General features: G+C 73.1%; 52 protein-coding genes and 1 tRNA gene (1 of these 53 running past the window's edge). 26 read left to right on the forward strand and 27 right to left on the reverse strand.

All coding sequences use genetic code 11. The features are described from left to right. Positions 1-91: 91 nt before the first annotated feature. The 4 genes from cphA to FDO65_RS11125 form a co-directional block, all read right to left on the reverse strand. Positions 92-2,896 (reverse strand): cyanophycin synthetase, encoded by a 2,805-nt coding sequence (gene cphA / locus FDO65_RS11110; protein WP_137449774.1) that lies wholly within the window; start codon positions 2,894-2,896, stop codon positions 92-94. 76 nt (positions 2,897-2,972) lie between these two features. Further along, on the reverse strand, positions 2,973-3,929 hold the full coding sequence (locus tag FDO65_RS11115; protein WP_137449776.1) for a cyanophycinase: 957 nt from the start codon (positions 3,927-3,929) through the stop codon (positions 2,973-2,975). A gap of 31 nt (positions 3,930-3,960) precedes the next feature. Next, entirely contained in the window at positions 3,961-4,470 is a 510-nt protein-coding gene (locus tag FDO65_RS11120) for a DUF4240 domain-containing protein (RefSeq protein ID WP_137449778.1), read from the reverse strand. A 19-nt stretch (positions 4,471-4,489) separates the two neighbouring features. Next, positions 4,490-4,906 carry a PPOX class F420-dependent oxidoreductase gene (locus FDO65_RS11125; protein WP_137449780.1) on the reverse strand — a complete coding sequence of 139 codons (417 nt, stop codon included), beginning with the start codon at positions 4,904-4,906 and terminating at the stop codon, positions 4,490-4,492. Positions 4,907-5,063: 157 nt separating this feature from the next. Here FDO65_RS11125 and FDO65_RS11130 point away from each other — a divergent pair, with 157 nt between their 5' ends. Further along, the gene (locus tag FDO65_RS11130) at positions 5,064-5,789 is read left to right on the forward strand and encodes a phosphatidylserine decarboxylase (RefSeq protein ID WP_137449782.1); all 726 of its coding nucleotides are present in this window, start codon (positions 5,064-5,066) and stop codon (positions 5,787-5,789) included. Then, the gene (locus tag FDO65_RS11135) at positions 5,774-6,727 is read left to right on the forward strand and encodes a CDP-alcohol phosphatidyltransferase family protein (protein WP_240757562.1); all 954 of its coding nucleotides are present in this window, start codon (positions 5,774-5,776) and stop codon (positions 6,725-6,727) included. The genes FDO65_RS11130 and FDO65_RS11135 overlap by 16 nt, the downstream gene beginning before the upstream one ends. 10 nt (positions 6,728-6,737) lie before the next feature. On the opposite strand, the gene FDO65_RS11140 is transcribed toward FDO65_RS11135, so the two are convergent. From FDO65_RS11140 to malQ, 3 genes are all read right to left on the reverse strand, one after another. Beyond that, entirely contained in the window at positions 6,738-7,070 is a 333-nt protein-coding gene (locus FDO65_RS11140) for a DUF3263 domain-containing protein (RefSeq protein ID WP_137449783.1), read from the reverse strand. 145 nt (positions 7,071-7,215) lie between these two features. Beyond that, positions 7,216-7,842: a DUF899 family protein gene (locus FDO65_RS11145; RefSeq protein ID WP_137449785.1), complete on the reverse strand. Its 627-nt coding sequence runs from the start codon at positions 7,840-7,842 to the stop codon at positions 7,216-7,218. Between the two features lie 43 nt (positions 7,843-7,885). Next, positions 7,886-10,069 carry a 4-alpha-glucanotransferase gene (gene malQ / locus FDO65_RS11150; RefSeq protein ID WP_137449787.1) on the reverse strand — a complete coding sequence of 728 codons (2,184 nt, stop codon included), beginning with the start codon at positions 10,067-10,069 and terminating at the stop codon, positions 7,886-7,888. A gap of 77 nt (positions 10,070-10,146) precedes the next feature. Here malQ and FDO65_RS11155 point away from each other — a divergent pair, with 77 nt between their 5' ends. Beyond that, a complete protein-coding gene (locus FDO65_RS11155) occupies positions 10,147-11,607 on the forward strand; it encodes a protein adenylyltransferase SelO (protein ID WP_205849976.1) in 1,461 nt (486 codons plus the stop codon). Between the two features lie 8 nt (positions 11,608-11,615). On the opposite strand, the gene FDO65_RS11160 is transcribed toward FDO65_RS11155, so the two are convergent. After that, entirely contained in the window at positions 11,616-11,936 is a 321-nt protein-coding gene (locus FDO65_RS11160; protein WP_137449911.1) for a low molecular weight protein tyrosine phosphatase family protein, read from the reverse strand. Further along, positions 11,834-13,402: a DUF2254 domain-containing protein gene (locus FDO65_RS11165; RefSeq protein ID WP_166442139.1), complete on the reverse strand. Its 1,569-nt coding sequence runs from the start codon at positions 13,400-13,402 to the stop codon at positions 11,834-11,836. The genes FDO65_RS11160 and FDO65_RS11165 overlap by 103 nt, the downstream gene beginning before the upstream one ends. A gap of 217 nt (positions 13,403-13,619) precedes the next feature. On the opposite strand from FDO65_RS11165, the gene FDO65_RS11170 reads away from it, so the two are divergent. The 8 genes from FDO65_RS11170 (at position 13,620) to FDO65_RS11205 (ending at position 20,327) form a co-directional block, all read left to right on the forward strand. Further along, positions 13,620-13,982: a YciI family protein gene (locus tag FDO65_RS11170; RefSeq protein ID WP_137449793.1), complete on the forward strand. Its 363-nt coding sequence runs from the start codon at positions 13,620-13,622 to the stop codon at positions 13,980-13,982. A 233-nt stretch (positions 13,983-14,215) separates the two neighbouring features. Then, complete coding sequence (locus FDO65_RS11175) at positions 14,216-15,442, forward strand: RNA polymerase sigma factor (protein WP_137449795.1); 1,227 nt, start codon at positions 14,216-14,218, stop codon at positions 15,440-15,442. An 88-nt stretch (positions 15,443-15,530) separates the two neighbouring features. Continuing rightward, entirely contained in the window at positions 15,531-16,055 is a 525-nt protein-coding gene (locus FDO65_RS11180) for a hemerythrin domain-containing protein (protein ID WP_137449797.1), read from the forward strand. Next, positions 16,052-16,780 carry an SDR family NAD(P)-dependent oxidoreductase gene (locus tag FDO65_RS11185; protein ID WP_137449799.1) on the forward strand — a complete coding sequence of 243 codons (729 nt, stop codon included), beginning with the start codon at positions 16,052-16,054 and terminating at the stop codon, positions 16,778-16,780. The genes FDO65_RS11180 and FDO65_RS11185 overlap by 4 nt, the downstream gene beginning before the upstream one ends. 18 nt (positions 16,781-16,798) lie before the next feature. Then, positions 16,799-17,515 carry a TetR/AcrR family transcriptional regulator gene (locus FDO65_RS11190; RefSeq protein ID WP_137449801.1) on the forward strand — a complete coding sequence of 239 codons (717 nt, stop codon included), beginning with the start codon at positions 16,799-16,801 and terminating at the stop codon, positions 17,513-17,515. 47 nt (positions 17,516-17,562) lie between these two features. Then, positions 17,563-18,276 carry a gamma-glutamyl-gamma-aminobutyrate hydrolase family protein gene (locus FDO65_RS11195; RefSeq protein WP_137449803.1) on the forward strand — a complete coding sequence of 238 codons (714 nt, stop codon included), beginning with the start codon at positions 17,563-17,565 and terminating at the stop codon, positions 18,274-18,276. A gap of 35 nt (positions 18,277-18,311) precedes the next feature. After that, positions 18,312-19,610: a DUF4032 domain-containing protein gene (locus FDO65_RS11200; protein ID WP_137449912.1), complete on the forward strand. Its 1,299-nt coding sequence runs from the start codon at positions 18,312-18,314 to the stop codon at positions 19,608-19,610. 144 nt (positions 19,611-19,754) lie between these two features. Then, complete coding sequence (locus FDO65_RS11205) at positions 19,755-20,327, forward strand: HdeD family acid-resistance protein (RefSeq protein ID WP_137449804.1); 573 nt, start codon at positions 19,755-19,757, stop codon at positions 20,325-20,327. Positions 20,328-20,511: 184 nt separating this feature from the next. On the opposite strand, the gene FDO65_RS11210 is transcribed toward FDO65_RS11205, so the two are convergent. Further along, positions 20,512-21,303, reverse strand: a complete 792-nt coding sequence (locus FDO65_RS11210; protein WP_137449806.1) for a FadR/GntR family transcriptional regulator — start codon at positions 21,301-21,303, stop codon at positions 20,512-20,514. Positions 21,304-21,485: 182 nt separating this feature from the next. On the opposite strand from FDO65_RS11210, the gene FDO65_RS11215 reads away from it, so the two are divergent. The 4 genes from FDO65_RS11215 to FDO65_RS11230 all read left to right on the forward strand — a co-directional run bounded on the left by FDO65_RS11215 (position 21,486) and on the right by FDO65_RS11230 (position 24,407). Beyond that, positions 21,486-22,910: a GntP family permease gene (locus tag FDO65_RS11215; protein WP_137449808.1), complete on the forward strand. Its 1,425-nt coding sequence runs from the start codon at positions 21,486-21,488 to the stop codon at positions 22,908-22,910. 4 nt (positions 22,911-22,914) lie between these two features. After that, complete coding sequence (locus FDO65_RS11220) at positions 22,915-23,520, forward strand: gluconokinase (protein WP_137449810.1); 606 nt, start codon at positions 22,915-22,917, stop codon at positions 23,518-23,520. A gap of 87 nt (positions 23,521-23,607) precedes the next feature. After that, entirely contained in the window at positions 23,608-24,006 is a 399-nt protein-coding gene (locus FDO65_RS11225) for an NINE protein (RefSeq protein WP_205849979.1), read from the forward strand. Positions 24,007-24,050: 44 nt separating this feature from the next. After that, positions 24,051-24,407 carry a DUF2752 domain-containing protein gene (locus FDO65_RS11230; protein WP_205849980.1) on the forward strand — a complete coding sequence of 119 codons (357 nt, stop codon included), beginning with the start codon at positions 24,051-24,053 and terminating at the stop codon, positions 24,405-24,407. Between the two features lie 39 nt (positions 24,408-24,446). On the opposite strand, the gene FDO65_RS11235 is transcribed toward FDO65_RS11230, so the two are convergent. Genes FDO65_RS11235 through FDO65_RS11245 form a run of 3 tightly spaced genes read right to left on the reverse strand, consistent with a single transcriptional unit; the run spans position 24,447 to position 27,681 of the window. Next, on the reverse strand, positions 24,447-25,484 hold the full coding sequence (locus tag FDO65_RS11235; RefSeq protein ID WP_137449812.1) for a Gfo/Idh/MocA family protein: 1,038 nt from the start codon (positions 25,482-25,484) through the stop codon (positions 24,447-24,449). Continuing rightward, positions 25,481-26,512 (reverse strand): Gfo/Idh/MocA family oxidoreductase, encoded by a 1,032-nt coding sequence (locus FDO65_RS11240; protein ID WP_137449814.1) that lies wholly within the window; start codon positions 26,510-26,512, stop codon positions 25,481-25,483. The genes FDO65_RS11235 and FDO65_RS11240 overlap by 4 nt, the downstream gene beginning before the upstream one ends. Continuing rightward, positions 26,509-27,681: a Gfo/Idh/MocA family protein gene (locus FDO65_RS11245; protein WP_137449816.1), complete on the reverse strand. Its 1,173-nt coding sequence runs from the start codon at positions 27,679-27,681 to the stop codon at positions 26,509-26,511. The genes FDO65_RS11240 and FDO65_RS11245 overlap by 4 nt, the downstream gene beginning before the upstream one ends. 175 nt (positions 27,682-27,856) lie before the next feature. Between FDO65_RS11245 and FDO65_RS11250 the strand changes: the two genes are divergently transcribed. Next, entirely contained in the window at positions 27,857-28,867 is a 1,011-nt protein-coding gene (locus FDO65_RS11250; protein ID WP_137449818.1) for a LacI family DNA-binding transcriptional regulator, read from the forward strand. Between the two features lie 2 nt (positions 28,868-28,869). On the opposite strand, the gene FDO65_RS11255 is transcribed toward FDO65_RS11250, so the two are convergent. The 9 genes from FDO65_RS11255 to efeU all read right to left on the reverse strand — a co-directional run bounded on the left by FDO65_RS11255 (position 28,870) and on the right by efeU (position 41,155). After that, the gene (locus FDO65_RS11255) at positions 28,870-30,039 is read right to left on the reverse strand and encodes an MFS transporter (RefSeq protein WP_137449820.1); all 1,170 of its coding nucleotides are present in this window, start codon (positions 30,037-30,039) and stop codon (positions 28,870-28,872) included. A gap of 3 nt (positions 30,040-30,042) precedes the next feature. After that, positions 30,043-31,629 carry a CYTH and CHAD domain-containing protein gene (locus FDO65_RS11260; protein WP_137449822.1) on the reverse strand — a complete coding sequence of 529 codons (1,587 nt, stop codon included), beginning with the start codon at positions 31,627-31,629 and terminating at the stop codon, positions 30,043-30,045. Between the two features lie 615 nt (positions 31,630-32,244). Further along, on the reverse strand, positions 32,245-33,396 hold the full coding sequence (locus FDO65_RS11265) for an ABC transporter ATP-binding protein (protein ID WP_137449824.1): 1,152 nt from the start codon (positions 33,394-33,396) through the stop codon (positions 32,245-32,247). Positions 33,397-33,415: 19 nt separating this feature from the next. Next, positions 33,416-33,488 (reverse strand) — tRNA-Thr (locus FDO65_RS11270). Positions 33,489-33,582: 94 nt separating this feature from the next. Continuing rightward, positions 33,583-35,373: a VanW family protein gene (locus FDO65_RS11275; protein WP_137449826.1), complete on the reverse strand. Its 1,791-nt coding sequence runs from the start codon at positions 35,371-35,373 to the stop codon at positions 33,583-33,585. 405 nt (positions 35,374-35,778) lie between these two features. Continuing rightward, positions 35,779-36,294 (reverse strand): helix-turn-helix domain-containing protein, encoded by a 516-nt coding sequence (locus tag FDO65_RS11280; RefSeq protein WP_166442140.1) that lies wholly within the window; start codon positions 36,292-36,294, stop codon positions 35,779-35,781. 332 nt (positions 36,295-36,626) lie between these two features. Next, a complete protein-coding gene (gene efeB, locus FDO65_RS11285; RefSeq protein WP_137449828.1) occupies positions 36,627-37,973 on the reverse strand; it encodes an iron uptake transporter deferrochelatase/peroxidase subunit in 1,347 nt (448 codons plus the stop codon). 53 nt (positions 37,974-38,026) lie between these two features. Then, the gene (gene efeO, locus FDO65_RS11290) at positions 38,027-39,277 is read right to left on the reverse strand and encodes an iron uptake system protein EfeO (RefSeq protein WP_137449829.1); all 1,251 of its coding nucleotides are present in this window, start codon (positions 39,275-39,277) and stop codon (positions 38,027-38,029) included. A 126-nt stretch (positions 39,278-39,403) separates the two neighbouring features. Then, on the reverse strand, positions 39,404-41,155 hold the full coding sequence (efeU, locus tag FDO65_RS23075) for an iron uptake transporter permease EfeU (protein ID WP_205849981.1): 1,752 nt from the start codon (positions 41,153-41,155) through the stop codon (positions 39,404-39,406). A 140-nt stretch (positions 41,156-41,295) separates the two neighbouring features. Between efeU and FDO65_RS11300 the strand changes: the two genes are divergently transcribed. The 3 genes from FDO65_RS11300 (at position 41,296) to FDO65_RS11310 (ending at position 45,365) form a co-directional block, all read left to right on the forward strand. Beyond that, a complete protein-coding gene (locus FDO65_RS11300; protein ID WP_137449830.1) occupies positions 41,296-41,865 on the forward strand; it encodes a peptide deformylase in 570 nt (189 codons plus the stop codon). Between the two features lie 128 nt (positions 41,866-41,993). Beyond that, the gene (locus FDO65_RS11305; protein ID WP_205849982.1) at positions 41,994-44,345 is read left to right on the forward strand and encodes a bifunctional alpha,alpha-trehalose-phosphate synthase (UDP-forming)/trehalose-phosphatase; all 2,352 of its coding nucleotides are present in this window, start codon (positions 41,994-41,996) and stop codon (positions 44,343-44,345) included. A 102-nt stretch (positions 44,346-44,447) separates the two neighbouring features. Beyond that, positions 44,448-45,365 (forward strand): DUF7847 domain-containing protein, encoded by a 918-nt coding sequence (locus FDO65_RS11310; RefSeq protein WP_137449831.1) that lies wholly within the window; start codon positions 44,448-44,450, stop codon positions 45,363-45,365. Positions 45,366-45,377: 12 nt separating this feature from the next. On the opposite strand, the gene FDO65_RS11315 is transcribed toward FDO65_RS11310, so the two are convergent. Together FDO65_RS11315 and FDO65_RS11320 are read right to left on the reverse strand one after the other, a co-directional pair. Then, positions 45,378-46,070 carry an SDR family NAD(P)-dependent oxidoreductase gene (locus FDO65_RS11315; protein ID WP_137449832.1) on the reverse strand — a complete coding sequence of 231 codons (693 nt, stop codon included), beginning with the start codon at positions 46,068-46,070 and terminating at the stop codon, positions 45,378-45,380. Between the two features lie 62 nt (positions 46,071-46,132). Next, a complete protein-coding gene (locus FDO65_RS11320) occupies positions 46,133-47,518 on the reverse strand; it encodes a M20/M25/M40 family metallo-hydrolase (RefSeq protein ID WP_137449833.1) in 1,386 nt (461 codons plus the stop codon). Positions 47,519-47,677: 159 nt separating this feature from the next. On the opposite strand from FDO65_RS11320, the gene FDO65_RS22160 reads away from it, so the two are divergent. From FDO65_RS22160 to FDO65_RS22170, 7 genes are all read left to right on the forward strand, one after another. Then, a complete protein-coding gene (locus FDO65_RS22160; RefSeq protein ID WP_166442141.1) occupies positions 47,678-47,818 on the forward strand; it encodes a hypothetical protein in 141 nt (46 codons plus the stop codon). Between the two features lie 93 nt (positions 47,819-47,911). Continuing rightward, positions 47,912-48,766 carry a hypothetical protein gene (locus FDO65_RS22165; RefSeq protein WP_166442142.1) on the forward strand — a complete coding sequence of 285 codons (855 nt, stop codon included), beginning with the start codon at positions 47,912-47,914 and terminating at the stop codon, positions 48,764-48,766. Between the two features lie 31 nt (positions 48,767-48,797). Next, on the forward strand, positions 48,798-50,372 hold the full coding sequence (locus FDO65_RS11325; protein ID WP_166442143.1) for a CocE/NonD family hydrolase: 1,575 nt from the start codon (positions 48,798-48,800) through the stop codon (positions 50,370-50,372). After that, positions 50,369-51,727, forward strand: coding sequence for a YcaO-like family protein (locus FDO65_RS11330; protein ID WP_205849983.1), 1,359 nt, complete (start codon positions 50,369-50,371; stop codon positions 51,725-51,727). The genes FDO65_RS11325 and FDO65_RS11330 overlap by 4 nt, the downstream gene beginning before the upstream one ends. A 16-nt stretch (positions 51,728-51,743) precedes the next feature. Then, a complete protein-coding gene (locus FDO65_RS11335; RefSeq protein WP_137449835.1) occupies positions 51,744-53,513 on the forward strand; it encodes an ABC transporter ATP-binding protein/permease in 1,770 nt (589 codons plus the stop codon). After that, positions 53,510-55,288, forward strand: coding sequence for an ABC transporter ATP-binding protein (locus tag FDO65_RS11340; protein ID WP_137449836.1), 1,779 nt, complete (start codon positions 53,510-53,512; stop codon positions 55,286-55,288). Before FDO65_RS11335 ends, FDO65_RS11340 begins: the two co-directional genes overlap by 4 nt. Beyond that, positions 55,285-55,443, forward strand: coding sequence for a hypothetical protein (locus FDO65_RS22170; protein ID WP_166442144.1), 159 nt, complete (start codon positions 55,285-55,287; stop codon positions 55,441-55,443). The genes FDO65_RS11340 and FDO65_RS22170 overlap by 4 nt, the downstream gene beginning before the upstream one ends. 14 nt (positions 55,444-55,457) lie before the next feature. Here the strand turns inward: FDO65_RS22170 and FDO65_RS11345 are convergent, their stop codons facing one another. The 3 genes in view from FDO65_RS11345 to FDO65_RS11355 are tightly spaced (at most 56 nt apart) and all read right to left on the reverse strand, a layout consistent with a single transcriptional unit that may run on beyond the window. Beyond that, a complete protein-coding gene (locus FDO65_RS11345; RefSeq protein WP_137449837.1) occupies positions 55,458-56,333 on the reverse strand; it encodes an ABC transporter ATP-binding protein in 876 nt (291 codons plus the stop codon). Beyond that, positions 56,330-57,313 carry a FecCD family ABC transporter permease gene (locus tag FDO65_RS11350; RefSeq protein WP_166442145.1) on the reverse strand — a complete coding sequence of 328 codons (984 nt, stop codon included), beginning with the start codon at positions 57,311-57,313 and terminating at the stop codon, positions 56,330-56,332. Before FDO65_RS11350 ends, FDO65_RS11345 begins: the two co-directional genes overlap by 4 nt. A gap of 56 nt (positions 57,314-57,369) precedes the next feature. Continuing rightward, on the reverse strand, positions 57,370-57,671 hold the end of the coding sequence (locus FDO65_RS11355) for a FecCD family ABC transporter permease (protein WP_137449839.1). 838 nt of this gene lie beyond the right edge of the window; the window shows 302 of its 1,140 coding nt (coding positions 839-1,140); its start codon lies off the right edge, out of view; its stop codon occupies positions 57,370-57,372.

Genomic DNA, 57,671 nt, shown 5'->3' on the forward strand with positions numbered 1-57,671 from the left:
GCCCCCCCCCCCCCCCCGCGCCCCGGCCGGCCCCGGCCCCCCCGCCCCCCCGCCCCCCCCCCCCCCCCCCCCCCCCCCCCCCCGGGGGGGGTCAGACGTCCTCGGCGCCGGCCTGGGCCCGTCCGGCGATCACCTGCAGCTCGTCCCACACCGCCCGGGCCCGGTCCACGCAGATGACCACCAGGTCGCCCGGGTTGGCCCGGGCCACCGCCTCGCGGGTCGACTCGATCTCGTCGAGGATGACGTCGACCTGCCGGACCCTGGCGCCCTCCTGCTGCGCTCGACGGGCCCCCTCGGCGATCAGCTCGGCCGTCTCCCCCGGGGCCCGGCCGCGGAGCCGGTCGTCCTCCCGGACCACGATGACGTCGAAGTGCTGGGCCGCCTGTACGCCCAGGTCGATCATGTCCTGATCGCGGCGGTCACCGGCGGTGGCGATGACGCCGATGCGCTGCGGCCGCTCGAACGTCTGGGTGTCCTCGAAGAAGCGGTCCACGAAGTCGCCCAGCGCCACCATCGCCGGCGCGTTGTGGCAGTAGTCGACGATGACGTTGATGCCGCGGACATCGGTCATGTTCATCCGGCCCGGCGCCGAGTAGTACGACGGGCTGAACGACCGGAGCCCACCGCGGATGTCCTGCAGGTGCGCGCCCGCGCAATAGGCGGCGGCCGCCGCGGCCATCGCGTTCTGCACGTTGAACATGGCCTTGCCACCGAACGTCGCCGGCAGCAGATGCGTGTAGGCCAGCGGCATCCGGCGACGTCCGTGCACCAGCACGATGAGATCGCCCAGCTCGCTCTTCTCCAGCACCACGGCCTTGCCGCCCCGGCGGCAATGGTCGGCGATCATCCGGTTGTCCGGCTGGATGGAGAACCAGACCACCTCGCCGGAGCAGGCCCGCCGCATGTTGCGGACCAGGGGATCGTCGGCGTTCAGTACCGCGGAGCCGTTCTTGGGCACCGCCTCGACGATCACCTGCTTGACATCGGCCAGCTGCTCCACCGTGTCGATACCGCGCAGGCCGATGTGGTCGGGGGCGACGTTGAGGACCACGGCGACGTCGTTGCGGCCGTAGCCCAGGCCCTCCCGCAGGATCCCGCCGCGAGCCACCTCGAAGACGGCGAAATCGACCCGCGGGTTCTGCAGCACCATCTTGGCCGACCGCGGCCCGGACGCGTCGGACCGGATGACCAGCCGGTCGTCGATAACGACACCGTCCGTCGACGTCATGCCGACCTTGCGGCCCATGCCCTTGAAGATCGTCGCGATCATGCGCGAACACGTGGTCTTGCCGTTGGTGCCGGTGACCGCGACGATCGGGATGCGGGCGTTGGTGCCGGGCGGGAACAGCAGGTCGACCACCGGCTTGGCCACGTACTGCGGCTCGCCGATGGTCGGGTGGGTGTGCATGCGGAAACCGGGTGCGGCGTTGACTTCGCAGATGGCGCCGCCGGTCTCGCGGACCGGCTGGGTGATGTCCGGGCAGAGGAAGTCGATGCCGGCGATGTCCAGGCCGACGACGCGGGCGGCCTCCTCGGCGATGTCGACGTTGTCCGGGTGGGCCTCGAAGGTGCGGTCGATGGAGATGCCGCCGGTCGACATATTGCCGGTGAGCGCGAGTTTCACCGTCTCACCCAGCGGCGGGACGTCCGTCATCTCGTAACCCTGGGCGCGGACCAGCTCGACGGCCGCGTCGTTGACCGCGATCTTGGTGAGCACCTTCTCGTGCCCCACCCCGCGACGGGGATCGGCGTTGGTGATGTCAACCAGTTCCGCCACCGTATGGGTGCCGTCGCCGACCACGTGCGCCGGCACCCGCTCGGCGATGGCGACCATGTGGCCGCCGATCACCAGGACGCGGTAGTCCTTGCCGACGATGAACGACTCGACCAGGACGTACCCGCGACGGGACTCGTCGTAGGCGGTGTCGAACGCCGCGCGCACCGCCTCCTCGTCGCGCAGATCGATGGCCACCCCGCGACCATGGTTGCCGTCCAACGGTTTCAGCACGACGGGGTAGCCGATGCGGCGGGCCATCCGGACGGCGTCGTCGGCCCGGCGGACCACCTCCGAGGCGGGCACCGGGAGTCCGGCCGCGGCCAGCAGCCGGTTGGTCAGCTCCTTGTCCGAGGCGATGTCCACGGCCAGGGACGACGTCACCGACGTCATCGTGGCCCGGATGCGCTTCTGGTTCACGCCGTGCCCGAGCTGCACCAGCGACCCGGAATTCAGCCGCTGCCAGGGGATGTCCCGGGTGATGGCCTCGTCCAGGATGGCCTGGGTGGACGGGCCGAACGCCACCCGCTGGCTCATCCGCAGGAACTCGTCGTGCTCGGCGGCGAAGTCGTAGTGCTCGCCGTAGCCGCTCACCCCGTCGGCGTCGACCGTCGGGGCGCCAACCAGGTCCGGCCCGAGCGCCGCCCGGACCAGGGAGTTGACCAGCCGGACGGCCATCCGCCCGGCGGCCGTCCCGACGGTCTCGTCGAGGTAGCCGTAGATGACGTTGTAGACCCCGGTCTGGCCGGTCGAGCGGGTCTTGCCGCGGGTGATCTCGTGGCCGGCGGTGCGCTGCAGCTCCAGGGCGACGTGCTCGACGACGTGCCCGGCCCAGGTGCCCTCGACGAGGCGTTCGGCGAACCCGCCCTCGCGCCCGCGGGAACACTGGTGGGTGCGGAGGCCCGGAACCGCGGCCAGCAGGGCGTCGGTGAACCCGGGGAGGGTGTCGGTCGGGTACTCCTCGAGACCGCCGATGTCGACGACCAGATGCACCGAGGGCTCGTACGACCAGTAGTTCGGGCCCCGGTAGACCCGGGTCTGCGCGATCTCGACCTGCGGGATGACGGCGCCGGAGCCACCGTCGTCCTCCGACGGTCGCTGCTGCGTGCTGGTCTCGCTCACGGGTGGTCCCTTCCCCGACGCCGACGATGCAGGGATTGTGCCCCGCGGCCGGCCGCCCGGGCTCGCCAGGGGTCCGTCAGCTCGGCCGCCGCCGCAACTGCGCGGTGGTCTCGTGCACGCCCTCGGCGCGGATCAGTCGGCTCGTCGCCGGGTCGATCTCCGCGGGGGCGTCGCTCGGCCGCAGGATGCCGGGCGCCCCGTCAGCATCGGGCAACCCGGGCGCCGACAGCAGCCGCCGGGCGCGCAGGTCGAACACCGCCCCCCGCGGGAGCGTGTGGACGCGCAGGTTGGACAGCAGCAGCGGCTGCGTTCCCGTCGCCGTGTAGGCCGTGGTGATCAGCTCCCCGCCGTCGACCACGGTGACGACCCCCCGGCCGCGCACCTCCAGCCGCCCGTCCGGGCCGATCATCGCCGCGGTGTCCTCGTCGATGCCGATGCCGAGCTGGTGGGGGTTGGCCGCGACCAGGGCGTACAGCCGACCGAAGCGGTTCCGCTGGGTGAAGTGCTGGTCGACGATGGCCCCCGGCACCAGCCCCAAACCCTGCGACACCTGCCCGACCCGGAACTTCGGCGTGGTCCCGCCACTGCCGAACGACACCATGTGCTCCGAGCAGATGCTCGCGCCGGCCGACGTCCCGGCGACCAGCGCCCCCCGGCGGTGCGCGGCGACGATCGCGTCCCCCAGCGCCGTCCCGACCACCAGGGTCGACAACTTGACCTGGTTCCCGCCGGTCATGAACACGGCGGTGGCCCGCCCGACGAGCTCGGCCAGGTCGGCGTCCTGGGCCTGCTCGCGGCTCTCCGGCCGGATCCCGGCCACGTCCGCGACGCCGAGCTGCAGGAACAGATCGATGTAGGCCTGGGTGATCTCGTCGCCCAGCGAGGACGCCGTCGACAGGACCACGATCCGGGCGTTCGCCCCGCCGGCCAGGCGCACGACATCGCGGAGGATCGTCATGCGGCCGAGCTTGTCCTCGGCGCCGCCGATGGGGAGCACGATGCCCGGGGCCACGGGCTGATCTTCGGTGGGCATGTCGCTCACCGTAATCGGAAGGAGCGCACGGTCAGGCGCGGACGGCGGCCCACAGCCGCGGGAAATGCTCGGCGAACCAGTCGTCGTCGTCCTCGGGGAACTCCTCGCCGCGCGGTTCGTCCGACCCTGCCTCACCCGTCGGCACCTCGAGCTGTTTGCGTTCCGCCGCCTGGACGAACTCGTAGCCGTAGATCTCGCCCAGGCCCGAGTCGATCTCCTCCATGTCGGTGGACACGTCGACCAGGGCGTCGGGGTCGGCCAGCACCCGCTCGTAGGTCGCGCGGCCCATGGCGATGAGCCACTGCCGGAAGTCCCAGAAACTGTCGTCGCTCATGCCGCCACCGACCAGGTAGCCCGCCGCCCACAGATCCCAGGTGTACGCGCGGCGCACCAGCTCGTCGTGGATGCGGACCGCGTCGAGCGTCGAGCGCGGCGACAGCCCGTCGAGCAGTACCCGGAGCCGCCCCACCGTCGACTCGTCCAGAGCGGAACTCCCGGCTCGCGCCTCGTCGACCAACCGCCAGAAGCCGTCCTCGTCCATCGATCCCCCACCTGTCCGCTCAGCCGCCGACCGCCCGCTCCGGGGTGATCCGGATGACGACCCGATCGTCGGCGATCATCGCCTGCCGATAATCATCCCAGTCAGGGTGCTCCCCGGCGATGGCCCGGTAGGTGGCCACCAGCAGTTCCAGGGCCGGTTCCGGTCCGTTCGGCCCGTGCTGGTCGACGATCTCCGCCGGGCCGTCGACCTGCACCCAGTGGCCGTAAAAGGCGTCGGGAAGCAGGAGCACGGAGGCCCGCGGGTCGCGCCGGAGGTGGCGGACCTTGGCCCGCGGCGCCTGGCTGGAGATGCAGATCCGGCCGTCGACCACCCCGGCGTTCACCGGGGACATCTGCGGCTCACCGTTGCGGCGGCGGGTGAGCAGCACGGCGTGGTCGTTGGACCGGACGAAGTCGAGCGCGGCAGTCAATTCCATCACCCGAGTGTCCCGCCGACCGGCCCGCCCGGCCCGCCCGATCGGCCTGGTTGATCACCGGTTGGGGGAGGTTCCTCCGCTACCGTGGTCACCGCCCGGACCGGGCACCCGATCAGGACCGAACCGACCCGTTGCGTCGGAGAAGCGAGGCGAGGACGTGGCCGACCAGGCCCCCGGCCCCGGAGCCCATCTGCTCGACCTGATCCGGACGACGACACCACCTCTGCACCCGGGCGGGCGGCCCATCGTCCTCGGCGCTGCCGCGGCTACGGTGGCCGCCCGGATCGCCCTCCGATCGGTCGGGCTGAAGCGGACCGGACGGACCGTCGGACGGATCGGCGCGCTGGCCACCCTGGGCTCGGCCGCCTTCTTCCGCGCTCCGGTGCGGGTCGCCCCGGCCGACACGGACGTCGTGGTCGCCCCCGCGGACGGTCTGATCTCGCTCCTGCAGGACGCCGCCCCGCCGCCCGAGCTCGGTCTGGAACCGACGCCCCGCCCCCGGGTGTCGATCTTCCTCTCGGTGTTCGACGTGCACGTGCAGCGGTTCCCGGTGTCCGGGACGGTGCGGGCGGTGGCGTACCGGCCGGGCAAGTTCCTGTCGGCCGACCTCGACAAGGCCTCCGACGTCAACGAACGCAACTCCGTCGTCCTGGACACCGCACACGGCGAGGTGGTCGTCACCCAGATCGCCGGGCTCATCGCCCGCCGCATCGTCTGCGACACCGCGGCCGGCCACGCCGCCCCGCTGGGCGCGACCTACGGGCTGATCCGCTTCGGGTCCCGGGTCGACACCTACCTGCCGGTCGGCACGGAGTTCGCCGTGCAGCGGGGACAGCGCGCGGTGGGTGGGGAGACCGTCCTGGCCCGGTGGGAACGTCCCTGATGGAGAGCGAGGCGCGACCCCAGGTTCCGGGCGTCCGTTTCCTGCCCAACGCCATCACCGTCCTGGCTCTGTGCTCCGGGTTGAGCGCCGTCGCCTTCGGCCTGAACCAGCAGTGGCTGCTGGCCGTCGGCGCCATCGCCGCCGCCGGCGTCCTGGACTCGCTGGACGGCCCCGCCGCCCGGCTACTCAACTCGACCAGCCGGATCGGCGCCGAGCTCGATTCCCTCTCGGACTGCATCTCCTTCGGCGTCGCCCCCGCCCTGGTCACCTACATCTGGCTGCTGCGCGACGAGGGCCGCGCCTACGGCTGGGTGGTCTGCCTGCTGTTCGCGGTGTGCGCCGCCCTGCGCCTGGCCCGCTTCAACTCGCTGCTGGACGACGAACCCAAACCGTGGGCCCGGGGATTCTTCACCGGCGTCCCCGCGCCCGCCGGCGGTCTGCTGTCGCAGGTGCCGTTGCTGCTGTACCTGCGGTTCGACGACGGCTTCTGGAGCCGCCCCGTGCCAGTCGCGCTGTGGATGGTCCTGGTGGGCGTGCTGATGGTCTCCCGCATCCCGTCGATCGCCCTGAAGTCGGTGCGCGTCGCACCGCAGGCCATCGTGCCGATGCTGCTGATCCTGCTGGTCGGCGTCGGGTTCCTGGTCATCGAACCCGAGATCGTCGCCGTCGCCGGGCTGCTGGTGTATCTGCTGCACCTGCCGTACGCGGGGTGGAAGTACCAGCACCTGCGCCGGCACCCCGAGCTGTGGCCGCAACCGAAGTCGCGGCGGCCCCGCCGGTCCAGCCGGGTGCGCCTGCGGATGCCCCGCCGCCGCCGGGTGGCCGGGCGGCTGCCCGACGGGAGCGTCCAGCTGCGGCTGGCGCCCCGCACGCCACGTCCCCCGCGGCCCCGGCCGACCGGGAAGGCCCAGCGGCCGGGTGGCTCGGACCAGACCTGAGGCGGGTGGCTCAGACCTCGAAGCCGAGTCGCCGCGCCGAACGGGCCCGCTGTCGGCTGCTGCGCAGTCGGCGCAGACGCCGGACCAGCAGCGGGTCCTCGGCCAGGGCGGCCGGGTTGTCGATGATGCCGTTGAGCACCTGGTAGTAGCGGGTGGGCGACAGGTCGAACATCTCCTTGATGGCCTGTTCCTTGGCCCCGGCAAACTGCCACCACTTGCGCTCGAAGGCCAGGATGTCCCGGTCCCGCCGGGACAACGGATCCCCGATGCCGGAGCCGGTCGTCGCGTCCGGCCCGTCGGTGGTGGTCCGAGTCGGCTCGGCCGAGGCCGCCGCTCCGTCCATCGCTTGCTCCCTGCACCCATCGCGTCGCGGCCCGGAGGCCCCGAATCACACGCCTGTCATTCCGCCGGTCCATTGCAACACACGGCACCGACAGGACACGCGCCCGCCGCACGCCCCATCCGGGTCGGCCGACGGAGTCGAGCGGTCACCCGTACGTCGGGTGCTGCGGCCAGCCGGACGGCGAGTCCTCCCAGTCCTCCTGCCGGCCGTAGACGGTGCGGTCGAGGACCGCGTAGTGGAACAGCATCGGCTCCACTCCGCGCGCGGCGGTCCGGTACGTGCGGTAGACGTCGTCTCCGTCGCGTAGGAACGTCGAGAAATGGAAGTAGCCGGTGCCCCAGTCGGCGTCCCAGCTCGTGCCGCCCGACGACGCGAACGGCACCGTCCACCCCCGGCTCGCGGCGTAGGGCTCGAACTGGGCACGCGGCATGTTCGACACGGTGATCCAGCTGACGCCCCGCTCGGCCAGCCGGGCCAGCGCCGCCGGCGGGACGTTGTCGGTGAACTGGGTGCAGCCCGGACAGAACTGGCCCGGTCCGTTGTCCATGAACTGGTAGAGCGCCAACTGGTCGCGGCCGGCGAACAGCTCGACCAGTGACCGTGGTCCGTCCGCCGTCTCGAAGGTGTAGTGCTGCTCGACCCGCTCCATCGGCAACCGCCGCCGCTGGGCCGCCAGGGCGTCCAGCGCGCGGGTCGCGGCCTTCTCGGCGATCAGCAGTTCGTCCCGCTGCCGCTGCCATTCGGTGCGCGACACGATGTCCGGCTTGTCCATTCCGGGACGGTAGCGCCGGAACCGTCGCCGTGCAGCCGGTCGGTCAGCCGCGCATGATCGCCGCCAGCGCGGCGGCCCGCTCGCTGGCGAACACGTCCTCCAACGAGATCGGTTGCCCGTCCGGACCGGACAGCGGCACCCGCCAGTTCGGGTACTCGTCGATGGTGCCGGGCTGGTTCTGCCCGCGCCGGTCGCCGACCATGTCGGTCAGCGAGACGCCGAGCAGGCGCGACGGCGTCCAGCTCAGGTAGCGGTGCAGCGCCTCGACCGTGGCCCGCACGTCGTCGGCGGGGGCGTCGGGCGCGTCGGGATCGAGCCCGTCGGCCGCCGCCTCGGCGGCGTGCTCGGACAGCGCTCCCCGGCGCCGCAGTTCGACCAGCCAGGCCGCGCGTTCGGCCTCGTCCGCGTCCAGTTCCTCCTCCAGGCTGCGGGTGAGCAGACCGAGCTCGTGGCGCAGCCGGACGTGGTCGCCCGCGAGATATGCCGCACTCGGCGGCAGGTCGTGGGTCGTCACCGAGGCCAGGCAGTACTCCCGCCACTTCTCGGCCGGCAGCGGGCCGATGGCCGCCCCGCCGGAGTCCAGCTCGTACTCGAACCAGAGGATCGACGTGCCGAGGATGCCGCGATCGCGCAGGTAGTCGCGCACCCACGGCTCGACGGTGCCGAGATCCTCGCCGACGATCGCGGCCTGGGCCCGCACCGCCTCCAGGGCGAGGATGCCGATGAGCGCCTCATGGTCGTACCGGACATAGGTGCCGTTCTTCGGGCCGAGCCCGGCCGGGATCCACCACAGCCGGAACATGCCGATGATGTGGTCGACCCGCAGGCCACCGGCCGACCGGAGCACGGTGGCGACCATGCTGCGGAACGGCGCGTACCCGACCTCGGCCAACCGGTCCGGCCGCCACGGCGGCTGGCTCCAGTCCTGACCGGCCTGGTTGTAGGTGTCCGGCGGGGCGCCCACCGTCATCCCGGCGGCGAAGACGTCCTGCAGCGCCCACGCGTCGGCCCCGCGGGGATGGACGCCGACAGCCAGGTCGTGCATGACCCCCAGCGCCATCCCGGCCCGGCGGGCGGTGGCCTGCGCCACGGAGAGCTGCTCGTCGAGCACCCACTGCAGCCAGCGGTACCAGTCGACCCGGTCGGCGTGGCCGGTGCGGAACGCCTGCACCGCGGTCGACCGGGGGTGCTGCAGCTCGTCCGGCCATTCCCGCCAGTCCGCCCCGTGCTCCTCGACCAGCGCACACCAGGTGGCGAAGTCCTGCAGGCCGTCGCCCTCGCGCTCGCAGTACTGGCGGTAGGCCAGCTCGCGCCCGGCCGTCCGCGGGACCGCGTGGACCAGCTCCAGCGCCCGCTGCTTGGCCGCCCACGACGGGTCGCGGAGGATCGCATCCTGCCCGGCGAGGCTCTCCCGCAGCCCCTCCTTCCCGGCAGCCACCGTGTCGCGGGCGGTCTGGTCGAGCTCCGCGAACTCCGGAATGCGCTCGGGCCGCAGATAGATCGGGTTCTGGAAGCGCCGGGTGGTCGGCAGGTACGGCGACGGTTCCAGCGGCGGGACCGGCTCGGCCGCGTGCAACGGGTTGACGAGGACGTAGCCGGCGCCCTGCCCGGCCGACCAGACGGCCAGATCGGCCAGATCGGCGGCGTCACCGACCCCCCAGGACTGCTCGGAGCGGACGCTGTACAGCTGAGCGGCGACCCCCCAGCTGCGTTGCCGCCCGAGCCGCGCCGGCAGGCCGACCCACGACGGCGTCACGATGACGCTGGCCGCCCCCTCGTCGGACGGCGACGTCGCCCGCAGCGTGTGATAGCCCAACGGGAGGTCGGCCGGCAGCCGGAACGTGGCTTCGCCGACGAGCCGGTCCCCCACCTGCCGGGGCGGCGTCCAGTTCTCCTCCTGGACGAGGTCCTCACGGGTGCCGCCCGTCTCGAGCTCCACCCAGATCGACACCGGTTCACCGTGGGTGACGTGCACGAAGACCGACGGGGACTGGCCCTGCCGGACCACCACCGTCGGGGCGAGCATGCGCCGCCACTCCCGATCGGCGATGCCGTCCGCAGCGGCCTGGGCGGCTTCCGGGGTGCCGGCGTCCACGCCCAGCGCGGCCAGGACGGCCACGATCGTCTCGCCCGGCACGGTGACGTGCGCGCCGCGCCAGTCCCAGAACTCAGTGGCGATGCCGTAGGACTCGGCCAGGCGGTGCAGCAGGGCATCGGGTGCGGTCACCGGACGATCCTCGCAAACCCCAGGTCGCCCGGGACACCCGCCCGGGCCACGTCCGTACGCTTCAGGAGGTGAGTGTCGTGACGGTCCCCTCCCTGACCCACCAGTTCGCCGCCGACCTGCCCGAACTGGCCGTCGCCTGGTCGGCCGAGCCGGTGACCGAGCCCCAACTGCTCGTACTCAACGAGGCGGTGGCCCGCGATCTCGGCCTCGATCCCGACTGGCTGCAGGGCCCGGACGGTCGCCAGTTCCTGGTCGGCGGGCTGATCCCGGACGGCGCGACCCCGGTCGCCCAGGGCTACGCCGGGCACCAGTTCGGCGGGTTCTCACCGCGCCTGGGCGACGGGCGGGCCCTGCTGCTGGGCGAGCTGACCGCCCCGGACGGGCGGGTCCGTGACCTGCACCTGAAGGGTTCCGGCCGCACGCCCTTCGCCCGGGGCGGCGACGGATTCGCCGTCATCGGCCCGATGCTGCGGGAGTACGTCATCAGCGAGGCGATGGCCGCGCTCGGCGTCCCGACGACCCGGTCGCTGGCCGTCACCGCCACCGGGCGTCCCGTCCGGCGCGAGACCATCCTGCCCGGAGCCGTGCTGACCCGGAGCGCGGCCAGCCATCTGCGGGTCGGCAGCGTGCAGTACGCCCGGGCGATCAGCGACCATACCGAGGATCTCGACCTCCTGCGGCGCCTCGTCGACCACGCCATCGTGCGGCACCACCCGCACGCCGCCGACGCCGACCGGCCGGCGCTGGCGTTGTACGAGGCGGTCGTCGCCGCACAGGCGTCCCTGGTGGCGCACTGGATGCTGATCGGCTTCGTCCACGGGGTGATGAACACCGACAACATGACGCTGTCCGGCGAGACCATCGACTACGGGCCCTGCGCCTTCCTGACGGTCTTCGACCCGGCCACCGTGTACAGCTCGATCGACACCGGCGGGCGGTACGCGTACGGCAACCAGCCGGTGGTCGCCGAGTGGAACCTGGCCCGGCTGGCCGAGGCACTGCTCCCGCTCATCGACGAGAACTCCGACCGGGCCGTCGAGCTCGCCGTCGGCGTGCTGGAGACGTTCCGCCCCCGGTACAGCGCCGCGTGGCTGGCCGGGATGCGCGACAAGCTCGGCCTGCCGGCCGGTCTGGCCGACGAGGTCGCCGCAGCCCTGTGCACCGACCTGACGGACCTGTTGCAGGCCAACCACGTCGACTACACGGCGTTCTTCCGCCGCCTCGGTCGGGCCGCCCGGGGTGAGAGCGAACCGGTGCGCGAACTGGTGCTCGACCTCGCCGCCATCGACGCCTGGCTGGACCGCTGGCGCGCGACCGGCCCGGACGGCGACCGGATGGACCGTGTCAACCCGGCCTACGTGCCCCGCAACCACCTCGTCGAGGAGGCCCTGGCCGCGGCCACCGACGGGGACCTGCAGCCGTTGGGCACGCTGCTGGACGCGATCGGTGATCCGTTCACCGAGCGGCCCGGATTCGAGCGGTACGCCGAGCCGGCCGCGTCGGACTACGGCACGTACACGACGTTCTGCGGGACCTGATCCCGGCGTCAGGGCAGGTGGGGCGGAACGACCCGCTGCAGCAGATCGACGAGTTCGGGCTGCAGGTAGTCGTAGTCGTCCCTGATCGCGAGCACGACCACCCGCTTGTCGCGGAGGTACCGCTGGAAGCGCCGCGTCAGCTCCCGCTTGTGCGACGCCTCCATGACGAAGATCAGGTCCGCCCAGGCGATGTCCTCCGGGGTGGCCACCTCTTCGGCGTCCGGCTTCAGCCCGACCGAGGCGACCTCGATCCCCGGCCGATCGCGGAACACGGCCTCAGCCGTGGGACTGCGCAGCCGGTTACGGCTGCACACGAACAGGACCCGCATCTCCCGCTTCTCGCCGGCGTACCCCATGCCCCGATGGTCCCAGGCACCCACCGTTCGCAACGGGACAGCGGGCGCGCGCTCACTCCACGGTGGGGCGGCCGGCACCCGGAACGGGGTGGGCCCGGTGACCGTTGCCCCGGCCGGTGGCCGCCGCCTGCACGAGGTCTTCTCCAGAGCCGAGGCCCTGCTGGTCGGCGGTCATCGCGTGCGACGTCGCGGTCGCTCTCGAACGACCGCTGGACACCCTGGGTCAACAATTCCAACTGGCGGTCGAGTTCAGGTCGGCGTGGGGCGGGTGCGACCGCCCTGAGGTCCTCGAGGGCCGCGCGCAGTCGGCGGGCCACCTGGGGGGAACGAGCTCCCGCGAGTCGGAGCTCGTCGAAGGCCAGCCGGACGTACCCCGTCCAGTCGAGGGCGGGCACCCGCAGCCGCACGGTTCCACGCCCGTCGCGGTGCTCGCCGGCGGGAATGTGCCGGGTGGCCAGCTGGCGCAGCGCGTCGTGCAATCGGTCGATGGCCTGCACGGTGGTGGTCGGGTCCGAGAAGGGTTCACTGACCCCGCGTTCGGCGATGTCGACGAGCTGGCGGAACGCGTACGCCGGGTCGTCCGGGTAGGAGCGCTCGTTCCCTAGCGTCACCAGGTCGGCCACGTGCCGACGGTTCAGCCGAACGCCGTCGCCGGCGTCCACGATCACCAGCGGCGCCCCCGCGCAGACGAAGTCACCCATCGCCGGCACCAGCCGGAGCGAGCAGTCCGCGGCCACCGCGGCGGCGACCAGGCCGGGCCCGTCGAACCGGACGACCACGCCCGGCTCCGGCGCCGTGATCACCTGCGGGTCCGGGTCCGCCGCCGCTGCGGGGTCGGCCGGGTAGAGCCGGTCGAGCTCCGCGTGCAGGTGGTCACCGACCAGGTCGATGAGCCCGGCGACCCGTAGGGTCTGCCCCGCGTGGTGCACGTAGAGCACGAGGGCGACGACGCTGGCCAGCATCAACAGATAGGCGAGCGGCACCGTCACCCCGGGCACGGAGCCCTGCCCGCCGTCGGCGGAGTCGTCCACCTGCGAGATCGCGAGCAGCGCGAAGACCAGCGTGGCCGCGAACAGACCGTGGGTGAGCTGGCTCGAACGGTCGCGCAGCAACGCCCCGACGATCCGGGGTGAGAACTGGCCCATGGCCAGTTGCACCGCGACCGTGACCACGGTCATCACCAGCGTGATCAAAGTGACCAGGGACGAGGCGATGGTGCTGAGCACGGTCTGTGCCGCACTGGGCGGGCCGGTCAGCCACTGCGGGACGAGGGAATTCCCGGTAACCCGGTCGATGGCGGTGGCCACCACGCACAGGCCGATCCCGGCGACCATGCAGAGGAGGGGGACGAGCCACAGGCTGTCGCGCAGGGCGATCGCGACCCTCTGCGCCCGGGGCGTCCCGGCCACCGGCGGCCGCGGGCTCGGTCGAACGTTCATCTGCACTCCCGTCCCCAGCGAGACCCTGTGTCTGCCACGTCGGGAGACGAGGGGTACCGGGCGCTGTCCCGGAAGCCAACCCCAGACCGACCGACCCGCGCATCGGTCGAACGACCGACTGTCTCGGCAGTCGTCGAGAATTTCTGCCCAAGGTCTGTCGAAATCCGGAAAGGTCGTTCGTGGAGATGGTGTCCACACCACACCCCAGGAGGAACCCGTGAAGCAGTATCTGCTGTCCGTGTACATGGTCGAGGGCGCTCCGGTGCCGGCCGAGGACGAGATCCAGCGCATGTACGCCGATGTCGACACCTTCAACAAGAAGCTGCAGACGAGCGGCCACTGGGTGTTCGCCGGCGGGCTGCACCCGGCCGATGTCGCCACGGTCGTCCAGCCGTCGGCCGGCGGTGGGATCACGACCACCGACGGTCCGTTCGCCGAGGCCAAGGAGCACATCGGCGGGTTCTGGGTCATCAAGGCCGCCGACCTCGACGAAGCCCTGCGATTGGCCGGCGAGGGCGCCGTCGCGTGCGGTGGGCCGGTCGAGGTCCGCCCGTTCCAGGACGAGCCGGAGGGCGAGTGAGCATCGAAGGCGCCCCCAGGCGACGAGGAGCGGAGCGAGCCCGGAGGCGAGCATCCCGAACCGAGCCGGAGGGCGAGTGAGCATCGAAGTGCGCCCGCGGCGCGCCGGCCGACAACGACGGAGCGAGGAACGAGCGGAGAAGGCGTCGGCCCATCGACGAGGAGCGGAGCGGGCCCGCAGGCGAGCATCCCGTACCGAGCCGGAGCGCTGATCACCGGATGTCCGGGGCGGCGATGGATCCTGTCTCGACGGTCTTCCGGGCCGAGTACGGCCGGGCCGTCGCCACCCTGACCCGTCTGCTGGGCGATATCGACAGCGCCGAGGAGGCGGTCCAGGAGGCGTTCGCGGTGGCGACCGACCGGTGGCCGAACGACGGCACCCCACCCAATCCGGGTGGGTGGATCGTCACCACCGCCCGCAACCGGGCCCTGGACCGCATCCGCCGGGAGTCGACCCGTCGACACCGGTACGAGCAGGCCTACCGGATCACCGACCACGATCCGGAGCCACGGGAGGTGGGCCCGGTGGACGACGACCGGCTGCGGCTCGTCTTCACGTGCTGCCACCCGGCTCTGGCTCCCGCCGCGCAGGTGGCGCTGACCCTTCGGCTGCTCGGCGGGTTGTCCACCGACGAGATCGCCCGCGCGTTCATGGTTCCCGAACCGACCATGGGTCAGCGCATCAGCCGGGCCAAGGCCAAGATCACGGCGGCCGGCATCCCGTACCGCATCCCACGGGACGCCGACCTGCCCGACCGGCTGCCGCCGGTGCTGGCCGTCGTGTATCTGATCTTCAACGAGGGGTACACGGCCACCACGGGGCAGGCCCTCATTCGCGACGACCTGTGCCACGAGGCGATCCGGTTGGCCCGGTTGCTGGTCGAGCTGATGCCCGACGAACCCGAGGCCCGTGGGCTGCTCGCCCTGCTGCTGCTGACCGCGGCCCGTCGTCCCGCGCGTCTGGACGACCGTGGACGGCTGGTCAGGCTGGCCGACCAGGACCGCGGCCGTTGGGACCGTCCGCTGATCATCGAGGGACATGCGATCGTCCGAGACTGTCTGCGTCGCAACAGCCCTGGGCCCTACCAGTGGCAGGCCGCCATCGCCGCCGTGCATGCTGACGCGGCCGACGCGACTCAGACCGACTGGGGCCAGATCCGCGCACTGTACGACCAGTTGCTGGCCGCCACCGGCAGTCCCGTCGTCGCGGTGAACCGGGCCGTCGCTGTGTTGGAGACCGACGGCCCGGCGGCCGCCCTGCAGGTGCTGGACGAGCTGGTCATGTCGCCGGCCGTCGACCAACTGGACCGCTACCAGCATTTCCACGCCACCCGGGCCGAGGTCCTCGCGCAACTCGATCGGCCCGCAGACGCCCGCGCCGCCTACGACCGGGCTCTGGCGCTGACGGGCAACGAGGCGGAGGCCAGGTTCCTCGGCGAACGCCAGGCCGCCCTGCCCTGACATGCGGCCGACGTCGCTCTGGCGCGCATCCCCATCGACAGTCATAATGACACTACGTCATTCTGACTGAGCCGAAGCGGGAGCGCCGATGGAACTGCAGACCCCACGAGTCGACGACACCGCACCGACCGAACGTGGTCGCGCCGCCGCCCGATCACTGGTCACGGTGCACGACGGCCTGCGCGACGAACTGGCTCAGGTCAGCCGTCTGGTCGACGAGGCGCTCGCCGGACGCGTCGACATCGCCGGAGCCCGCGGCGACCTCCAGCGGCTCGCGCTGCGCCGCCACGACTGGACGACCGGCGCCTACTGCTCGGCGCACTGCCTGGCCGTCGCCCAGCACCATTACGGCGAGGACCACGAGATCTTCCCGCTGCTCCGCAGCGCCCGACCCGACCTGGGCGATGTCCTGGATCGGCTGGAACGTGAGCACGTCGTCGTGCACGACCTGCTGGAACGCCTGGACGGCGCCCTGGTGGCCCTGGCCGTCGCGGACGCCGACGGACGCGCAGCCCTCCGACGCACGCTGGCGGAGTTCTCCACCGTCCTGCGCGCCCACCTGGCCTACGAGGAGGAGCAACTGCTCGGTCCGATGGCCCAGGTGTTCTCGTGACCGCGCCGGCGAACGGCCGACGGGTCCTGGTGGCCGGGGCGACCGGGGGTATCGGCGAAGGGGCCTGCCGGGCGCTCCTGCGGGCCGGGAACGAGGTGGTCGCGGTCGGCCGCGACGCCGCACGGCTGGACGCGCTCGCCGCGCGATTGCCCGGGCCCGTCGAGGCGGTGGTCGCCGACGTGACCGCCGCGTCCGCAGCTGCCTGGTTCACGGCCCGGGCCGGAACGTTCGACGGCGTCCTGATCGCCATCGGCGACCCCGGGCACGCGCACGGCGGAACAGTGCTCGACATCCCCGACGAGGACGTCCGACAGATGATCGAGGTCAACGAACTGGGTGGGCTGCGGGCCCTGCGCACGCTGGTCCCCCTCGTCCGGCCCGCCGGAGCCGTGGTCACCGTGCTCGGCATGAGTGCCGAGATCCCCTTCCCGCAGAACCCCCTGATGGGTTCGACCAATGCGGCCATGCGCTCGCTGCTGCGCACCCTGGCCGAACAGCTGCGTCCGACTGGAACCCGTATCTACGCGCTCGTGCTGGGCATGGTCCGCACCCGGGCCCGGCAGGCGGCCGGCATCGACAACCCCTCGTGGCTCACCGGTGACGACATCGGCCGGTACACCGACGATCTGGTCGTGGGCGACGTCCCCGCCCCCGCACAGACGCTCCGATACCTGGTCGATCCGCGGGTCGGTCCCCGTCTGGAGCCGCCCCGGCCGACCGGCTGAACGCGGTTGGATGGCGGCATGACCACCGGTGCCGACGAACCCGTCGAGGATTTCCGCCGCCGCACCGCCCGGCTGCGGCGGCACCGGACGAGCCGACGACTGGTCCAGGCGTTCTTCGACATCTCGGGCGAAGGCCCGGTGGAGAGCCTCGTCGTCGACGACATCCTGCGGGCAGCCGGGATGTCGCGGGGCACGTTCTACCGCCACTTCCCGACGATGGACGCCTTCCTCGACCACGTGGCGTTCGCCGTCGGCGCCCGGCTGAACGTCGAGATGCACGGGTGGGACGCGACCTGCCCGGACGCGGCCGAACGCCTCGGGCGGCGTCTGACCTACCAGGTTCAACGGTCGAGTACGGACCCGGTCTGCGCCGCGCTGCTCCTGCGGCTCCTGGCCCGGGACGGCTCCGTGGGCCGGCAGGCGGCAGCCCATTCGCTCGCCGATTTCCGGCAGGCCGTGGAGTCGGGCCGATTCCGGGTCCCCGACGCCACCCTGGCCGCAGATCTCGGTCACGGCCTGCTGACCGCCATCCTGCGCCGGACCGTCCGGGACGGGTTCGACGAGATCCGCATGCGCGACTCGCGTCTGGTGTTCTTCCGCGCCTTCGGCGTCGCCGATAACGACCTCGACGCCCTCGCCGACGCGGAGGGTCCGCCGCTGCCGACGACACCCCTGCGGGTCGAGGTCGTCGCCCTCTGCAGCGATCTGGCCGACACCGGCACCGGGAGCGACTGACCGGGGCCGACGTGCACGGCGACAGCCGGTCACCGACACTGGCTCCGATGAATCGCCCCCTGATCGGCGTCACCACCTACCGCCAACCCGCGACCTGGGGACGGTGGACGGAGGTGGACGCCACCCTGCTGCCGGCCGCGTACGTCGACGCGGTGCGGAGGGGCGGGGGCACCCCGCTGCTCATCCCGCCCCTGGGGCCGGGCGACCGGGCCATCGACATCGTCCGCCGCATCGACGGTCTCGTCATCGCCGGCGGGTCCGACGTCAACCCGGCCCGCTACGGCGAGGAACCCCACGAACGCACCCGGGGCTGGCACGACGACCGGGACGTCTCCGAGATGGCGTTGCTGCACGCGGCCGACGACCTGGAGCTGCCCGTCCTCGGGGTGTGCCGGGGGATGCAGGTGATGGCGGTCGTCGACGGTGGGCGGCTCGCCCAGCACGTCCCTGACGTCCTCGGCACCGATCTGCACTGCCCCGGCGTGGACGTCTACGGCGCCGTCGAGGTGCACACCGTGGCCGGGTCCCGGATCGCCGGGATCCTCGGCCCGGTCACCCGCGTCGCCTGTCACCATCACCAGGCCGTCGCCGACCTGGGCGACCGCTGCCGACCGGCCGCCCACGCGACCGACGGTCTGCTCGAGGCCATGGAGGCACCCGGGGACCGGTTCCGGGTCGGCGTGCAGTGGCATCCGGAGACGCTGACCGACCCGGCGCTGTTCCGCGCACTCGCCGACGCCGCCGCGCACGTGCGGGGCTGATCCGGGTCAGCTGTGCCAGGCTGACCGGCATGCGGATGCAATTCGCCAGCGGGCCCGACCCGACCGACCTGCTGACCCTCCCCTGGTCGACCCCGCTGGAGAAGTGGCCGCGCGAGAAGCTGGTGTCCCTCCCCCGCGGGATCTCGCGCCACGTCGTGCGTTTCGTCCGCATCGGCGGCATCGTCTACGCGATTAAGGAGATCTCGCAGGGCCTGGCCGAGCACGAGTACGAGCAGCTGCGCGAGCTGGCCCGGCTGTCCATCCCCGTCGTGCAGGCCGTCGGCGTCGTGGCCAACCGGTTCACTCCCGAGGGCGAGCCGCTGGACGCCGCCCTGGTCACCAAACACCTGCGCTTCTCGCTGCCCTACCGGGCGCTGTTCTCGCGCCGCATCGACCCGGACCTGGAACCCAAACTGCTGGACGCGCTGGCCGAGCTGCTGGTGCGCCTGCACCTGGCCGGGTTCGCGTGGAAGGACTGCTCACTGTCCAACACGCTGTTCCGCCGGGACGCCGGCGCCCTGGCCGCCTACCTGGTGGACGCCGAGACGGGCGAGCTGCGGGAGTCGCTGTCCAACGGCCAGCGCTGGCAGGACCTGGAGATCGTCGAGACCAACGTCGCCGGCGAGCTCCTCGACCTGCAGATGTCCGGGATGCTGCCGGAGTCGATCGACCCGCTGGAGACCGCCATCTCGGTGGTGCAGCGGTACGAGAAGTTGTGGGACCTGCTGACCGAGCCGCAGACCGTCGGCGACGAGGAGTGGTGGCGCATCGAGCAGCGGCTCCGCAAGCTCAACGAACTCGGCTACGACGTCGCCCAGATCCAGGTCAGCGAACACGCCGACAACCCGCGGATCATGGTGCAGACCCAGGTGGTCGACGCCGGCCACCACCGCCGCCGGCTGTTCTCCCTGACCGGCATCGACGTCCAGGAGAACCAGGCCCGCCGCATCCTCAACGATCTCGACACCTACCGGTCGCAGGCGGTCATGCCCGGCACCGACGTCGACGAGGACACCGTCGCGCACCACTACGTCACCGACGTCTACGACCCGGTCATCGAGGCGATCCCCGGGGACCTGCGGGACAAGCTGGAGCCGGCCGAGGTCTTCCACGAGGTCCTCGAGCACCGGTGGTTCCTGTCCGAGAGCATGGGCCGCGAGGTGTCGATGGCCGACGCCACCCGCTCCTACGTCGACACCGTCCTGCGGTACCGGCCCGACGAGAAGGCGTTCCTCGACTCGTCGCTGATGGGGGTCGGTTCCCTGGACGACGACGGGGCGCTCGACGACTTCTCCGAGCGGGCCGCCGCGGGCGAGGACACCGGCCCCTGGTGACGGGAGGTCTCGCTGCGACAACGCTGCTGTCACACGTTTGATTCAGCGCCGTCGAATCGGGTGATCACGCTGGTACCGTCCGCTCGTCGCGCCGTCGCCGGGACGGTCCCGGCTCCGTGGCCGACCTGTTTCGAGGAGGCCCCTGTGACGACTCTTTCCCAACTCGGTGCGACCGCAGCCAAGTACTGGTGGGTGCTGCTGCTGCGCGGCATCACCCTCATCGCGCTCGGCATCATGATGCAGGTGTGGCCGGGGGCCACCGTCCTGGTGTTCGCGATGCTCTTCGTCGCCTATCTCATCGTCGATGGCGTGTTCACGATCATCCAGGGCTTCACCGAGGGCCAGTCCAAGACCTACCACCTGGTCCTGGGTGGTCTGTCGATCCTGGCCGCCGTCATCATCCTGGTCTGGCCGAAGGAGAGCGCGACCGTCTTCGTCTTCCTGGTCGGCTTCTGGGCGCTCATCGCCGGTATCGCGGCGATCGCCGGTGGCCTGCAGCTGCGCAAGGTCGCCGGTTCCGGGTGGGGCTGGATGGTGGCGTGGGGTGTGCTGGCCGTGATCTTCGGTCTGTCGCTGATCCTCACCCCGACCGTCAACGGCATCCTGAGCCTGCTCTGGATCGTCTCGGTGTGGGCCATCATCTCCGGCATCACGCTGGCCATGTTCAGCTTCGTCGTCCGCAAGGCCGGCACGACGCTGGTGGCCGGCGGCCGGTAACCGCCGCAACCGACCAGCACACGACCCCTGTGGCCAGCCCGGCCACAGGGGTTGTGTCGTCTGCGGGTTCGAGATGAGCGCGCTGACGCTGACGAACGTCGCTGGCGCCGATCATCTGCCCGGGGGGAGGGCATTTCGGGGGTCGAATCGCGCTGCCGATCAGCGTCGACCGTATTCGTCGGCGTCAGGACGGGTCGGGTAACGGCCGGGGTCCGAGCACCGACGGCAGCGCCGCCCGGGTGGGCTGCTCGTCCGTCTCGGCGTCCATGGCCAGCACGGCGGCGGTGGACTCGTCGACGATGGCCCGCATCGCGGCTTCCGCCCCGGGGGCGTCACCGGCCTGGATGCAGGAGGCGACGACGCCGTGCAACCGCACGGCCTCCGAGTCGGCCGTCGCCGGCATCAGGGCGTGGCGGGTCCGCCCGGCGAGCACTTCGACGACGACCTCGGCCAGCCCGGCCAGCATGGGGTTGCCCGAGGCCCGGAGCAGGGTGCGGTGGAAGGCCGAGTCGTGGGCGAGGTAGTCGGCGGCGTTGGCGGTGCGGGAGGTCGCCGACATGCCGATCACCGCGGCGGTCAGCGCCCCGCAGTCGTCCCCCGAGGCGTTCGTCGCGGCCAGCCGGGCGGCCAGCGGCTCGATGGCCGACCGCAGCTGACCCAGGTGTTGCAGGTGGGTGACCCGGTCGGGGCCGGCCAGTCGCCAGCGAATGATGTTGAGGTCGTAGGGGTCCCAGGCCTCCGGCGGCTGCACGGTGATGCCCACCCGGCGGCGGGCGGCCAGCAGCCCCATCGACTCCAGGACCCGGACGGCCTCGCGCACCACGGTGCGGGACACGGCGAGCTGGGTGGCGGCGGTGTCGGCCGACAGGCGGGTCCCGGGCGGCAGGGCACCCGAGACGATGTCCCAGCCCCAGCGTTGCACCACGGCGTCGTGCAGTTGCTGATGAGCGGGGAACTGTGCCCCCGGTGACGTCATGCCCACAGTATGCGGGCTGACGGCCTTCTGATCATGCGCATCTCCGTCCGAACGGGTGATTAGTAGTATTAATGGCTTGTCAGGGGTTGATGTGTAGGACGTGTGCTGCCACAGTTCTGCCTCAACAGCCGGTCGCGCCCGATGTGTCGCGGCGCCGGCCCGTCCAACTCGATGGAGCGTTGATGACTCTCGATCTGCTCGGCCCCCACGCGGCCCTGGTCCCGCCGCTGCTCACCGCCACCGACCCGATCCAGCCCAGCGGCAGCAGCGCACAACTGATCACCGCCGGTCTCGCCGGCATCGCGGTGATCGTCGTGCTGATCACCTGGCTGAAGGTGCACCCGTTCCTGGCCCTGCTGATCGGCGGCCTGGGCATCGGCATCGCCGCGGGCCTGGCCCCGGCCAAGAGCGTCACCGAGTTCGCGGCCGGGTTCGGCAGCACCTCGGCCAGCGTCGGCATCCTCATCGCCCTCGGCGCGATGTACGGCAAGCTGCTGGCCGACTCCGGCGGCGCCGACCGCATCGTCGACACCCTGGTCGGCCGGGCGTCCCCGCGGGCCCTGCCCTGGATGATGGGCCTGGTCGGCGCGATCATCGGCCTGCCGATGTTCTTCGAGGTCGGCCTGGTCCTGCTGATGCCGGTGATCATCCTGGTCGCCCGCCGCTCCGGCCTGCCCCTGATGAAGATCGCCATCCCGACGCTCGCCGGCCTGTCCGCCATGCACGGCCTGGTGCCGCCGCACCCCGGCCCGCTCACCGCGATCGGCAGCCTCGGCGCCAACCTGGGGCTGACCCTGGCGTTCGGCGTGCTCGTCGCGATCCCGACCGTCGTCATCGCCGGGCCGCTCTTCTCCACCTTCGCCGCGCGCTGGGCCCCCGTCCCGGTGCCCGCCCTGTTCAGCACCGGTGAGGACAAGGGCGAGGACCCCGACCGGCCGCGTCCGACCTTCGGCGCCGCGCTGTTCTCCATCCTGCTGCCGGTCATCCTGATGCTGGCCAAGGCGCTGGCCGACGTCTTCGCCGAGGACTCCGACGCCACCTGGAAGTCGCTGCTGGACTTCCTCGGCACCCCCACCATCGCCCTGACCATCGCCGTGGTCGCCGGCATCTTCGTCCTCGGCAGCGGCGGCCACATGAACAAGGACGCGGTCAGCAAGACGCTCGAGAAGTCCCTGCCGCCCATCGCCGGCATCCTCGTCATCGTCGGCGCCGGCGGTGGCCTCAAGCAGGTGCTGATCGCCACCGGAATCGGGCAGATGATCGCCGACGCCGTCGCCGGCAGCAGCGTCCCCGTGCTGATCCTGGCCTGGTTCGTCGCCGTCCTCATCCGCGTCGCCACCGGGTCGGCCACCGTCGCCACCGTCACCGCCGCGGGCATCCTCGCCCCGGTCGCCGCCGAGCTGTCCAGCCCGATGGTGGCCCTGATGGTCCTGGCCATCGGCTCCGGCTCGGTCTTCCTGTCGCACGTCAACGACGCCGGGTTCTGGCTGGTCAAGGAGTACCTCGGCACCACCATCGGTCAGACGCTCAAGACCTGGTCGGTGATGGAGTGCCTCATCTCCGTCTGCGGTCTGGGTGGCGTGCTGCTGCTGAGCCTGGTGGTCTGACGCCATGACGCAGGGATCGAACATCCAGCAGCCCGTCCTGGTGGTCATGGGCGTGTCCGGTTCGGGCAAATCCACCGTCGCCGGCATCCTGGCCGGCCAGCTCGGCTGGGACCTCGAGGAGGGCGACGACCTGCACCCGCCGGCCAACGTCGAGAAGATGCACGCCGGCACCCCGCTCACCGATGAGGACCGCTGGCCCTGGCTGGACCGGGTGGCCGACTGGATCGTGGACCACACCAGCGCCGGGGTTCCCGGCGTCATCACCTGCTCGGCACTCAAGCGGGTCTACCGTGACAAGCTCCGCGGCGAGCACGTGCTGTTCGTGCACCTGGCCGGCAGCCGCGAGACCCTGGCCGACCGGCTGAACGCCCGCATGGACCACTTCATGCCGACCACGCTGCTGGACTCGCAGATCTCCACGCTCGAGCCCCCCGGACCGGACGAGCAGGTCCTGACCGTCGACATCGGCCGGCGGCCGGCCGAACTCGCGGCCGAGATCATCACCCGGCTCGATCTGCGTCCCGAACCCGGCTCCTCCGGTCTCGGCGCACCCCACCCGGGGGTGTCGTCCGCCCCGCCACTCGGCGACCTGTTCCGCCCGAAGAACTGATCGCGGCCGGGCCCGTCGTCCCCGCATCCGGGTGACGACGGGCCCTGCCGCCGTCCGCGCGACATCGCCGACCCCTACGCTGCCTGCGTGCACCCACAGTCTCCGTACGGCTACAGCCCGGACCCCGGCCTGTTCTTCATCTCGATCATGGGGCAGGAACAGGGCCCCTACGATTTCGCCCAGCTCCGGCAGGCCGTCGCCATCGGCGACGTCAAGGGCGACACCTTCATCCGCTCGACCACCTCGCCCGCGCCGTTCCCGGCCCGACAGGTCCCGGGACTGTTCTCCCACCGGGACTGGCTGACCGCCACCCTGCTGTCGTTCTTCCTCGGCACCTTCGGGGTCGACCGGTTCTACCTGGGCTACACGGGGCTCGGGGTGGCCAAGCTGCTGACCTGCGGCGGTCTGGGCATCTGGGCGCTCGTCGACTTCATCCTGATCATCGTCCGCAAGGTGCCGGACGTCGACGGACGGCCCCTGCCCTGACCGTCTGGACACTCCCCCGCCGGGTCACCAGCCTGGAACGGCTGGTGGCCGGTGGGATGCTGGGCGCGGCGGTCGCCGGCGCGCTCGACCCGGCAACCGTCGCGAACGGACCGGTCGTGTGCCCGTTCCGGTTGCTCACCGGACTCCCCTGCCCCGGCTGCGGCCTGACCCGCTCCTGGGTGTTCGCGGTGCACGGCGATCTCGACGCCTCATTGGCCGCGCACCCGTTCGGACCGCCGCTGCTCGGCCTGACGCTCGTGCTCGCCGGGGTGCTGCTGGCGCGACGGGTCGCGGGCCGGGCGGGTCCGAACCTGGACCGTCTCGTCCGCCACCCGCTCACCGTCGTGGTGCTGGTCGGCTGGCTCGGGTGGGCGGTGTGGCGGCTCGTCGCAGCGCTCTGAATCCGCGCGCGGGATTCGACTGCAGGCCGGGGGCCAGGGTCAGCGCTCCTCGGCGAACACGATCCCCAGCTGCCGGCGGATCTCGTCGATCACCCGCAGGGTGGCGATCGAGTCCGCCAGCGGCCGGATCGCCGACTGCGTCCGCCCCTCGCTGATACACCGCGCGACCTCGGCCGCCTGAAAGTGCAGCGCCTCGTGGGCGACCGCCTCCTCCTCGTACCGCAGGCGGGCCGAGCCGTCCGCGGCGACCAGGGTGAACGTGCCCGGCTGGTAGAACGGCCCGTCCAGGAACAACGACGCCGACGTACCGGCCACCGTCGCCGTGGTCGGGGTCAGCCCGCCGAGAGTGGAGTGTACGACGGCCTGGTGGCCGGCCGCATCGGCCAGCAGCGCGCCGACCTGCCCGTTGACCCCGGCCGGGTGCGGCTGCCCGATCGCCGTGACGCTCAGGTCGGACCCCAGGATCCAGTTCGCGAACATCACCGGGTAGGTGCCGAGGTCGAGCAGCGGACCGCCGGCCAGGTCCGCCCGCAGGATGCGATGCGAGCCGGGGAACCACTCCCCCATGTCGGCCAGCACCGTCCCGATGGTGCCGAGGACGCCGTCGGCCATCAGCTGCCGGATGACGTCGAACTTCGGCAGGAAGAGGCTCCAGAGCGCCTCCATGCAGAACAGGCCACGCTCGTCGGCCAGATCGGCCAGCTCCTGCGCCTCGGCCGCGTTCAGCCCGATCGGCTTCTCGACCAGCACGTGCTTGCCGGCCTCCAGCACCAGCCGGGCGCAGGGACGGTGGGCGTTGTGCGGAGTGGCCACGTAGACGACGTCCACGTCCGGCGCCGCCACCAGTTCCTCGTAGGAGCCGTAGGCCCCGGACACGCCGAAGCGGCCGGCGAACTCCCGGGAACGGGCGACGTCTCGGGACCCGATGGCCACCACCTGCTGGCCGGTGTTCCGCAGCAGCGCACCGACGAACCGTTCGGCGATCCAGCCGGTGCCGATGACGCCCCAGCGCACGGACGGCGCGGCCCGCGGGTCGGGCACCCGCGAGGTCGGCAGCGCCGTGGGGAACCCGGTCACGACGCGACGTCCGGCAGCGCGACCGCGGTGGCCGCGCCGCCCGCGTGCATGGAGGCGATGACCGCGTCCGAGACGACCGCGGCGACGAGCCCGTCCCGGGCCGTGGCCAGCGTCGACTCGCGGCCGGCGATGATGGCGTCCACCCACTCCTGCAGCTCCAGGCGGTAGGCGTCGGCGAACCGGGGCCGCCAGTCGGCGGCCAGTCCGTGCCCGACCGACAGGTTGCCGCCGGTCACCACCGCGGCCGGCTGCGGCAGCACCGCGGTGCCGGTCTCACCGACCACCTCGGCGCCGATAACGTAGCCGTACCGGGCGTTGAGGAAGGTCTCCTGAACGGTCAGCACCCCGTCGGCGGTGCGCAGGTGCAGCAGCTGCGGGTCTTGGAAATCAGACACAGCAGTCGGCCGACCTGAGTGCCAGCTGACCTCGACGATCGGCGAGCCCAGCAGCCACGGGACGATGTCGAACTCGTGCACCGACGACCCGGTGACGCTGGACTCGCTGGTCGCACCCGGTCCGGACGAGACGCCCCGGCTGACGTGGTGGACCAGCAGCGGAGTGCCGATCGCGCCGGACCGCAGGGTGTCCCGCAGCTGGACGTAGCCCGGGTCGAAGCGGCGCATGAAGCCGAGGGTGACGACCGGCCGTTCGATCCGGCCGTCGCGGAGGGCGTCCTGCTCGGCCTGCACCACGGTGATGCACTCGGCCACCGTCGGGGCCAGCGGCTTCTCGCAGAGCACCGGCTTGCCGGCGGCGATCGCCGCCAACACCAGCTCGGCGTGGGTGTGGTCGGCCGAGGCGATGAGGACGGCGTCGACGTCGGCGTCGGCGATGATTGCGAACCCGTCGGTCAGCACCCGACAGCCCGGGATCTCGGCGGCCACCGCGGCGGCCCGGTCGGCGTCCCAGTCGGTGACGGCGGCGATCACAGCGCCGGAGACGAAGCGATGCAGGTTGCGGGCGTGGTCGGCGCCCATGATGCCGGTGCCGATCACCCCCACCCGCACCGGCGCGACGGCGGCGGTCATGCGGTCACCGGCCGCACCCAGGCACCGGTCGCGACGGACTCGGTCATCGCGTCCAGCACCGAGGCGCTGCGCACCGCGTCGACCAGGCTGGTGCCCACCGACGTGCCGGTCTCGATGGACTTCACGAAGCGGTACGCCTCGATGACCTTGAGGTCGTCGTAGCTCATCGCCGACGCCGACCCGGGCTGGAACGCGGCATAGTCACCGGCCTTCGGGCCGACGAAGACGGTCTGCAGCGGCTGGTCCTGGTAGCTCTCGCCGACCGACAGGGACAGCTCGCCCAGTCCCCGGAAGTCCCACGCGACCATGCCGCGGGTGCCGTGGACCTCGAAGCCGTAGGCGTTCTGCTCGCCCACCGCGACGCGGCTGGCCTCGGTGACGATCCGTGCGCCGGAGGCGAAGCGGACCAGCGCGGAGACGTAGTCGACGTTCTCCACCGGGCCGAGCTCGCCGCCGGTGGCCAGGCCGTGGCCGACGGTCGCGCCGGACGGCTTGGGCCGCTGCGGGATGAACGTGGCGGTGTCGGCGACCAGCGCGTCGATGCCGTCGCCCAGGACGAACGCGGCCAGGTCGACCGCGTGCGAGGCCAGGTCGCCCAGCACGCCGTTGCCGCCGCGGGCCTGCTCGTAGCGCCAGGTCAGCGCACCGTCCGGATGCCCGGCGTAGTCGCTGAAGAAGCGGAACCGGCCGTGGGTGACGGTGCCGATGTCCCCGGCGGCGATGAGGTCACGAGCCGCCTCGACGGCGGGGGCGTTGCGGTAGTTGAAGCCGACGGCGCTCTGCACTCCGGCCGCGGCCACCGCGTCGGCGACGGCGGTGGCGTCGGCGGTGGTCAGGCCGACCGGCTTCTCGATCCACAGGTGCTTGCCGGCCCGGGCGACCGCGCTGCCGATCTCGGCGTGCAGGAAGTTGGGGGCGGCCACGCTGACCGCGTCGATGCGCGGATCGTCCAGAATCTCCCGCCAGTCGCGGGCCGGGGTGACGAACCCGTACTGCGCGCAGGCCTCCTCGGCCCGGCCGGGGACCTCGTCGGCCACGGTGATCAGCTGCGGGGCCAGGGTGAGCGACGGGTAGTGGTGCAGCAGCCGCAGGTAGGCCTGGGTGTGGACCCGACCCATCCAGCCGAAACCGGCGACGGCGATGCCCAGGGGACGGCGGGCGGGGGGCATGGGTGTCCTCCTCGGTGAAGACGGATCAGCGGATCGATGGCGTCGGGGGCGGGCCGGGCCGAACTTGTGGACCGGTCCAAACGCCGTGGCCAGTCTTCGCGGACCGCCGTCGGATTGTCAAGACAAAATGGCGAGTCGCTGGTTATCGTGGACCGGTCCAGCGAGGGAGGCCGGGATGTCCGAGCGCGTCACCATCCGGACGGTCGCCGCCCGCGCCGGGGTCTCCAAGTCGCTGGTGTCGCTGGTGCTGCAGGGTTCGCCGCACGTCAGCCCGGCCAAGCGGGGCGCCGTCGAGCAGGCCATGGCCGAGCTGGACTACCGCCCCAACCTCCTCGCCCGCTCGCTGTCCGGCTCCCGTACCGGCCTGGTCGGGGTGCTGCTCGACGACCTGCGCAACCCGTGGTTCGTCGACTGCCTGGAGGCGCTGCGCGATGCCCTGCACGAACAGGGTCGGCACACCCTGCTGGCCGCCGCCGGCGGCGGGCAGGGCATCGACAGCGCCGCAGTGCCCAGTTTCCGTGAGCTGCGGGTCGACGGGCTGGTGGTCGTCGGGACCGTGCCCGGGGCGCAGGACCTGTTGCGCGCTGCCCGGCTGCCCACCGTCGTCGCCGGCAACCGGGATGTCGACCTGCCCGGCGTCGACGTCATCGCCAACGACGACCTGACCGGGGCGCAGCTGGCCGTCCAGCACCTGGTCGACCTCGGTCACCGGCGCATCGCCCACCTCGCCGGCCGCTTCGGGGTCGCGGCCGACCTGCGGGCCCAGGGCTACCGGGCCGCGATGGCCGACCACGGCTGGGGCGACCTGGTCCGGGTGGAGACCGCCGATGCCTCCGAGAGCAGCGCGTACTCCGCCGCCGTGCGGCTGCTGGACGCCGACCCGGATCGTCGGCCGACCGCGATCGTCGCGGCGAACGACCTGTCCGCGATCGCCGCGCAGTCAGCGGCGCTGGACCGCGGGCTGCGGGTGCCGGACGACGTGTCGATCGTCGGGTACGACGACACCTGGCTGGCCTCGCTGCGGGCCGTCGCGCTCACCTCGGTGGACAACGCCAACGCCGAGGTCGGCCGCCGGGCGGCGGCCGCGTTCGACGCGCGGATCGCCGATCCGGACCGGCCGGCGACGCTCGAACTGCTCACCCCGACCCTGCGGGTCCGCGGCAGCACTGGCATCCCGCCCGCCTGACGTCAGCCCCGGGATCGGGCCAATCGCAGCCCGCGCTGGAACGCGGCCAGGACCGACAGGCCGCCGAGGACCAGCAGGGGCAGTTCCGGGCCCAGGGTCGGCCGCACCGCCTCCAGCAGCACCGGCACCCCGAACCCGATGTAGGTGCACAGGTAGAACAGGCCGGTCAGCGACCCCCGGCTGTCCGGGGGCGCCCAGGTGGCCAGGTCCAGCAGTCCGGCCCGCAGGCACAGGCCGTAGCCGATGCCGAGCAGCACCGCCGCGGCCAGCACGAGCGCGAGGGCGGGCGCCGCTCCCCCGACGCCGGCCAGCACCAGCCCGGCGGCCGCCGCCGCGGCACCCAGCACCCCGGCGCCCGGTCCGGCTCCGACCCGGCGGGCCAGGACCTGGACGACGATGCCGGTGCCGAGGACCACCCCGGCCGAGATGCCGGTGAGCAGCGGACCGCGCAGCGACTCGTCCAGCCGCGACGGCAGGGTGACCACCCCGACCGTCGCGCCGGCGAACACCCACGGCGCGATGGGCAGGGCCCACCCCAATGCAGCGCTCGTCGATCGGACCCGCCGCGGCGCCGACGCTCCGGGCGCCACCGTCGGCGGGGTGGCCGTCCGGCCGGTGCCGACCGGCCTCAGCCGCGCCGCCCCCACCACGGCGACCGCCGAGAGCAGCGCACTGAGCCCGAAGGTGACCGGCAGCGGGTGCGCGCTCACCTGGGCCAGCACCCCGGAGACGACCGGTCCGCCGGCGAACCCGGCCGTCAGCGCCACCCCCGCCCACGTCGCGCCGGTCGTTCCGCGGCGGTCGGTGGCCCAGGCCGTTCCGGCGCTGAAGGTCGCCCCGGCCCCCAGCCCGACCAGGAGTCGGCCGACGATGAGTCCGGCCGGGTCGTGCCAGACCAGCAGGCTGACGGTGCCGAGCAGGGCCACGGCGGCACCCGGGACGGCCAGCACCTTGCGGCCGATGCGATCGGACAGCCCACCGCCCAGCAGCAGACCGGGCAGCAGGCCCACCGCGTACAGCCCGTAGACGCCGGCCAGCAGACCGGGCGACAGGCCCTCCTCTCGCTGCAGCACCGGCAGCAGCGCGGCGAAATGATTCGCCGCCCAGCCGGTGACGAACAGCAGGAACAGGACCGGGGCCACCGGGGCGACCGGGCGCGTGGAGCCGGTCAAGGCTCAGCCCTTCAGCCAGCGACGCAGTTTCTTGTGCGACACCGCGGACCAGACCTGCGGGAACCGCTCCTCCATGTCCCGTGCCAGGTACTGCTCGCGGGCGTGCAACCGGCCGATGGAGAAGGTGTTCTCGCCGTCCAGGAAGAACCGCGCGGCCATGTCCCGCAGCACCTGGCGGGCGACCACACTGTCCTGGTGCTCGCCGAGCACCTCCTGCAAATCCTCCGCGGCGGTGGCCAGCGCGGTCGCCTTCTCGCCGAAGGCCGGGGCGGCCGATTCGGCCGCGTAGCGCAGCCGCTTGGCCGCCTTGCGGATCTCGTGGAACCACTCGTCGCGGTGTTCGGCGCCCTCGGGCTCACCCGCGTCGACCAGGGCCCGCACCCGGCGGAAGGCCTTGCGGACCCGGGCGGTGATGACCTCGTCGGCCGGCTGGCCGGCCAGCTCCGTGAACGGCGGCTGCTGGGCCAGCTCGTCCAGGGCGTCCAGCAGCGCCCAGTACCGGTCGGAGTCCAGGGCGACCAGCAGCTCGTCGTGCGCTGACCGGTGGTCGGACTGCAGGGTCTCGGTGATGCGGGCGGCGATGGGCCCGAATACCAGGTCGTCGGGCTCCTGCGACAGCGCCCCGATCAGTCGTTCGCGCAGCACCTCGGCATCCCGCGGCCCACCCAGCTCCCCGGCGATCCACTTCAGCTCGTCGCGGATCGGGTCGGTGACCTCCCGATCCAGCAGCGGCCGGTAGGTGGCGAGCGCGCTGCGCAGCCGGCGGGTGGCGACCCGCATCTTGTGGACGCCGTCGGGCTCGTCGCGGCGGGCTTCGGGGTCGCGGGCCAGCAGGGCGTCGATCTGCTCGATGAGGTGCGCATGCAGCACGTCCCCCGCCCGGCCGTCGGCCGCGGGAACGGGGCTCGGCCGGCGCCGCCGCACTCCACCACCGAGGGCCTGCTCGAGCTTGTTGCCGGACTTCGAGGAGCGTGCCCCGGCGGCGAGCAGCCGGTCGGCCACGGCGGCGAGGAGTTCGTCGCCGCGCTCGTCGGCCCCGTCGGCCAGTTCGATCTCCCACTCGCGCCACCGGGCGATCCGCGCCTCGCCGGTCGCACCGTCGGGACGCACGGTGGCCACCGAGTCGACGACGTCGTCGACCGCCTCGGCGATCAGTGCGCCATCGGCGTCGAGCAGGCGGTATCGGGTGCGGGTGGTGGTCAGGGTGGCGATCGGAGCCACCGCTGCGCCGCGCAGCCGGTGCGGGACGAGCGCCAGCAGAGCGGTCGGAGGTTCGGTCAACGGACCCCCGGCCGGGTCGGCGGCCCGACCGGCGACCATCGGCTCGGTGTACTCGGTCCGCGCGTTCGGCGCGCCGGCACCGGCGGGGACCTTCAGATGCCAGCCGGCATCGTCGCCGCCGGTCCGGCGGCGCAGGGTGACCCCCACGCGGGCCAGCCGCAGGTCGGCGGTGTCGTAGTAGACGGCCACCAGTTCGGTGACGTCAGGGGCGTCGACCCGGGCGACACCCGGGACATCGGCCAGGTCGGGCCAGGCGGTATCGGCATCGACGTCGAACTTCTGCTCGACCTCGAGGTTCGTTGCGGTCATCCCCCGGGTCTACCACCCGGGTCCAGTGGACACGGCGGCGAGGGGCGGTGCCGGGCGGGACACCGAACAGGCTTCAGCGGCTGGCCATGCTCCGGTGGCCGGCCAGCACCCAGCCGGTCACCCCGCGGTCCCAGACGATGGGCGTGCCGGGCGGGTAGGAGGAGGAACAGCAACCACAGGTTCCGGAACGGGTAGCGGGAACGGCCTTCGACATGGTCTACGCCAATCTGGGGAGCAGCGCGGGCGCTGCGGGAAGGAGTGGTCCCCTCGTACCCACCGACGGTGGATGCCGATCAGTGGAGAGGGGGGAAAACGGTCCCGAACCGGCTTCGCACTACCGGGGATTGCCCGGATCGGCGGCGATATCGGGAGGACCGTGCGAGCAAAACGCTATCGATGGAGAACGGTGCTCAACAAGACACGGAGGGTCTGACCTGCAAAGTCAGCCGGTCGACTGGAATCGCCGGGTGGAAGGGACTTCACTGCTGCGTTCAGTAGCGCAGTGCCCCGTACGAGAACAGTGAACCACGCCTCGTGCCGCTTTCGGTGGCCAGTGGGACGATGCACACCACCGTCCGGCGCAGCCGAACACCGGCATTCCGGTCCCTGAACGTGTTACGCCGGCGCGAACAGCACCCGGTGCGGCGACTGCGGCTCACACACCATCGCCCTGGACGCATCGACGAGCAGCGGGACCAGATCCCCCGGCCGGGCCCCCGAGCGTCCGCTGTCCCGGGCGACCAGCCGGTTGCCGTCGCCGTAGACCGCGGTGACGTAGGTGTCGCTGCCCCGGCGTTCCACCCAGCGCGCCAACCCGTCCAGCCGAGCCAGGTGCGGATCCGGATCGTCCGAGCGCACCTGCACCGCCTCCGGGCGCAGACCCAGGACGACGTCCCGTCCGACCCACGGCGTCAGCTCCGGCGGCAGCGGCCGCCAGGTCGGCAGCACCCGGGACCCGACGCGGTACCCGCCCTGCCCGCCCGACTCGACCAGGGTGGCCCGCAGTCGACCGGCGGGCAGCGCCCCCAGGAAGTCGGCGACCAGCAGGTCGGCCGGACGGTCGTACATCCGTCGCGGCGCGTCGATCTGCACGACGGCCCCCTCCCGCAGCAGGGCCACCCGGTCGGCGACGGCCAGCGCCTCGTCCTGGTCATGGGTCACCCACAGAGTGGTCACGCCGGCACCGCGGACCGTCTCGGAGATCACCCGGCGCATCCGGATCCGCTCGTGGGCGTCGACATGGGCCAGCGGCTCGTCCAGCAGGAAGGCCCGGGGCGACATGACCAGGGCCCGGCCGATGCCGACCTGGCCGCGCTGACCGGCGGAGATCTGGTTGGGCAGCCGGTGCAGGAGCCGGCGCACCCGCAGCCGAGAGGCCTGCTCGGTGACCCGGCGGGCGGCCTCGTCCTCCGGGGTGTGCCGGGTGTGCAGGCCGAAGCCCATGTTCCGGGCCACCGTGAGGAAGGGCATCAGCTGGGTGTCCTCGAACACCATGGCGACATTCCGCAGCTGCGGGCTCGCGGACGTCGGCGAGCCGTCGATCAGCACCGACCCGGACTTCAGCCGGACCAGCCCGGCGATCGCCCGCAGCACCGTCGATTTACCGCTACCGGACGCCCCGACGACGACGAGCACCTCGCCCGGCTCGGCCAGCAGGGTCACCCCGTCCAGGGCGACGGTGCCGTCCCGGTGGACCACCCGGGCGCCCTGCAGCCCGGTGACGCCGACCGGCTGCTGTGAGCCGACCGTCCCCTGAGCACCGGGCATCGACGCCTCCTTCGGGCAGAGCCGCCGAGGGGACTTGAACCCCTAACCGCCCGATTACAAGTCGGGTGCGCTACCAATTGCGCCACGGCGGCCGGTGTCCGCGCCCGGCCGAGGCCGGGACGGAACCGTGACCAGCGTAATCGCTGGCACCCCCGGTCCGGCTCCGACCGGACCGGGGGCGATGCGTCACCCCGCGGGGGCCGGTTCGGCGGCCGGGGCGGGTTCGGCGGCCGGGGCCGGGGCGGCCGACGTGCCGGGCGCGGCGGCCGCGGTACTGGGGGCCGGGGTGGCGGCCGCCGGCGGCGGCTGGCAGACCACGTTGGGCTGACCGTTGTAGACGGTGGTGAAGTTCTCCCGCCGGATCTCCGCGCCGGCCAGGTCCTTGACGACCCGGGTGTCGACGATGGAGAAGCCCTGGCTGCCGGACGACGCGCTGCAGGACTGGCCGTACGGGATCACGACCCGGGGGGCGGAGGTGTAGTCGTACTTCTCGCCGCGGACCGACTCGACCTGGACGTGCTTGGTCCCCCACAGCCGCACGGTGATGTCACCGGAGGTCCAGATGGTCTGGATGAGCACCCCGGTGTCGTACGGGTTCTTGAACGCCAGCTCGATCTCGCCGTCGTAGACGGTCGCCTCCCGGCCGGCCGGGTAGCGGCTGATGTAGAAGGAGTGCGGGGTGTGCGTGACGTCGTCCATCCCGGCGAAGTACGCCGCGTTGTACAGGGTCGTGGCGAATTGGCTGATGCCGCCGCCGACGGCGGTGGACAGCCGGCCGTCCTGGATGACGCCGGCCTCGACGTAGCCCTCCGCGGTGCCGCGGGTGCCGGTGAACGCGTTGAGGCCGAAGGTGTCGCCGGGCTTGACGATCGCCCCGTCGACCTTCTGGGCGACGACGCGGATGTTGACGCCGGAGGAACTGGCGAAGCCGCCGGTGGTGAACTCGCCGACGACCTCCTTGATGCCCAGGGCGTTCGCCTGCTCGGTGGTGAACGCGGGAGCGGCCTCGGTGTAGGTCACCGGGACGGTCCGCTGGGTGCCCTGGACCGCGGAGGCCAACGCCGCCTCGGTGGCCGCCCAGTCGACGGTCCGGCCGTTCTCGCTGGGGCTGACGACGGGCGCGGCCGCGTCACCGGCACCCTGGATGCTGATGGTCGCGTCCTTCGGGGCCTGCTGGGTCGCCTCGACCGCGGCCGTGCTGTCCGCCCGGAGCCGCGCGGTGTCGACGGCCACGGTGAATCCGTCGCCGGCGTCCGGGGCGATGGTGGTGGCGGCGGCGATGCGGTCGGCGCCGATCTCGACCGGGGTGCCGTTGGCGTCCAGCACCACGGGCGCGGACAGCAGGGTGCGCACCTGGGTGGCCGCGGCGGCCGTGGCGTCGGCGCCGGCCCGGACGGGCTGCTCGGTGGTCGGCAGGTCGAGTGCGGCCAGCGACCGGTCGCCGCCCTGGGCCCAGGACGTCGCGATGGCGTCCACCGCCGGGTCGACCTGCAGGGTGGCCCCGACGACCGGGGTGACCTCCCGCACGGTCGGTCCGGTGGCGGTGCTGTCGATCCCGACCTCCCCCTCGACGGGGGCGGTGTCGGTCTGCGCGGCGATACCGGCGACGACGGCGGACAGGGCGGGCCGGTCGACCGAGACGACCATGGGCAGGTCCCTGCCGCCCCAGAACGAGGTGAGCCGGACGAACGGGTTGGCCGACCGCGTGCCGGCCGCGGCCACCGAGGCGTCGACGTCCGCGGTGAGCCCGGAGGTCGCCGGGTCGATCGTGGCGGTCACGCCGTGCGCGTGGATCTCCACCGGGGCGCCGTAGTTGTCGGCCGCTTCGGCGGCCAACCGGGCCTGCGCCTCCTGCGGGGTCAGGCCGCCCACGTCGACCCCGGCCACGGTGGTCCCGCGTTCGACGGTGCCGGAGGTGACGAAGAGGTCGATCACGTACGCCAGGCCCAGGACGGCCAGGACCGCCGCGGCGGCCAACGCTGCGACCCGGCCGGTGCGCGCCGGCCGGTCGCCCGGGCCGGAACCGGCCGCATCGGCACCGTCGACGGCCGGGATGACGACCGTTTCGTCGGCGTGGACGCCGTCGGCCAGGTGCCGGGGCTGGTGCGCCGGGATCTCCTGGGTCGCTGCGGCGTCGTCGGGCGGGCCCGTCGGGTCGGGGTCCGCCCGTTGTCCACCGGTCCCCTCGAAGCGCTGGCCGCCGTTCAGAAGATCACCTCGTCATCACCGGGGCGGAGGACCGTTCGGGTCGGTCGATCCGCCGTTCGTCGCTCACCGGGAGCCCTGACGGGACCTCCGGGTGACCATCATCCCCGTGGACGGGGACTGTTGACGAGGACGTGCGAACGGGGTGTGAGGATGCTCCCAGCCCGGTTGTCGGGATCAGCCGACGGTGGTGGGGACGGCACCGGCCCGGGCGCTGCGCACCGCGGTGACCAGGATGGTCCGGCACTCCCCCACGCTGACGTCCATCACGGCGGCGAGCGCGCCGAGGGCGGCGTCGTCCAGGGTGACGGTGCTGGAGGACGTGCCGCGCAGCTCGAACCAGCGCCGCACCGGGCTCAGCCGGGGGTCCTCGGCGGCCATCAGCTCGTCGACGTCCACCGTGATGGCCCCACTACCCGTGATGGTCGGGCGGATGGCGACGCCGCGTTCGGCGGCGGTCAGCAAAGCCCCGAGGTCTTCGCCCAGCGCGTGCGCGATGACCCACAGGACGTCCACACGCAGCGACCGGTGGCCGGTCTCGTAGTTGGCCAGCGCGGCTTTGGACACCAGGCCGCCGGTGCGCTGGGCGACCTCGGCCTGGGTCAGCTTCTGACGCCGGCGCGATTCGCGCAGCACCCGACAGACCGCGGCGGCGAACGCCTGCTGCGATCGGGCGTCATAGGGCTGCGTCAAGGAAGGATCCCTCCGGGAAGGCGAAGTCCGAGCGGGCGGCTGGGACGTCGAAGTGACAACGCTGCGTGATCCCGTCGCCACGATCACGCAGCCAAACGGGGCAAAACCTGTTCGTAGCGCGGTTTTGCCTCACCGTTTCTATCACAGCGTAGCGAACGTCTACACCCAAATGGCCCAGGCAGGTGACGCTTCGTACCCTTTCGTGCGGCTCGATGTCCCATTCGTCACTCGAACGAGCGACCTGTCCGGCGTCACCGCCGACAGGACGGTGGCCGCCGCCACCCGGTCCTACTCAGCACCTGTGCGCCGGGACATCCCCGCCGCGGAGAAGGTCACGACGTCGCGGGAGAGAACAGCGCCTTGCCGTACCAGTCGCCGACCGCCGACAGACCGGGCGGGCAGGCCCACAGGCCCCCGCCGATGTGCGCGATGTACTCGTTGAGCAGATCGGACTTGCCCAGGCGCGTCTGCAGCACCTTGAACTGGGCCTGCGGGTCGCGCTGGAAGGCGATGAAGAACAGGCCGGCCGCGAGCTTGCCGGTCGCCGGGTCCTGGCCGTCGGTGTAGTTGTAGCCGCGGCGCAGCAGCCGTACGCCGCCGTTGTTCTCCGGGCCGGCCAGTCGGATGTGCGCGGCGACGTCGATCACCGGCTGACCGTCGCTGCCGGTGGCCTCGTAGTCGACCGCGGTGAACTCGTCGCCGCCGGTCAGCGGGGCACCGGTCGCCTTGACGCGGCCGAAGATCTTCTCCTGGTCCGACAGCTCGTCGGTGTCCCAGGACTCGATCTCCATGCGGATCTTGCGGGCCACCAGGTACGAGCCGCCCGTCATCCAGTCGGTGGCGGGACCGGCCGAGTCCTGAGCGTCGACCCACACCCAGCGATCCAGCGCGGCCTGGTCGTCGGCGTGGATGTTGCGGGTGCCGTCCTTGAACCCGAACAGGTTGCGCGGCGTGCTCTGCCCCGCGCCGGTGGCCGAGGCGCGCCCGAAGCCGAGTTGCGACCAGCGCAGCGTCGCGGTGCCCCGGGCGGCCCGGACCAGGTTGCGGATGGCGTGGAAGACGACCTGGGGGTCGTCGGCGCACGCCTGGATGCAGAGGTCGCCGTCGGACAGCTCGGGGCGCATCACGGCGTCGCCGGGGACGGTGCCGAACGGCGCCAGCGCGGCCGGCCGCCGATCGGCCAGCCCGAACCGGTCGTCGAACAGACTCGGCCCGAACCCGACGGTGATGGTGAGCGAGTGCGGCCCGAGATCCATCGCCTCGCCGGTGTCGAACGGCGGCTGCTCGGGTTTGGTCGGCGAGCTGCTGACCGGCTCACCCCGGGTCATCCGGGCGGCCATCGCCGCCCAGCGACCCAGCAGTCGCTGCAATTCGGTCACGTCGGTGGTGGTGACGTCGAGGGCGGCGAACATCAGCCGCTCCTGCGCCGCAGTGGTGACACCGGCCTGGTGCCCGCCGTAGAAGTCGACGACGGCGTCGGCCCGGCTGGTGGCCGTCGCGGCGACCGCCTGGTCGACGGCCGCCGTGGTGGCGGCGTCGGCCCGTGCGGTGCCGAGACCGAAGCCGGCCGCCCCGCCGACCCCGAGACCCACCCCGACCCCGGCGACGGTCGCCGCCGCGCCGCCGAGGAAGCGGCGGCGGGACGGACCGGGCGGTGGGGTGTCGGGGTGGGCGTTCACGGTCGACGGCCTTTCGGGTGCAGCGGGTTCTTCGGGGACGGCCGGGCGGTCCGTCAGTTGGTGATCTTGGCGGCGACGGCCGACAGCGGTTCCTGGACGGCCAGCAGCGCGTCGGTCAGCTGCTTGCGATCGCTGTCGGTCAGCTGGTCGAACGGCTTCCAGCCGCCGATCGCGGACGGGTCCTTGTAGGTGTTGAGCAGCGTCATGAGGGCGTCGAACTTGGCGGAGATGTTCGGGACGACCGTCGGGTCGATCTGGTCCAGCGCGGGCTTGAGGGTGGCGAACGCCTGCAGCGAGCCCTCCACGTTGGCCTCGAAGTCGAGCAGGTCCAGCTTGGAATACGCCTCCTCCTCGCCGGTGATCTTGGAGGCCAGCACCTCGTCGAGCAGCCCGGAGGCGCCGTTCGCGATCTCGAACGCCTGGTAGCCGCCGGCGGTCCCGGCGTCGGTGGCGTCCGACAGCGCCTTGGCCTGGGTCTGCAGCTTGCCGATGTCCGCGACCAGGCCGTCGGCCAGGTCGGCCAGCCCGTCGGTCGACTTCTTCTCGAACAGACCCTGCTCGATGGGGTGGAAGCCGGTCCACTCGGTGCCCTGCTCCACGTCGCCGATCCGCAGGTCGATGGCCGGGTCGAGGTCGGGGAACGACTCGGCGACCGGCTCGATGCGCTCGTAGAACGGACGGGCCTTGGCGTAGGCCTGCTGGGCGGCCGCCACGTCCCCGGCCTTGATCGCCGCGGCCATTTCCTGCACCGGCGGCACCAGGAACGAGATCTGGTCGTCGACGTACGCGGCGTAGTCCTTGGTCGCCTGCGTCAGCAGCTCGGCCACGTCACCGGTCTGCTGGGCGGCCTGGCCGGTGACGGTGAACGGACGCCGCTCGGTCGAGGCACCGGGGCAGTAGATCTCGTAGCTGCCGCCGTCGAGGCGGGCCGAGAAGACGCTGTCGAAGCCGGGGGCGAGGTTCTCCCGCTCGCCCACGATGCGCTGGTCGGAGACGAGCTCGACCTCGGTGACACCCAGCGCGTCCTTGTTGGTGACGGTGAAGTCGACCGGGCCGGCCGGCACCGAGTCGGTGCTGGCAGTGCAGCCGTCGGCGTCGGTGATGGTGATGGTGACCGCGGTCGACCCGTCGGCGGCCGGGGCCGCCGAGCCGGACGACGCCGGGCTGGACGCGGGCGCGCTCGAGGCCGCCGACGACGAGGGCGCGGCGGTGGTCGTCGGCGCGGAACCGCACGCGGCGAGCAGGAGCGAACCGGACAGCAGCACGGCCGCGGACGCCCAGCGGTGACGGGGGGATGAGGACATTCGGACTCCAGGGTGGATGCGGGGTCGCGGCGGGGAGGAGGTCGGTGGCCGGGTGGGCGCCGTGGCGGTATCCGGACGGGCCGGGCAGGGGAACGGTCGAACGCGGCCCCGCTGGGCGGAGGCGGCTCAGGCCGGTGGGTGCTCGGCGGGGGCCGGCGTGGTCGCCGGGACCCTGGTGTCGCTGTCGGCGGGGCCGGCCGTGGTGGGCAGACCACGCGGCCGGGCGGCCCGGCCCGGGCGCAGCACCTTCGGCAGTCCGAAGAGCAGCAGGGTCAGGGCGAAGACCAGCAGCAGGGCGGGCAGCACCCGGCCGTACAGCTCGGCGCTGTCCCGACGGGCGTCGGCGTCGGCCACCCGCGGGAGGGCGGCGGCCACGGTGTCGGCGGTGGCGGCGACGGTGATCTCACCGGTGGCGGCTCCATCCGAACCCGCGGCCGAACCCGCGGTCCCGACGGCGACGACCGTGCCGTTGTCCAGGGTCACCGCGGCGGTGCGGGTGAGTTGCAGCTGGACGTCCAGGACGGTGCCGGTGGCGGCGTCGAGGCTGAGCTGCGGGACGAGCGTCTCGGTCCAGGTCGTCGGCCAGCCGCTGGTCGCCGCGGTGCCGCCGGCGCGCAGACCGACCGGGAGCCGGCCGCCGTTGGCGGCGGCGATCTGCTGGGCGGTCAGGGTGGCGGGCAGCCCGGCCTGACCGGCGGCCGCCGCATCGACGGTGCGGGTGATCGGGGTCCCGGTGTAGCGCGTGGCGCTGTGGCCGGTGCCGTCGGCGGCCGAGACCGTGGCCCCGCCGGTGGCGGTCAGCGTCGAATCCCCCTCGATGGTGCTGCCGACGCCGCCGACGCCGATCTCCGCGGCCAGCTGGGCGGCGGTCCCGCCGGCGGCGATGGTCACCGTGGCCGACCCGGTCGCCGTGGTCCCGCCGGTGGCGGCCGGGTCGCCGGTGAGCGCGAACGGCCCCTGGGCCGTGGTGACGGCCCCGGGTGCGGACGGCGCGGCGGCGACCAGGACGCCGGCCACGGCGAGCGCGGCGACGGCGGTGCCGGTCAGCGCCCAGCCCAACGGGCGTCGGCCGGGGACGCGGCGGACCGGCCACAGGACGACGAGCAGCATCGGGACCGCATAGAGGACGTAGGCGACGACTTCGACGACCGGCAGCGTGGAGCGGATGCCGAGCATCCCGGTGAGGATCGACTCGGTGACCGACCCGGGCCGGGCCACCGCGGACAGGTCCAGGGCGGTCTGCTGGCCGGCGGTGAGCCAGCCGGCCTCGTAGGCGGCGCGCAGCGTGCTCATCACCAGCCCGGCGGCGACCAGCACCAGGACGACTCCGGTGATGCGGAAGAAGCGCGAGAGGTTGAGCCGCACGCCACCGCGGTAGATGAGGTAACCCAGCGCGACGGCCAGGCCGATGCCGAGCAGGACACCGACGGCGGCCTGCACCGGGGAGACAGCCGACTGGAACGCGGCGAGCAGGAAGACCGAGGTCTCGAACCCCTCGCGGATGACGGCGAGGAAGGCCATGACGACCAGGGCGGCGGCCGATCCCCGGGCCAGGGCGCTACCGGCTGCGTCCTGCAGGTCTCGGCGCAGATCCTTGGAGTGCCGGCGCATCCACAGCACCATGTAGCTGATCATCAGCACCGCGATGGCGGCGACGACGCACTCCAGCATCTCCTGTTGGCGCTGCGGCAGGTTGGCGCTCAGCAACTCCAGGCCCACCCCCACGGCCAGGCACACCAGGACGGCGGCACCGACTCCGAGCCAGACGGCGCGCAGGGCGTCCCGGCGATTGCTCTGCCGGAGGAATGCCGCGATGATGCCGACGATGAGGGCAGCCTCGAGCCCCTCCCGCAGTCCGATGACGAAGGTGGGCAGCACGAGGACCTCCTCTCCGCGTCGGCACCGGGGAACTCACCGCGCCGGTGGAACGTTGGTTAGCCTCACCTGAGGCCAGGGGGACCGTACACCTCCCACCTGAACGGCGGAACCGGTGCTGTGACCCATTACTCTCTTGCACCGTGTCCATTCGACCGATCGTGATCTGCGGCGAACCCGTCCTGCACCGCCCGACCCGGCCCGTGACCGAGTTCGACTCCGAGCTGGCCGAGCTGATCGCCGACATGTTCGAGACCAACGACGCCGCCCACGGCGCCGGTCTCGCGGCGAACCAGGTCGGAGACGACCGGCGGGTGTTCGTCTACGACTGCCCGGATCACGGGACGCGGCGCCGCGGGTACGTGGTCAACCCCGTCATCGAGACCTCCCCGCGGCCCGAGGGCATGCCGGACCCGGACGACGACCTCGAGGGGTGCCTGTCGGTCCCCGGCGAGAATTTCGCCACCGGTCGCGCCGAGTGGGCGAGGGTCACGGGTGTCGACCAGAACGGCGAACCGGTCGAGGTCGAGGGCACGGATTTCTTCGCCCGCTGCCTGCAGCACGAGGTGGACCACCTCGACGGCCACCTGTACCTGGACCGGCTGGTCGGCCGGAACGCCCGTGCGGCGAAGAAGGCGGTCAAGCAGAACGGATGGGGCCGGCCGGGTCTGTCCTGGCTACCGGGAACCGACCCGGACCCGTTCGGTCACTGAGCGGTCCCCCGCCGGCTGACGGGTCGCCCGGACCGGCCCGGACACCCCTGAACTACCCTCGGCCCTGTGGTGTCACCTGAGAAACTCGCGTCCGGAACGCCGACCGCCGACCGTCCGGGGGTGGCCCGGTGACGACGGAGCAGGTGCGGGACGACCGGGATGTCGATGCCGCGGACGTCGCCGACGGCGACACTCCCGGTCAGGCGGCGATGGTGGTGGTCGCCAACCGGCTCCCCTTCGATCTGGAGAAGCTGCCGGACGGCTCCACCAAGGCCCGGCAGGCCCCGGGCGGGCTGGTCACCGCGCTCGCGCCGATCCTGTCCCGGCGGCACGGCGCCTGGATCGGGTGGCCGGGGTCGGCGGACGTCGAGCTGGAGCCCACGACGACCGACGGGTTGAGCCTGTTCCCGCTGCCGCTGTCGGCGGAGGAGGTGGCCAACTTCTACGAGGGTTTCTCGAACGACACCCTCTGGCCGCTGTACCACGACGCGGTGGCCGACTCCCAGTTCCACCGGCAGTGGTGGGACTCCTACCGCAAGGTCAACCAGCGCTTCGCGGAGTCGGCAGCCGAGGTCGCCGCCCCCGGTGCCACCGTCTGGGTGCACGACTACCAGCTGCAACTGGTCCCGCAGCTGCTGCGGCGACTGCGACCGGACGTCCGGATCGGTTTCTTCCTGCACATCCCCTTTCCGCCGGTCGAGCTGTTCATGCGGCTGCCCTGGCGCAAGCAGATCGTCACCGGGCTGCTCGGCGCCGACCTCATCGGTTTCCAGCTGCCGGGCGGGGCCCGCAACTTCACCCGGCTGGCCCGGTCCCTGCTCGGGTCGACGACCAGCGGCGGGATCATCGAGCACGACGGCCGCAAGGTCCGGGCGGCCGCCTTCCCCATCTCGATCGACGCGGCCGAGCAGTCCGCGCTGGCCGCCACCCCCGAGGTGCACCGGGCGAGCCGGGAGCTGCGCGCCGACCTCGGCAACCCCAAGAAGGTCGTGCTCGGCATCGACCGGCTCGACTACACCAAGGGCATCGACGTCCGGCTGCAGGCGTTCGGCGAACTCCTGGCCGAGGAGGACCCGTCGGTCCAGGACGCGGTGATGGTGCAGATCGCCACACCGAGTCGTGAGCGCCTGGGTTCCTACCAGCGGATGCGGGAGTCCATCGAGCGCACCGTCGGGAAGATCAACGGCGACTACGGACGCATCGGGCACCCGCCCATCCACTACCTGCACCAGTCGCTGCCCCGTGAGGAACTGGCCGCGTTCTACGCCGCGGCCGACGTCATGGCGGTGACCCCGTTCCGTGACGGCATGAACCTGGTGGCCAAGGAGTACGTGGCCTGCCGGGTCGACGGCGGCGGGGTGCTGGTGCTCAGCGAGTTCACCGGGGCGGCCAAGGAACTGCGGTCCAGCCTGCTGGTCAACCCGTACGACCTGGACGGCGTCAAGGAGGGCTTCCGCCAGGCGCTGACCATGTCGTCGGTCGAGGCCCGCCGGCGGATGCGGTCGCTGCGGCGGCACGTGCTGACCCACGACGTGGACCGCTGGGCGACGGCATTCCTGTCGGCGCTGGAAGGCACCCGGGATCACGTCGCCGACGCGATGACCCGACTGCCCGGTGACGTACTGGCCGCGTTGACCCAGGTCAGCGAGACGCCGCATCTGCTGGTGGCGTCGGATTTCGACGGCACCCTCGCGCCGATCGTGGACGATCCGGCCGCGGCACGGGCGCTGCCGGAGGCGGTCGAGGCGCTGCTGGCCCTGACCGAGATCCCGGGGACCCAGGTGGCCGTCATCTCCGGTCGATCCATGACGGTGCTGCGCGACCTGCTGGGGCCGGGACTGGGTGGGACCGACAACCCCAAGGTGCACTTCATCGGCAGTCACGGGGCGGAGACGTCGGCGGCCGACCGGGACGACACCCCGACCAAGCTCTCCCCCGAGGACGCCAAGCGGCTGAGCCGGCTGAAGCTGGAGTTGCAGCAGATCACCGCGGAGTACCCGGCCACCCGGCTGGAGACGAAGCCGACCGGCATCGCCGTGCACCTGCGGGGCCTGGACGACGCGGACACGGCGGCGGTGACGGCCCGCATCGACGAGCCGGCCGGCTGGCCGGGGGTGCACTTGCTCCGCGGCAAGAAGGTGCTCGAGTTGACGGTCGTCACCACCAACAAGGGCAAGGCGCTCAAGGCGCTGATGCGGCGGAACCAGGTGACGGCGGCCGTCTTCATCGGCGACGACGTCACCGACGAGAACGCGTTCACCATGCTGGACGGCGACGACCTGGGCATCAAGGTCGGCCCGGGACAGACCGCGGCCGACGTGCGGGTCGCCGACCCGCAGCGGGTGGTCGACGTGCTGCACGTGCTGGTCGCCAACCGCCGCCGGGCCCAGAAGCGCCGGTCGCAGCACGCCGCGGGCACGTCCGGGCCGGTGGCCAAGGAGCACACACGACGGTCGTCGCCCGAGGATCAGCTGGCGTAGCCGCCGGCGGGCGCACCCCAGCCGGGTCGGGAGGGGTGAAGGCGATACCCAGGGCGGGTCCGGTGTCGGAGAGCATCGGCCACCTGGGTGATGATGCTCGGCATGACGAGTGGCCCCTCCCCCTACCCCCACCCGGCCGGCGATCCCCGCTGGTCGAACTCTTGGCCCGGCCTGTACCCGCTGCGGCCGTTGACCGTCGGGGAGATCCTGGGCAGCGGCTTGAAGGTCGCGGCGGCCGGCGCGAGCCTGCTGCTGCCGATCGGCATCGCCGTCGGCGTGCTGTCCCGCTGGGTGCAGCTCGGGGTGGCCGCCTGGGTCGGTGACCTCACGACCTACGCCCGGTTCGGGGCCGGCTCCGGCTTGAGCATGCCGACCACGACGGACGCCGCCGGGCGGGTGGTGCCGGAGATCCCGCCGCTGTGGACCTATGTCCCGTTGCTCGCGCTGTCCGTGGTGGCCGGCGTGGGCGCCCTCATCCTCAACGGGGTGGCCGGTTCGGTGGCCGCCGAAGCCGGTCTGCGGCGCCCGGCCATCGGCGCGGTCAAGGCCCGGCTGGCCGGTCGGTGGGGTGCGCTGGGCGTGGTCGCCCTGGCCGCGTTCGGCATCACCCTCGTCGGCTTCGTGCTGCTGGTGATCCCGGGGATCATCGCCCAGGTCACCCTGATGTTCGCGGTCATGGCCGTCACCGTCGAGGGGCTCTCCGGCGGCGACGCGCTACGCCGGTCGGCCGATCTCACCCGGGGTCGCCGGTGGCCGCTGTTCTGGAAGACCATCCTGATCAGTCTCATCGTGGGGGCGATCGGCATCGTGCCCACGCTGCTGGTGGGGGGCCTGCTCGACCCGACCGCCTCGTTGACCAACCTCTGGATCGGCGGCACGCTCGAGGGCGCGATCAGCGGGGCCGTCAGCATCTGGAGCGCCGGCGTCGTCGCCATGTTGTACGTCGACACGCGCTTCCGGGCCGAGGGGCTGGACGACCAGCTGCGCGGCTGGGCGTCCCGGGGTCCCCTGGAGAAGTGACGTGGCGGCGAGCTACTCGCTGAACGAGGTGGACGCCAGCTCCCCGGTGTCCTCGGCGATGGCCCTGACGACCCGGTCGGCCACCTGCTCGGGGGACAGTCCCTCGGCCAGCCGGGGCGGGGTGCCGGCGAGCGCGCGGGTGACCAGTCCGGTCTCGGTGTGTGGCGGCCGGACGTCGATGACCTTGATCTTGTTGCGGCGGAGCTCGGTGGCCAGGGCGCGGTCGAACCCGGTCAGCCCGGCCTTGGTGGCCGAGTAGGCGGCCATGTTCTTCATCGGCATCTCGGCCACGACCGCGCTGAGGTTGGCCAGGAAACCACCTTCGGGCAGCCGGGTCGCGGCGGCAGCGGCGAGCAGGATGGGCCCGGTGAGGTTGACCGCGATCAGCTGACCGAGCACGTCGGGCTCGAGGTCGCCGACCGGGCCGAACGCCACGACCCCGGCCGCGTAGACCACTCCGGTGAGCGGCGCGACCTGCTCGGCGGCGTCGAGCAGGGCCGGCGCGAAGGCCGGCTCGGTGACGTCGACGTTCTGCCGGCCGGCGGCCTGGTCACCGAGGTCGGCGGCCAGCGCTTCGACCTTGTCGGCGTCCCGACCGGCCACGCTCACCCGGGCCCCGGCACCGGCCAGCGCCTTGCTGATGGCCGTGCCCAGTCCGCCGGTCGCGCCGACCACCAGTACGTGGGCGCCGTTCAACTCCGCCATGACCGTGTCTCCCGTCCCCGTCGCCGCCGTCTCTGCTGACGGCGGCGGTCTCGGGTCCCGGGTTACCCAGCGGCCGGGTCGGCCAACCGCAGCAGAGTGAGCACCTGGGCGACGACGAGGCGGCCGATCTCGGCCGGGTCGACGCTCTCGTCGGAGGCGTGGATACGGGCCCGGGCCATGTCCTCGGCGCCCCACAGGATGACGCCGGCACCCGGGCAGACCTTCGCGAGGGTGTTGATCAGGGGGATGGACCCGCCGCAGCCGAGCCGTTCCACCGCGGCCCCGCCGAACGCCTCGACCAGCGCGGACTCGGCCGCCTGCACGGCCGGGTGCGTCTCGTCGACGGCGAACGGCCAGCCCTGGGCGACGGGTTCGACCTCGACCTGCACGCCCCACGGGGCCACCGACCGCAGGTGCTCGAGCAGGCACAACTGCTCCCGTCCGGCGTCGCTGCCCGGCACGATCCGCAGCGACACCTTGGCGCGGGCGTGCGGGATGAGGACGTTGGACGAGCCGGCGACGGTCGGCGCGTCGATCCCCAGCACGGTGGCCGACGGCTTGCTGTACAGGCGGGAGCCGAGGCTGCCGTCGCCGATGAGCTGCACCCCGTCGGCCAGCTCGGCACTGGCCCGGAAGACCTGCTCGTCGGGTTCGGCGCCGTCCCAGGCGCGGGAGGTCACACCCGGGATGACGGTGTTGCCGTGTTCGTCGTGCAGGGTGGCGAGCATCCGGATGAGGGCGACGAGCGCGTCCGGGACCGGGCCGCCGAACAGGCCGGAGTGCAGCGGGTGGTCCAGGGTGCGGACGCTGACGGTGCAGGAGACGTCGCCGCGCAGCGTGGTGGTCAGGGCCGGCCGGCCGACGGACTGGTTGCCCATGTCGGCGATGACGAAGGCGTCGCACTGCACCAGCTCGGGGTGGTGCTCGACGAACTCCTCGAGGTGGCTGACGGTCTCCTCCTCGCCTTCGATGAGCACCCGCACGCCGATCGGGAACGCTCGGCCGGCAGCACCTTTCGCGAGCGCGGTGAGCACCTGCAGGGTGCCGGCGTGGATGACGACGCCGGACTTGTCGTCGGCGGCGCCGCGGCCGTAGATCCGTCCGTCCGGGCCGTCGGTCGGGGTGAAGGGGTCGGTCTTCCAGCCCTGCTCGGCCGGGGCGGGCTGCACGTCGTAGTGGGCGTAGAGCAGCACGGTGGGCGCGCCGGGCGGGGCGGGGATCTCGCCGTAGACGGCCGGGTAGCCGTCGGGGATCTCCAGCAGCCGCGCGTCGGACAGTCCGCTGCGGCGCAGCAGGTCGACGACGGCGTCGGCGGCCCGGTCGACCGGTTCGGACGGGTAGCCGGGGAAGGCGATCGACGGCAGGGCGATGAGGGTGCGCAGGTCGTCGAGCAGCGCGGGCAGCAGGTCGTCGACGTGACGGGCGACGTCGGCGGACGGCGGGGTCATCGCGGGTCCTTTCGGCTGGGGGCTGACCGCGACCGGGTGTCCGGGGTGCGGTTCCGCTCCGCACGGTAGGCCACGGCCCGGCGCGTCGGCGTGAGGGCCACGTCCCGGTCCGACCCCGAACGTGTTCTAATAGGAATGATTCTCAATAGAAGGGGGGTGATGACGATGGAGAAGCTGTTCGGCAAGGTGTTCGAGCCCCTGGAGTCCATGGACTTCAGCGGAGCCGCGACCGCCCACCCGACCTGCTCGAACGCCCTGGTCGAGGACCTGTTCGAGGGCCAGGAGCCGCAGTCCGACTGAGCACGCCGCTGGTCGGGGCCGGCCGGTGGCCCGCCCCGACCAGCCCGGCCTCTCACGTGACGCCCCTGACCACCGATCGAGAACGGAGACCCGGTGTCCCCCGCCCTGCTGGCCCCCGGCCACGCCCTGTTCCCCACCCGGGACCGGTGGGTGGTCCGCACTCCGGACGGCGCCATGGCGGCGATCCGCGCCGACCGGGCGGCCGACATCGCCGGGCTCTTCGGCGGACCGCCCGGCCCGGCCACCGCGCAGTTGCGGGTCGAGCTGCGAGCCGCGGGCATCCTCACCGACCCAGGGGGCCCCGACTCCCCGGACGTCCCGGGTGCCCCCACCGCTTTGACCAGGGTTGCCGTCCTGCTGGTCGGGTCCGATCGGTGGACCACGCCGCTGCGGGACGAGCTCACCCGCCGCGGGATCGACGACGTCGCCACCGCGCCGACCGGATCGGCGCCCGCGCTGCTGGACGCGCTGCTGGCCGACCCGACTCGGAGCGACCGGATCAGCGCGGTCAGCTGGTGTGCCGCCACCCCGGCCGACCTGCCCGGTGCGGTGGCCGACGAGCTCGACCGGCTCTGCGCCGAGGGCCGGCTGCGCTGGCAGCGCACCGTCCTGGAGGGCGCGACCGCCGTCGTGGAACCCCTGGGGGCCGGAGCATGGCCGGTCACCCACGCGATGACCCGGGCCCGCCGCCTCGCGGCCGCCGACCACCCGGAGGCACTGGCCGGGTTCTGGTCGGACCGGGCGCGGCACGGGCCGGACCTGCTGTCCAAGGAATCGGCCGCCGCGCTGGCCACGCTGGTGGCCGACGACCTTGCGCCGACGCTGCTCGGAACGGTCCCGGGGCCGGCCACCCGCCGGCTGCGGCGGGTCGACCTGCGGACCGGGCGCTGGACCGACCACCCGATCCTGCCCGTCCCCCGGCACGACCCGCCGGTGCCCCGTGGGTGATCACGCGGCGTCCGAGCGGCGCGGTCACCGCGTGGACCTGCGGACGGGACTGACGGTGGACACCGCGGACGGTGCCCGCCTGCACACCGACGTCGTCCGCCCGGCCGGCAGCGGCCGGTACCCGGCGGTGCTGCTGCGCACCCCGTACGGCACGGGCTCACACCTGCGCGAGGCGGTCGGATGGGCGACCCGCGGCTGGGTGGCGGTCCTGCAGGACGTCCGCGGCCGGTTCTCCTCCACCGGAGCCTGGGATCCGTGGAACGGCTCCGAGGGACCGGACGGCCTGGCCACGCTCCGCTGGATCACCGACCAGCCCTGGTGCGACGGCCGGGTGATCGCCTACGGCGGCTCGTACGCCGCGCATTGCGCCGTCGAGCTGGCCACCACCGCCGCCGGACCGGCCGGGGCCGCCGACGACCTGCGCGCCCTGGTCGGCGTCGTCGCCTGCGTACCGGCGTTGTCGACCGCCCACACCATCCGCGAACCGACCGGGGTACCGCGACTGCTGGCCCACGCGTGGTTCTGGCCGTCGCACGGCGACACTCCCCTGCCGCGGGGTCCGGTGCTGGACGCCATCCTGGCGGCGGAACCGGATCTGCTGCGGCATCTGCCGGTGGTCGACCTGCCCGCGCGCCTCGGCGTCGACCTGCCGTCGTTCGCCGGTCGCTGGTCGACGTCCCGCCCGCAGCCGCTGCTCTCCCCGGCGCGGCCCGGTGCCGTGCTGCCGCCCCTGCTCTGCGTGGGCGGCCAGTTCGACGCCTATGCCGACGCCGCCGTCGAGCTGTGGCGGGCCTGGCCGACGGCGGACGCCGCCCTGCTTTTCGGGGCCTGGTCGCACGACCTGGGTCTGGCCGCCCGGCCCCGCAACGGTGACCTGCCGCTCGCGCCCGGCCACCGGGTCCCGGTCGGCCGGTTCGTCGCCGGCTGGGCGGAATCGGTGCTGACCCGTCGACCCGGTCGGGGCCGACGGTGGGCGGCCGCCGTGCAGGGTACGGACGACTGGGCCTGGGGAGCGGGCGATCTCACCGCCGAACCGCTGGAACTCCCTCTGCGCGAGCCGGTCCCGACGTGGTTCGACTGCGACCCGGACGTGCCGCACCCGGCGGCCCTGGGGACGGTGGACGTCGTCGTCGAGCTGGCCCGTCCGGACTGCTCAGTAGCTGAGACCTCCGCGCTGACAGAAGATCTCACTCTGCTCGGCGCTCCCCGGGTGACGCTGGCCGGTCTCGCCGCCACCACCGTCGACGGTCGACCGGTCGCTGCCGGGACCGCCCTGGACTGGATGATCCGGCTGGCCGTGGTCGCACCGGACGGCCGGGCCGTGCAACTCGGGCACGCCGCCGCCCGCACTGCCGACCCCGCGGTGGCGGTCGACCTGCCGCCGCTGGCCCACCGCATCCCGGCCGGCCACCGGCTGGCCGTCGGGGTCAGCGGCCACCTGTTCCCCGTCCACCCCCGCGACCCGCAGGACGGCAGCGACCCGTTGACCGCGACCACACTGCGGCCGCTGCGCCGCCAGGTCGGGCAGGTGGGGCTGACCGTCCCCCGCACCCATCCCGGGTCGGCCCACGGCCCCGCCACCGAGGCGATCGGAGCCCTCACATGACCGCCACCATCCCGACCGCATTGCCGATGACCCACCTGGTCGACCCGCACTGCGGCGTCGTCCGCGCCGTCCGCGACTTCCCCCGGTTGCCCGGCCTGCCCGACGAGTTCGTCAGCTGTGTCGCCGACGTCGCCGACACCCGGCGGTTCGCGGACTGGCCCACCGACCGGATCGCCGCCGGCACCGCCTTCGGTGACCGGGAAGTGGCCTGGTCGGCGGCGGTCGGTGAGGCGGTCGAACGCTACTGCGGTAACAACGTGCCCCCGGACCTGCCCGTGGCCACCAGTCGGCAACTCACCGATGCCGGCGTCGACCACACCACTCCCGCCGAGTTGCCGGCCTTCCACCGCGCCCAGTTCGACCGCCCCGGGTTCCCGTACCTGCCGTTCACCGCGGACGCCCCCGTCCGGTGGGCGACCGGGCAGCTGCCCGACGGTGCCCCGGTCCGGGTGCCGGCCGGGCTGATCTACCTCAACTACCACCGGGGCCCGCGCCGGGACGATCCCCGCACGCACCACCTCAACTACACGGGCATCGCCACCGGGGTCGGCTCGGCCGACGCCACCGCCCGCGGGCTCGCCGAATGTCTGGAACGCGACGCGATGACCACCTGGTGGCTGCTCGACCGCGGCGGCACCCCGATCGACACCGACTCGGTGCCGGGCCTGCGGACCGATCTGGTCGGCTGCCCGTTCGACCTGCGCCTGATCGCCCTGCCCAGCGATTTCGGTCCGGCGGTGGTCGGGGCCCTCGTCATCGACCGGTCGAATGCCATTCCGGCGGCGGGGTTCTCGGCGAATGTCGATCCCGCCCGGGCCGCCCGCAAGGCCGTCCTGGAGGCACTGCAGGTGTGGATCGCCACGCACGGCCTGCTGGAACCGGACGGTCCGAGCCGGCGCGCGGTCGCCGCCGGCATCTTCCACCCCCGCGCCTACCTGCCCCACCGACCGGACCGCGACTACCTGACGGTGGCCGGTGACCACTTCGAGAACGTCCGGGACCTGGCCGCGCAGACCCAGCTCTGGCTGGACCGGCGGCTGCATCCGCTGGCCGACCGGTTCACCGGGCGCGGGCCGGCCATTCCGGTCGACGCCGTCCCGACGTCCGGGTGGCCGGAGACCCGTCAGCGGCTGGCCGCCGCCGGGCACCGGGTCATCACGGTCGACGTGACCACACCGGACGTCGCCGAGACCGGTCTGACGGTGATGCGGGTGCTGGTCACCGGGTTGCAACCGAACAGCCCGGCCGCCTTCCCATACCTGGGCACGCGACGGCTGGCCCGGCTGGCGGCGGCCGCCGGTCGACCGGCGCCCGCGCCATGGACGGTCACCCTCGCCCCGCCCCCGCACAACTGACTGGAGGTCGACCACCGTGTTCCACCGTCGGCTCATCGCCCTGGCCCGGGGCCTGCTCGGGCCGATCGCCCTCGGGGTGCTGCTCGGCGTGCTCATCAGCGCGACCTACGTGGCGCAGGCGCTGCTGCTGGTGGTGGCGCTCACGGCGATCGGCGCCGGCGACCAGCAGCGGGCCGTGCTCGCCCTGGCCGGGGTGGTCGCGGCAGTCGCCGTGCGGGCCGGTCTGCTGTGGGCGCGGGAGGTCGCCGCCGCGTGGGCGGGCGGACAGGTCCGGGCCCGGCTGCGGGACCGCCTGCTGCTCCAGGTGGCCGACCTCGGCCCCACGTTCGTGGCCCAGGGCCGGGTGGGTGCGACCCGGGCCACCGTGGTCGAGGGCGTGGACGCACTGGAGGGCTACTACAGCCGGTACCTGCCGCAGGTGGTGGTGACGGCGCTCGTGCCGATCGTGCTGGTGGCCGCCCTGTTCACGGTGCAGCCGGCCGCGGCGACGGTGCTGGCCGTCGCCGTCGGGCTCGCCCTGGTGGTGCCGCGGTTCAAGGACGCGACCCTGCTGCGCAGCGGCCGGGAACGGTGGACGACCTGGCTGGACATCAACGCCGACTACCTGGAGGCCATGCAGGGCCTGCCCACCCTGCGCTCGGCCGGCGCGGACCGGCGGCGCCGGGACGGCCTGCAGACGCGCTCCACCGCGCTGTACGTCGACACCATGCGCGAACTGCGGATCTCGTTGCTGGAGAACGGGTTCAGCATGTTCGTCCAGCAGGCCGGCACCGCCGGGGCGGTGGTGGTGACCGTCGTCGCGGTCACCGGGGTCGTCCCCGCCGCCGCCGCTTCGACGGTGCTGCTGGTGCTGCTCGGCGCGGTCGAGTGCTTCCGCCCGGTGCGGGACCTGACCCGGGCCTGGCACGCCGGGTACCTGGGGCTGACCGCGGTGGACGGGCTCGACGCACTGCTGTCCGCGCGGCCGGCCGTGACGGACACCGGCCGCCGGGACCTGCCGAGCGGATCGACCGGGACCGCGCCACCGACGATCGCGCTGCGCGGCGTCGAGTACACCTTCCCCGGCGCCGACTCCCCCGTGCTGCGGGACGTCACGTTCACCGTGCCGGCCGGGTCGACGGTCGCGGTGGTCGGCCGGTCGGGCGCGGGCAAGAGCACCCTGGTCGGTCTGCTCACCCGGGAGATCGACCCGGACCGAGGTGAGATCCATTGGGACGGAATAGCTCTGCCGGCGCTTCGACGGCCGGCGCTGCGGGCGGGCACCGCGGTCGTCGGTCAGCACCCGTACCTGTTCGCCCAGTCCGTCGCCGACAACCTCCGGTTGGGCGCGCCGACGGCGTCCGACGAAGAGATCGTCGCGGCGGCCCGGGCGGCCGACGCCGACGCGTTCGTCCGGGACCTGCCCGACGGCTACGACACGGTGCTCGCCGAGGGCGGCCGCTCGCTGTCCGGCGGTCAACGCCAGCGGCTCGCGCTGGCCCGGGCGCTGGTCCGCCGGTCCCCGCTGCTGGTGCTGGACGAGGCGACCTCGGCCGTCGACACCGTCAGCGAACAGGCCGTGGTGGCAGGCCTGCGGGCGGCCCGGTCGGCGTCCGGTGACCGGCCCACGTGCGTGCTCGTGGTGCACCGGCTGGCCACGGCGCTGACCGCCGAACAGGTCGTCGTCCTGGATGCCGGGCGGGTGGTGCAGACCGGGCCGCCGGCGGAGCTGGCCGCGGCCCCCGGGCCGTTCGCCGACCTGCTGGACGCCCAGCAGGGCGAGCCGGCCGGGGCGGTGCTCCGGTGACGTCCGATCGTTCCGGCCGCCGGCCCCTGCGCCGGTTGATGGCGTTGCTGCGCCCGCACCGCTCCGCATTCCTCTCGGCCGTTGCGGCCACCGTCGTCGGGCAGGTCGCCACGGTAGGGACCGCGGTGGCGACGGCGTGGCTGGCCGGCCAGGTGCTGGCCGGCCGCGCGGTCGCCGGGCTGGACCTCGACGGCCCGGCCCGATGGGTGCTGCTGGCCCTGGCCGTCGGGGTGACGGTGGTCGCGGTGGCCACCTGGTGGGAGATGCTCGTCGCCCACGACCTGGCCTACCGGGTGCTGGCCGACCTGCGGGTCGTCGTCTACGACCGGTTGCGGCGCATCGTGCCGGCCCGGGACCGCCCGGAACGCAGCGGTGACCTGGCCACCACGGCGATGACCGACGTCGAGAGCCTCGAATGGTTGTACGCGCACGTCATCGCCCAGACCATCGGCGCCGGGATGGTGCTGGTCGGCGGGTCGGCCGCACTGGCGGCGATCCGACCGGACCTGCTGCTGGTACTGCTGCCGGCCGCGCTGCTGGTGCTGACCGTCCCGTGGTGGTGGAAGCGGACGGCCGACCGTCAGGGCGAGGAGCTGCGCACCCGGGGAGCGGCCCTGGGCGCCGACGTCGTCGATCTGCTGCAGGGGCTGCCCGAGCTGACGGCCGCCGGCGCGCTGGACCGGCGGCGGGCCGAGCTGGGCGCGGCGACCGCGAAGCTGACCGCGTTGTCCCGGCGCACCGCCGGCCGGGCCGGCCGGGAGGTCGCCGCGACCGACCTGCTGGTCAGCCTGGCCGGAGCCGGGGCGCTGCTGATCATCGCCCTGGATCCCGCCGGGGTCCCCCCGCAGTGGGTGCCGGTGGTGCTGGTGCTGACCGGGACGGTCCTCGCCCCGGCGGCCGCGGTGGCCGGCACGCTGCAGCAGGCCGGCTCGCTGCGGGCCGCGGTGAGCCGCATCCTGGACGTGCTGGACACCCCCGACACGGTGCCGGCAGCACCGGCAACCGTTGCTCGTACACCGGTTTCCCGACCCGGCGAGCCGGTGGTGACGCTCACCGGGGTGCGGTTCGGTTACCGGCCCGGCCGTCCGGTGCTGGACGGCATCGATCTGCGGGTGCACCGGGGCGAGACGGTCGCGCTGGTCGGTCGCTCCGGTGGCGGTAAGAGCACCGTCGTCGCTTTGCTGCAGCGGTTCTTCGACCCGGACGCCGGCCGGATCGACCTGCTCGGCACCGACCTGCGCGCGGTGCCCGACGAGCAGCTGCGCCGGCGGGTGGCGGTCGTCGGCCAGGACGTGCAGATCTTCGCCGGCACACTCCGCGAGAACGTCGGCCTGGCGGTACCGGACGCGCCGGACGCGGCGTTGCGGTCGGCGCTGACCACCGCCCGGGCGGTCGACCTGCTGGACCGTCCCGGCCGCTGGGGCGCGGTCATCGGCGAGCGCGGCGCGCGGTTGTCCGGCGGGGAACGGGCCCGGCTGGCGGTGGCCCGGGCCCTGGCCGTCGGGGCGGACCTGTTGGTGTTGGACGAGGCGGTGGCCAATCTCGACGCGCACACCGAACGGGCGCTGCACGAGGCGCTGGCCGTCGGCGCGGCCGACCGGGCGACGGTGGTGGTCGCGCACCGGCCGTCGGCGATCCTGCGGGCCGACCGGGTCGTGGTGCTCGACAGCGGACGGGTGGTCGCGGACGGCCCGCCCGGTGCACTGCTGGCCGCGGGCGGCCCGCTGGCCGACCTGCTGACGGTCGGCGACCAGGACGACAGGAGCGACCGATGACAGCGATCCGACGCCGCCGGGCGGCCCGCGCCCTCATCCTCGTCGGCGCGGTGATGGTCCCGGCGCAGATGATGGTGGGCAGCGTCGCCGGGGCGGGGGCGGCCATGGTCCTGCTGGCCGCCGGTCTGTGGACCCGGCCGAGCGCCTCCCGCTGACGGGTCGCTGTCGCTCAGTCGGTCGGGTCGTCGACCAGGCACCGAATCCGGCTGGCGGAGCTCCCCCGGTCGTCCCGGACGACCCGGCCGCGCACCCCGAAGACGTCAGCGAGCAACTCCGCCGTGACGACCTCGGCCGGCGGACCGTCCATGACCACGCGACCGTCCCGCACCGCGACGATGCGGTCGGTGAACCGGGCCGCGTGATCGAGGTCGTGCAGGACGACCACGGCGGTGAGCCCCCGCTCGCGGCGGACCCGGTCGATCAGGTGCAGCATGCGCAGCTGGTGCGCGAGGTCCAGGTGGGCTGTCGGTTCGTCGAGCAGCAGCACCCGCGGTTGCTGAGCCAGGGCCAGGGCGAGTCGGGCGCGTTGCCGTTCGCCGCCGGAGAGCCGGTCGACCGGGCGGTCGGCGAACGCGACCAGGTCGACGGCCGCCAGGGCGTCGTCGACCTCGGTGCCGGTCACCCCGGCCAGCATCCCGAGCGGGCCGCGGTGCGGGTAGCGGCCCTGCTCGACCAGCCGGCGCACGGTGACCCCGGGCATGGGCGGCAGGGTCTGGTGCATGAGGGCGACCTGGCGGGCCGCGGCCCGGGCCGACCAGCGGGTGCGGTCGACAAGCTCGCCGCCGCGGTCCGGGTCGGCCAGGTACACCCGGCCGGCCCGCGGGGCCAGTCCCCCGCCGAGGACCTGCAACAACGTGCTCTTGCCGCAGCCGTTGGTGCCGACCAGCGCGAGGGCCTGCCCGGACGGGATGGTCAGGTCGATACTGCGCAGGACGTCCGGGCCGGGTCGCCGGCCGCGAACGGGGTAGCCGGCGTGCACGTCCTGCACGGTCAGCACTGTGGTCGCAGCGGTGGCGGTGGTGGGCTGCGGGTGGGGCGCAGTCATGGGCGTTCCTGACGACGGAGGGACAGCACGAGCGTGACGGCGCCGGCGACGGCGGCGACCGCGCCGGCGGGGATGCCGACCCGTTCGGATACCGCGGACCCGATGAGCAGACCGGTGACGATTTGGGCCAGCGCGTCGCACAGGCAGAGCAGGACCGCTCCGACGAGCGCGGCGGCGGGCACCGACCAGCGTCCGAGCTCCCCGAGCAGGCCCCGCACGAGGTGCGGTACGGCCAGTCCGATGAAGGTGAGCGCCCCGGCCACGGCGGCCGACCCGGCGACGAGGGCCAGGGCCCCGCCGAGGAGCAGCAGGCGGGCCGCGCGCGGGGGCACACCGAGGGCGTGGGCGTGGGCGTCGCCACCGGCCAGCACCGGCAGCACCCCGCCGGCGAGGGCGAGCACGACGATCCCGCCGGCGATCCACGGGCCCACCCACTGCAGGTCGGACCACACCCGTCCGTCGACCGACCCGACGAGCCAGCGCACCACCGAGGCGAACCGCGACGAACGCAGGGCCAGGAACAGCAGGACGGCCCCACCCGCGGCGGCCGCCATCAGGACTCCGGCCAGCAGCTGCTGCTCGGGGTCGGTGCGGCCAACGAGCAGCCAGACGGCCAGTCCCCCGGCCAGTCCGGCGACCAGCGCGGCCAGTAGCAGACCGACCGAGGAGTCGGTGGGCACCAACGCGAAAGCGATGGCGACGACGACCCCGAGCACGGCGGCGGTGTTGACGCCGGTGAGCTCCGGGGAGGCCAGCGGATTGCGGAGCACGGTCTGCAGGACGAGCCCGGCCACCCCGAGCGCGGCGCCGGCGATCACGGCGGTGGCCACCCGCGGCAGCCGGACCAGCAGCAGGATGCGCCCTTCCGTGGAGTCCGGGTCGAGCAGAGCGGGGAGCACCTGTCCGGCGCTGACGCCGCGCCCGAGCAGCAGGTCGACGCCGACGGCGACCCCCAGCGCCAGCGCCAGCCCCGTCAGCACCACAGGCCCTGACCGGCCTCGCTTCTCGGACACAGAACCGGGCGTTCTGACGGCCGTCATGTCTGTCCCGTCCTGCGGGTGGGGTCCGCGTCGGCCGCCGGAACCGGCACCGCCGGCCGCCGGCCGCTGCGGGCCAGCCCGGCGAACCCGACGGCCACCCCGGCCATCGCGGTCCAGGCGCCGACCGGGGTCTCGACGGGGGCGAAGACCAGCCGAGCGGCCAGGTCGGCGACAGCGGTGACCAGCGCTCCGGCGAGCATGGCCAGGCCGAGCCAGCTGCGGGTGCGGGCGTGCGGGTGCAGGCGGCGGACGAGGTGCGGGGCGAGGAATCCGACCCAGGCAATCGGCCCGGCGACCG

The sequence above is a fragment of the Nakamurella flava genome, from assembly GCF_005298075.1.
In the GTDB taxonomy this organism is placed as follows: domain Bacteria; phylum Actinomycetota; class Actinomycetes; order Mycobacteriales; family Nakamurellaceae; genus Nakamurella; species Nakamurella flava.

Coding starts and splice junctions, on each gene's coding strand:
- FDO65_RS11115 (WP_137449776.1), bottom strand. CDS start 3,929: ATGCCCACCGAAGATCAGCCCGTGGCCCCGGGCATCGTGCTCCCCATC.
- FDO65_RS11120 (WP_137449778.1), bottom strand. CDS start 4,470: ATGGACGAGGACGGCTTCTGGCGGTTGGTCGACGAGGCGCGAGCCGGG.
- FDO65_RS11125 (WP_137449780.1), bottom strand. CDS start 4,906: ATGGAATTGACTGCCGCGCTCGACTTCGTCCGGTCCAACGACCACGCC.
- FDO65_RS11140 (WP_137449783.1), bottom strand. CDS start 7,070: ATGGACGGAGCGGCGGCCTCGGCCGAGCCGACTCGGACCACCACCGAC.
- FDO65_RS11145 (WP_137449785.1), bottom strand. CDS start 7,842: ATGGACAAGCCGGACATCGTGTCGCGCACCGAATGGCAGCGGCAGCGG.
- FDO65_RS11160 (WP_137449911.1), bottom strand. CDS start 11,936: ATGCGGGTCCTGTTCGTGTGCAGCCGTAACCGGCTGCGCAGTCCCACG.
- FDO65_RS11165 (WP_166442139.1), bottom strand. CDS start 13,402: ATGAACGTTCGACCGAGCCCGCGGCCGCCGGTGGCCGGGACGCCCCGG.
- FDO65_RS11175 (WP_137449795.1), top strand. CDS start 14,216: ATGGATCCTGTCTCGACGGTCTTCCGGGCCGAGTACGGCCGGGCCGTC.
- FDO65_RS11180 (WP_137449797.1), top strand. CDS start 15,531: ATGGAACTGCAGACCCCACGAGTCGACGACACCGCACCGACCGAACGT.
- FDO65_RS11190 (WP_137449801.1), top strand. CDS start 16,799: ATGACCACCGGTGCCGACGAACCCGTCGAGGATTTCCGCCGCCGCACC.
- FDO65_RS11195 (WP_137449803.1), top strand. CDS start 17,563: ATGAATCGCCCCCTGATCGGCGTCACCACCTACCGCCAACCCGCGACC.
- FDO65_RS11200 (WP_137449912.1), top strand. CDS start 18,312: ATGCAATTCGCCAGCGGGCCCGACCCGACCGACCTGCTGACCCTCCCC.
- FDO65_RS11210 (WP_137449806.1), bottom strand. CDS start 21,303: ATGACGTCACCGGGGGCACAGTTCCCCGCTCATCAGCAACTGCACGAC.
- FDO65_RS11215 (WP_137449808.1), top strand. CDS start 21,486: ATGACTCTCGATCTGCTCGGCCCCCACGCGGCCCTGGTCCCGCCGCTG.
- FDO65_RS11220 (WP_137449810.1), top strand. CDS start 22,915: ATGACGCAGGGATCGAACATCCAGCAGCCCGTCCTGGTGGTCATGGGC.
- FDO65_RS11240 (WP_137449814.1), bottom strand. CDS start 26,512: ATGACCGCCGCCGTCGCGCCGGTGCGGGTGGGGGTGATCGGCACCGGC.
- FDO65_RS11245 (WP_137449816.1), bottom strand. CDS start 27,681: ATGCCCCCCGCCCGCCGTCCCCTGGGCATCGCCGTCGCCGGTTTCGGC.
- FDO65_RS11250 (WP_137449818.1), top strand. CDS start 27,857: ATGTCCGAGCGCGTCACCATCCGGACGGTCGCCGCCCGCGCCGGGGTC.
- FDO65_RS11260 (WP_137449822.1), bottom strand. CDS start 31,629: ATGACCGCAACGAACCTCGAGGTCGAGCAGAAGTTCGACGTCGATGCC.
- FDO65_RS11265 (WP_137449824.1), bottom strand. CDS start 33,396: ATGCCCGGTGCTCAGGGGACGGTCGGCTCACAGCAGCCGGTCGGCGTC.
- efeO (WP_137449829.1), bottom strand. CDS start 39,277: ATGTCCTCATCCCCCCGTCACCGCTGGGCGTCCGCGGCCGTGCTGCTG.
- FDO65_RS11310 (WP_137449831.1), top strand. CDS start 44,448: ATGACGAGTGGCCCCTCCCCCTACCCCCACCCGGCCGGCGATCCCCGC.
- FDO65_RS11315 (WP_137449832.1), bottom strand. CDS start 46,070: ATGGCGGAGTTGAACGGCGCCCACGTACTGGTGGTCGGCGCGACCGGC.
- FDO65_RS11320 (WP_137449833.1), bottom strand. CDS start 47,518: ATGACCCCGCCGTCCGCCGACGTCGCCCGTCACGTCGACGACCTGCTG.
- FDO65_RS22160 (WP_166442141.1), top strand. CDS start 47,678: ATGACGATGGAGAAGCTGTTCGGCAAGGTGTTCGAGCCCCTGGAGTCC.
- FDO65_RS11330 (WP_205849983.1), top strand. CDS start 50,369: ATGACCGCCACCATCCCGACCGCATTGCCGATGACCCACCTGGTCGAC.
- FDO65_RS22170 (WP_166442144.1), top strand. CDS start 55,285: ATGACAGCGATCCGACGCCGCCGGGCGGCCCGCGCCCTCATCCTCGTC.
- FDO65_RS11345 (WP_137449837.1), bottom strand. CDS start 56,333: ATGACTGCGCCCCACCCGCAGCCCACCACCGCCACCGCTGCGACCACA.